Annotated in this window: 35 protein-coding genes (2 of these 35 cut by a window edge); 11 read left to right on the top strand and 24 right to left on the bottom strand. The window is 72.6% G+C overall.

Annotated features, from left to right (window positions below; translation table 11 throughout):
* Positions 1-561 carry the 3' portion of an HAD family hydrolase gene (locus AC068B_RS05685; protein WP_478669165.1) on the top strand. The gene continues 111 nt to the left of window position 1, outside the view, so the window shows 561 of its 672 coding nt (coding positions 112-672); its start codon lies off the left edge, out of view; the stop codon is at positions 559-561.
* A gap of 100 nt (positions 562-661) precedes the next feature.
* Positions 662-2,983, top strand: coding sequence for an ATP-binding protein (locus AC068B_RS05680; protein WP_478669290.1), 2,322 nt, complete (start codon positions 662-664; stop codon positions 2,981-2,983).
* A 501-nt stretch (positions 2,984-3,484) separates the two neighbouring features.
* Here the strand turns inward: AC068B_RS05680 and AC068B_RS05675 are convergent.
* Positions 3,485-4,051, bottom strand: coding sequence for a DJ-1/PfpI family protein (locus AC068B_RS05675; RefSeq protein WP_478669164.1), 567 nt, complete (start codon positions 4,049-4,051; stop codon positions 3,485-3,487).
* Positions 4,052-4,522: 471 nt separating this feature from the next.
* Here AC068B_RS05675 and AC068B_RS05670 point away from each other — a divergent pair, with 471 nt between their 5' ends.
* The 5 genes from AC068B_RS05670 (at position 4,523) to AC068B_RS05650 (ending at position 13,693) form a co-directional block, all read left to right on the top strand.
* The gene (locus tag AC068B_RS05670; RefSeq protein ID WP_478669163.1) at positions 4,523-9,469 is read left to right on the top strand and encodes an NAD-glutamate dehydrogenase; all 4,947 of its coding nucleotides are present in this window, start codon (positions 4,523-4,525) and stop codon (positions 9,467-9,469) included.
* 246 nt (positions 9,470-9,715) lie between these two features.
* Complete coding sequence (gene manB / locus AC068B_RS05665) at positions 9,716-10,828, top strand: mannose-1-phosphate guanylyltransferase (RefSeq protein ID WP_478669288.1); 1,113 nt, start codon at positions 9,716-9,718, stop codon at positions 10,826-10,828.
* 57 nt (positions 10,829-10,885) lie between these two features.
* Positions 10,886-11,686 (top strand): polyprenol monophosphomannose synthase, encoded by an 801-nt coding sequence (locus AC068B_RS05660; protein ID WP_478669286.1) that lies wholly within the window; start codon positions 10,886-10,888, stop codon positions 11,684-11,686.
* Positions 11,687-11,730: 44 nt separating this feature from the next.
* Positions 11,731-12,213: a GtrA family protein gene (locus AC068B_RS05655; RefSeq protein WP_478669161.1), complete on the top strand. Its 483-nt coding sequence runs from the start codon at positions 11,731-11,733 to the stop codon at positions 12,211-12,213.
* Positions 12,197-13,693 (top strand): hypothetical protein, encoded by a 1,497-nt coding sequence (locus AC068B_RS05650; protein WP_478669160.1) that lies wholly within the window; start codon positions 12,197-12,199, stop codon positions 13,691-13,693. The genes AC068B_RS05655 and AC068B_RS05650 overlap by 17 nt, the downstream gene beginning before the upstream one ends.
* Positions 13,694-13,735: 42 nt before the next feature.
* Here the strand turns inward: AC068B_RS05650 and AC068B_RS05645 are convergent, their stop codons facing one another.
* From AC068B_RS05645 to AC068B_RS05615, 7 genes are all read right to left on the bottom strand, one after another.
* Positions 13,736-14,266, bottom strand: coding sequence for a GntR family transcriptional regulator (locus AC068B_RS05645; protein ID WP_478669285.1), 531 nt, complete (start codon positions 14,264-14,266; stop codon positions 13,736-13,738).
* 305 nt (positions 14,267-14,571) lie between these two features.
* Positions 14,572-15,975, bottom strand: coding sequence for a beta-propeller fold lactonase family protein (locus tag AC068B_RS05640; protein WP_478669158.1), 1,404 nt, complete (start codon positions 15,973-15,975; stop codon positions 14,572-14,574).
* A 161-nt stretch (positions 15,976-16,136) separates the two neighbouring features.
* Positions 16,137-17,813 (bottom strand): glycosyltransferase family 2 protein, encoded by a 1,677-nt coding sequence (locus AC068B_RS05635; RefSeq protein ID WP_478669157.1) that lies wholly within the window; start codon positions 17,811-17,813, stop codon positions 16,137-16,139.
* Positions 17,810-20,098 carry a CDP-glycerol glycerophosphotransferase family protein gene (locus tag AC068B_RS05630; RefSeq protein WP_478669156.1) on the bottom strand — a complete coding sequence of 763 codons (2,289 nt, stop codon included), beginning with the start codon at positions 20,096-20,098 and terminating at the stop codon, positions 17,810-17,812. The genes AC068B_RS05635 and AC068B_RS05630 overlap by 4 nt, the downstream gene beginning before the upstream one ends.
* The gene (locus AC068B_RS05625) at positions 20,095-23,688 is read right to left on the bottom strand and encodes a bifunctional glycosyltransferase/CDP-glycerol:glycerophosphate glycerophosphotransferase (protein WP_478669154.1); all 3,594 of its coding nucleotides are present in this window, start codon (positions 23,686-23,688) and stop codon (positions 20,095-20,097) included. The genes AC068B_RS05630 and AC068B_RS05625 overlap by 4 nt, the downstream gene beginning before the upstream one ends.
* Positions 23,689-23,799: 111 nt before the next feature.
* Positions 23,800-24,624 carry an ABC transporter ATP-binding protein gene (locus AC068B_RS05620; RefSeq protein ID WP_478669153.1) on the bottom strand — a complete coding sequence of 275 codons (825 nt, stop codon included), beginning with the start codon at positions 24,622-24,624 and terminating at the stop codon, positions 23,800-23,802.
* Positions 24,617-25,555 carry an ABC transporter permease gene (locus tag AC068B_RS05615; RefSeq protein ID WP_478669152.1) on the bottom strand — a complete coding sequence of 313 codons (939 nt, stop codon included), beginning with the start codon at positions 25,553-25,555 and terminating at the stop codon, positions 24,617-24,619. The genes AC068B_RS05620 and AC068B_RS05615 overlap by 8 nt, the downstream gene beginning before the upstream one ends.
* A gap of 150 nt (positions 25,556-25,705) precedes the next feature.
* Here AC068B_RS05615 and AC068B_RS05610 point away from each other — a divergent pair, with 150 nt between their 5' ends.
* Positions 25,706-26,326: a TetR/AcrR family transcriptional regulator gene (locus AC068B_RS05610; RefSeq protein WP_478669150.1), complete on the top strand. Its 621-nt coding sequence runs from the start codon at positions 25,706-25,708 to the stop codon at positions 26,324-26,326.
* A gap of 29 nt (positions 26,327-26,355) precedes the next feature.
* On the opposite strand, the gene AC068B_RS05605 is transcribed toward AC068B_RS05610, so the two are convergent.
* Positions 26,356-26,520, bottom strand: a complete 165-nt coding sequence (locus AC068B_RS05605; RefSeq protein ID WP_468563062.1) for a hypothetical protein — start codon at positions 26,518-26,520, stop codon at positions 26,356-26,358.
* Between the two features lie 181 nt (positions 26,521-26,701).
* Here AC068B_RS05605 and AC068B_RS05600 point away from each other — a divergent pair, with 181 nt between their 5' ends.
* Both AC068B_RS05600 and AC068B_RS05595 read left to right on the top strand, forming a co-directional pair.
* A complete protein-coding gene (locus tag AC068B_RS05600) occupies positions 26,702-27,868 on the top strand; it encodes a sensor histidine kinase (RefSeq protein ID WP_478669149.1) in 1,167 nt (388 codons plus the stop codon).
* The gene (locus AC068B_RS05595; protein WP_478669147.1) at positions 27,856-28,500 is read left to right on the top strand and encodes a response regulator transcription factor; all 645 of its coding nucleotides are present in this window, start codon (positions 27,856-27,858) and stop codon (positions 28,498-28,500) included. Before AC068B_RS05600 ends, AC068B_RS05595 begins: the two co-directional genes overlap by 13 nt.
* Positions 28,501-28,550: 50 nt before the next feature.
* On the opposite strand, the gene AC068B_RS05590 is transcribed toward AC068B_RS05595, so the two are convergent.
* From AC068B_RS05590 to AC068B_RS05565, 6 genes are all read right to left on the bottom strand, one after another.
* A complete protein-coding gene (locus AC068B_RS05590) occupies positions 28,551-31,091 on the bottom strand; it encodes an ABC transporter permease (RefSeq protein WP_478669146.1) in 2,541 nt (846 codons plus the stop codon).
* On the bottom strand, positions 31,088-31,870 hold the full coding sequence (locus AC068B_RS05585; protein ID WP_478669145.1) for an ABC transporter ATP-binding protein: 783 nt from the start codon (positions 31,868-31,870) through the stop codon (positions 31,088-31,090). The genes AC068B_RS05590 and AC068B_RS05585 overlap by 4 nt, the downstream gene beginning before the upstream one ends.
* A gap of 135 nt (positions 31,871-32,005) precedes the next feature.
* Positions 32,006-32,992 (bottom strand): UDP-glucose 4-epimerase GalE, encoded by a 987-nt coding sequence (gene galE, locus AC068B_RS05580; RefSeq protein ID WP_478669144.1) that lies wholly within the window; start codon positions 32,990-32,992, stop codon positions 32,006-32,008.
* A gap of 73 nt (positions 32,993-33,065) precedes the next feature.
* Positions 33,066-34,736 carry a glycosyltransferase gene (locus AC068B_RS05575; RefSeq protein WP_478669143.1) on the bottom strand — a complete coding sequence of 557 codons (1,671 nt, stop codon included), beginning with the start codon at positions 34,734-34,736 and terminating at the stop codon, positions 33,066-33,068.
* 27 nt (positions 34,737-34,763) lie between these two features.
* Positions 34,764-36,350 (bottom strand): hypothetical protein, encoded by a 1,587-nt coding sequence (locus tag AC068B_RS05570; protein WP_478669141.1) that lies wholly within the window; start codon positions 36,348-36,350, stop codon positions 34,764-34,766.
* The gene (locus AC068B_RS05565) at positions 36,347-39,856 is read right to left on the bottom strand and encodes a bifunctional glycosyltransferase/CDP-glycerol:glycerophosphate glycerophosphotransferase (protein ID WP_478669140.1); all 3,510 of its coding nucleotides are present in this window, start codon (positions 39,854-39,856) and stop codon (positions 36,347-36,349) included. The genes AC068B_RS05570 and AC068B_RS05565 overlap by 4 nt, the downstream gene beginning before the upstream one ends.
* Before the next feature lie 148 nt (positions 39,857-40,004).
* Here AC068B_RS05565 and AC068B_RS05560 point away from each other — a divergent pair, with 148 nt between their 5' ends.
* The gene (locus AC068B_RS05560) at positions 40,005-42,116 is read left to right on the top strand and encodes a bifunctional glycosyltransferase/CDP-glycerol:glycerophosphate glycerophosphotransferase (RefSeq protein WP_478669139.1); all 2,112 of its coding nucleotides are present in this window, start codon (positions 40,005-40,007) and stop codon (positions 42,114-42,116) included.
* Here AC068B_RS05560 and AC068B_RS05555 read toward each other — a convergent pair.
* The 9 genes from AC068B_RS05555 to AC068B_RS05515 all read right to left on the bottom strand — a co-directional run.
* Positions 42,092-44,920 carry a stealth conserved region 3 domain-containing protein gene (locus AC068B_RS05555; RefSeq protein ID WP_478669137.1) on the bottom strand — a complete coding sequence of 943 codons (2,829 nt, stop codon included), beginning with the start codon at positions 44,918-44,920 and terminating at the stop codon, positions 42,092-42,094. The genes AC068B_RS05560 and AC068B_RS05555 overlap by 25 nt on opposite strands.
* A complete protein-coding gene (locus AC068B_RS05550) occupies positions 44,917-45,867 on the bottom strand; it encodes a hypothetical protein (protein ID WP_478669136.1) in 951 nt (316 codons plus the stop codon). Before AC068B_RS05550 ends, AC068B_RS05555 begins: the two co-directional genes overlap by 4 nt.
* A 94-nt stretch (positions 45,868-45,961) precedes the next feature.
* The gene (locus AC068B_RS05545; RefSeq protein ID WP_478669135.1) at positions 45,962-46,912 is read right to left on the bottom strand and encodes a class I SAM-dependent methyltransferase; all 951 of its coding nucleotides are present in this window, start codon (positions 46,910-46,912) and stop codon (positions 45,962-45,964) included.
* Positions 46,913-46,925: 13 nt separating this feature from the next.
* Positions 46,926-48,698, bottom strand: a complete 1,773-nt coding sequence (locus AC068B_RS05540; protein ID WP_478669134.1) for a hypothetical protein — start codon at positions 48,696-48,698, stop codon at positions 46,926-46,928.
* On the bottom strand, positions 48,695-50,938 hold the full coding sequence (locus AC068B_RS05535) for a bifunctional glycosyltransferase/CDP-glycerol:glycerophosphate glycerophosphotransferase (protein WP_478669133.1): 2,244 nt from the start codon (positions 50,936-50,938) through the stop codon (positions 48,695-48,697). Before AC068B_RS05535 ends, AC068B_RS05540 begins: the two co-directional genes overlap by 4 nt.
* 62 nt (positions 50,939-51,000) lie before the next feature.
* Positions 51,001-53,247, bottom strand: coding sequence for a bifunctional glycosyltransferase/CDP-glycerol:glycerophosphate glycerophosphotransferase (locus AC068B_RS05530; RefSeq protein ID WP_478669132.1), 2,247 nt, complete (start codon positions 53,245-53,247; stop codon positions 51,001-51,003).
* Positions 53,248-53,283: 36 nt separating this feature from the next.
* Positions 53,284-55,542, bottom strand: coding sequence for a bifunctional glycosyltransferase/CDP-glycerol:glycerophosphate glycerophosphotransferase (locus AC068B_RS05525; RefSeq protein WP_478669131.1), 2,259 nt, complete (start codon positions 55,540-55,542; stop codon positions 53,284-53,286).
* A 176-nt stretch (positions 55,543-55,718) separates the two neighbouring features.
* Positions 55,719-56,600, bottom strand: coding sequence for a carbohydrate ABC transporter permease (locus AC068B_RS05520; protein WP_478669130.1), 882 nt, complete (start codon positions 56,598-56,600; stop codon positions 55,719-55,721).
* A protein-coding gene (locus AC068B_RS05515) for a carbohydrate ABC transporter permease (RefSeq protein ID WP_478669283.1) crosses the window boundary here: on the bottom strand, positions 56,597-57,671 show its 3' portion. It continues 206 nt past the right edge of the window; only the last 1,075 of its 1,281 coding nucleotides appear in the window; the start codon falls outside the window, past its right edge — the gene reads right to left on this strand; it ends in the stop codon at positions 56,597-56,599. Before AC068B_RS05515 ends, AC068B_RS05520 begins: the two co-directional genes overlap by 4 nt.

Genomic DNA, 57,671 nt, shown 5'->3' with positions numbered 1-57,671 from the left:
CTCGAGGCGATCACGTTGGAGCGGTATCGCGATCTGTACTGCGTGCCGATTCCTCGGTTCTATGAGCGGCTGATGGGGCGGCTGCCCACCGATGCCGAGTGGCAGGTCATGGACACCGTCTTCCACAAGCACTACTGGGCGCGTGCGGAGGCCTGCGGGCTGGCCGAGGGGGCGTCCGAGCTGTTGGCCGCGCGGCGGGCCGACGGGCGTACGCAGTCGTTGCTGTCGCTCGCCCCGCACGAGCGGCTGATTCCGATCGTGCGCAGGCACGGGATCCACGAGCACTTCGTACGGATCGACGGGCGGACCGACACGTCGCACGCCGGTAAGGCCGAGCGGATGGTGCGGCACCTGGAGGCCTTTGACGAGCCTCTCGATGTGGGGCGGGTCGTTGTCATCGGGGACGCCGTTGACGATGCCGTTGCCGCTGCTCATGTGGGGGCGCGGGCCGTTCTGTACACCGGGGGGTCACACAGTCGGGCGAGTCTGGAGCTTGCCGGGGTGCCCGTCGTCGACAGTCTCGATGAGGCCGTCGAGCAGGCCGAACGGCTCGTCGCCTGAGGGTGGTTGCGGGGGTTTCCGCTTACGCTCCGCGCCGTTCTGCGTACGCTGAGGTGGGATGCTCGGCCTGGCGGGACGACGTGACGGGGGCGGTTTCGCGATGGGTTTCGGCTTCGGGCAGCGGCGGGGTGGGCAACTCCCTGCCGAGTTGACCTCGTTCGTCGGACGGGTGGATGAACTGGCGCAGGTGCGCGCGGCGTTCGCGTACGCGCGGCTGGTGACGTTGGTGGGGCCGGGCGGGGTGGGCAAGAGCCGCACCGCGCTGCGGGCCGCCGCGGGGCTCGGGGAGCGGTTTCCTGATGGGGTGTGGCTGGCCGAGCTGTCCGCGCTGCGGGATCCGGAGCTGATTCCCGCGACGCTGGCCGCGGTCCTCGAACTGCCCGAGCAGTCGGGCATGGCGCCGCTCGACGCGGTGGTCGCGCATCTGCAGGGGCGGCGGCTGCTCATCGTGCTCGACACCTGTGAGCATCTGGTCGACGCGTGCGCGATGCTCTCCGACATCCTGCTGCGCGAAGCCGCCGACGTGTGTGTGCTCGCTACCAGTCGGCAGCCGTTGGACGTGCCGGGGGAGCACTGCTGTCCCGTCTCGCCGCTCGCGCCGGACGACGCGGTGGAGCTGTTCGCGCAGCGGGCCGCCGCCGTCGTGCCCGGGTTCCGCGTGGGCGTCGCGAACCGGGAGCGGCTGGCCGCGCTGGTGCATCGGCTCGACTGCATTCCCCTGGCTCTGGAGCTCGCCGCGGTGCGGTTGCGGGCCGTTTCGATCGAGGAGCTGGTGGCTCGGCTCGACGATCGGTTCCAGGTGCTGACCGGGGGGCGGCGTACTGCCCTGTCGCGGCATCAGACCCTGCGTACGGCCATTGACTGGTCGCACGACCTGTGCACCCCTGACGAGCAGGTGCTGTGGGCGCGGCTGTCCGTCTTCGCCGGGTCCTTCGAGCTGGCGGCGGCCGAGCAGGTCTGCGGGGACGAGAGCCTGCCCGTGGGGGAGGTCCTCGGGCAGCTCATCGGGCTCGTCGACAAGTCCGTGGTGCAGCGGCTCGGCGAGTCGGGGAGCCGGTACCGGCTTCTCGACACGCTGCGGGAGTACGGGGCCGAACGGCTCGGTGCGGTGGAGGGCGACGGGGGTGTCGCGCTTCGTGCGCGGCACTTTGCCTATTACCGGGACCTCGGGCGGCGGTTCGAGGACGGGTTGCTCGGTGCCGCGCAGCCCGCGCTGCACCGTGCCGTCCGTGCGGAGATGGCCGGGTTGCGGGCTGCTCTGGAGTACGCGTACGAGACCGACGGGCGGGCGCGGGAAGGGCTCCGGCTCGCCGCCAGGCTCTGGCCGCACTGGCGGGCCTCCGGGACGCTCTCGGAGGGCGGGTACTGGATCGAGAAGGGTCTTGAGCGCGTTCCCGAGGACTGTTCGGCGCGAGCCTGGGGGCTGCTGGCGACCGGTGCGTTCGGTGTCTGGACCGCGGATCTCGCGACCGCCGTCGAGCGGATGGCGCTGGCCCAGGAGTCCGCGGAGCGGGCGGGTGACGAGCAGGTCGCGCAGTTCGCGGAGGCGTACGCCCATGGGCTTGCTGCGCTGTGCGGTGACGCGGCAGGCCTTGAGCGGCTCGTGGACGTGCGGCGGCGGATGGTCGACAGCGACAACCGGCTCGGCCTGGTCGTCATGGGGTACGAGGCCGCCCTGCTGCGGGCCGTCCTCGGGGACACGGGCGGGGCGCTCGAACTGTGCGAGCAGGGGCTGAGCCTGCTGGAGGGCACGGGGGAGAGGCAGGTCTACGGGTCCACGCTGATGGCGCAGGGGCTCGTGCGGTGGCTCGCGGGGGAGCGGGAGGCGGGGGTCGTCTCGCTGCGCCGGGGGATGGAGGCGGCGGGCGAGGTCGACGAGATCCTCGTGGCCGCGATGTGCTGCCACGGGCTGGCGTGGGCGGCGGCGCACGAAGGGCGGCAGGTACGGGCCGCCTGGCTGTTCGGGTACGCGGAGAACGCGCGGCGGTTGGGCGGGGATCCGATCGGGATGCTGCCCTCGCTCCTGGAGCAGCAGGAGGCGGCTCGGAAGTCGGTGCGGGAGGCGTTGGGCGGCAAGCAGTTCGATCGGTGGCATGCGGTGGGGGCGCGGTTGTCCGGGCGGCAGGTTCTTGATGCGGTGCGGGGGGATGTGGATACGCCTGGGCGGGGGGTCGCGTCCGGGGCGGCCTCTGGGGCGGTGTCTGGGGGTGGGGCCGGGCGTCGCGTCGGGCGTGATGCGTTGACTCGGCGGGAGCGGGAAGTGGCCGTGCTCGTTGCGCAGGGGCTGTCGAATCGGGAGATCGCCGAGCGGCTCGTCATCTCCAAGCGGACTGCGGATGCGCATGTCGAGCACATCTTGGCGAAGTTGGGGGTGGGGTCGCGTACGGAGGTTGCGGGGGCGGTGGAGGTGGGGGGCGCGTAGGGCGGGGGTGCCTGGGGGTCTGGTGCGGGGTCCGGCGCGGGTGGGAGCTGGGTGGGGTGCCTTGGGGCGGGGCCGCGGGGGTATGTACGTACTCGCCATCCCTGCGGCCCCGCCACGTGTTTCCGAGCGCCGGCGTGTGCTCGGTGCTCCGTGCGCACATACCCCCGCGGCCCCTCCGGCGCGTCTGCGGCTGCGGCCCGGTGGGTGCTTCCGCGTTCCCTCCGTTTCGCGCGCGGCTGCCGCCCGGTGGGGGCTCTCTCCCGGCCGGGGTCCGGGGCCGGGGTGGGGCCTGCCCTCGCCGACAAGGGCAGGCCCCTGCTGGGGTCTGTCACCGGGGCGCGGGGTGCCATGACAGTGGTGGCCCTCGCCCCGAGTGGTGACGCAGGAGAGAGCCTGCCCGTCGGGTGGGTGTTCCGGCATCGGTATGCGTGAGGATCCGCATACCGATGTGTGGCGCGGCGGCGTCGGCTCCGTATACCTATGCGGAGCGTGTTGGTCCGGTTATGTCACCGGGGCCTTCGCGCGCAGGACCGTGAGGAACTCCCGCATCCAGCCCGAGTGGTCCGGCCACGCACGGGACGAGACCAGCGTGCCGTCCACCACCACCTCCGCGTCCTGGTAGGTCGCGCCCGCCGTCTGCATGTCCATCTCAAGGGCGGGGTACGCCGTGACCCTGCGGCCGCTGAGGCCGCCGATGGCGGCGGTGAGGAGCGGGCCGTGGCAGATCTGGGCCACCGGCTTGTCCGAGTCGAAGAAGGACTTGAGGATCTTGCGGAGCTCCGGGTCGTTGCGCAGGTACTCGGGGGCCCGGCCGCCCGGGATCACCAGGGCGGCGTACTGGCCGGGATCGACCTCCGAGAAGGCGAGATCCGCGGGCCAGGTGTAGCCCGGCTTCTCCGTGTACGTGTCGAAGCCCGGCTCGAAATCGTGCACCACGAACTGCAGCTTCTTGCGGGCCGGGGCCGCGATGTGGACGTCGTACCCCTCCTCGCGCAGCCGCTGGAAGGGGTAGAGGACTTCGAGTGACTCGGCCGCGTCGCCGGTCACGATCAGGATTTTCGCTGCCATTTCGCTGCGCTCCCCTCGGACGGGTGCCGCCTGCGCGGACCCTCAGGGCCCAACGTGCCCTTGCGGTGGCTCTTTGCCAAGAGGGAGTGGTGGCCGGGCGGACTGTGCAGACTGTCAAAGTTCGGAGCCTGCTTTTGTACACATACGGCTCATGACGGCTGCCCGGTGGGGGGCGATAGCCTGGACCCGTGATCAGCGCGATATCCCGCGGGGGCATGGATGCCCCCGCCCTGCGCCCGGGGAACACGGTGGACAACCGTGCCCGGGACCTCGCTGACGCTTCTTCGCGGTGCGGCCGACCCGGCCGAGCAAGCCATCCGTCAGTGGAATCGCTGAAAATGGCGGAAAGCTGTCCGCTCGCACATCACCGCGGCATAACGTCGAACCCGGCCGGAGACCCCGTGCCGCGGCGTTACGGCACATCACTTCCTTCTACGTCACGCAACGGCGCGCGACAGGAGTCAGAGGACAATGCAGACCAAGCTGGACGAAGCCAAGACCGAGCTGCTCGCGCGGGCCGCCCGGGTAGCTGAGAACAGCCCGGCCGGAGGGCGCCTACCGAGCGGTGCACCGACTGGGACGACGAGCGAGGCCACGCCGGATCAGGACATGGCTCTCGCGTTCCTCCAGCGGTACTACCTGCACACCGCCCCCGAGGATCTTGCGGACCGCGACCCGGTCGACGTCTTCGGAGCCGCCTTCTCCCACTACCGGCTCGCCGAGAACCGCCCCCAGGGGACGGCCAACGTGCGGGTCCACACCCCGACGGTCGAGGAGAACGGCTGGACCTGCAGCCACTCCGTCGTCGAGGTGGTCACCGACGACATGCCCTTCCTCGTCGACTCCGTCACCAATGAGCTGTCCCGGCAGGGGCGCGGCATCCACGTCGTGATCCACCCGCAGGTCGTGGTGCGCCGTGACGTGACCGGAAAGCTCCTGGAGGTGCTGAGCCCCGAGGCCGGTGCCGAGCTGCCGCACGACGCGTTCGTCGAGTCGTGGATCCACGTCGAGATGGACCGCGAGACCGACCGCGCGGACCTGAAGCAGATCACCGCCGATCTGCTGCGGATCCTCAGCGACGTCCGGGAGACCGTCGAGGACTGGGACAAGATGCGCGACGCCGCGCTGCGCATCGCCGACGAGCTGCCCGCCGAGCCCACCGCGGGCGATCTGCCCGACCAGGAGGTCGGGGAGGCCCGCGAGCTGCTGCGCTGGCTGGCCGACAACCACTTCACCTTCCTGGGCTTCCGCGAGTACACCCTCACGGACGAGGACTCCCTCGCCGCCGTCCCCGGCACCGGCCTCGGCATCCTGCGCGCCGACCCGCAGCACGACGGCGACGACCACCACCCGGTGAGCCCGTCCTTCAACCGGCTGCCCGCCGACGCGCGCGCCAAGGCCCGTGAGCACCGGCTCCTGGTCCTCACCAAGGCGAACAGCCGGGCCACCGTGCACCGCCCCAGCTACCTCGACTACGTCGGCGTGAAGAAGTTCGACGCCGAGGGCAACGTGGTGGGGGAGCGGCGCTTCCTCGGGCTCTTCTCGTCCGCCGCGTACACCGAGTCCGTGCGGCGCGTGCCCGTCATCCGCCGCAAGGTCGCCGAGGTGCTGAAGGGCGCCGGGTTCTCCGCCAACAGCCACGACGGGCGCGACCTGCTCCAGATCCTGGAGACCTACCCGCGCGACGAGCTCTTCCAGACGCCCGCCGATGAGCTGCGGTCCATCGTGACGAGTGTTCTCTATCTGCAGGAGCGGCGGCGGCTGCGGCTCTACCTGCGCAAGGACGAGTACGGGCGTTACTACTCCGCCCTCGTCTACCTGCCGCGCGACCGCTACACCACCGGCGTCCGGCTGCGGATCATCGACATCCTCAAGGAGGAGCTGAACGGCGCCAGCGTCGACTTCACCGCCTGGAACACGGAGTCGATCCTCTCCCGCATCCACTTCGTGGTGAGGGTGCCCAAGGGCGCCGAGGTCCCCGACCTCTCGGACGCCGACATCGAGCGCATCGAGGGACGCCTCGTCGAGGCCGCCCGCTCCTGGGCCGACGGCTTCGCGGAGGCGCTGACCGCCGAGTGCGGCGAGGAGCGCGCCGCCGAGCTGCTCCGCCAGTACGGGGGCGCCTTCCCCGAGGGGTACAAGGCCGACCACACGCCGCGCGCCGCCGTCGCCGACCTCCAGCACCTGGAGCAGCTCACCCAGGGCGACAAGGACTTCGCGCTCTCCCTGTACGAGCCGGTGGGCGCCGCCCCCGGCGAGCGCCGTTTCAAGATCTACCGCACGGGCGGCCAGGTCTCGCTCTCCGCCGTCCTGCCGGTGCTGCAGCGCCTGGGCGTCGAGGTCACCGACGAGCGTCCGTACGAACTGCGCTGCACGGACCGTACGAACGCGTGGATCTACGACTTCGGGCTGCGCCTGCCCAAGGCGCAGAACGGCAACGGGGACTACCTCGGCGACGACGGCCGCGAGCGCTTCCAGGAGGCCTTCGCCGCCGCCTGGACCGGTGCCGCCGAGGTCGACGGGTTCAACTCGCTGGTGCTCGGGGCCGGTCTCAACTGGCGTCAGGCGATGGTGCTGCGGGCCTACGCGAAGTACCTGCGCCAGGCCGGTGCGACGTTCAGCCAGGAGTACATGGAGGACACCCTCCGCAACAACGTCCACACCACCCGGCTGCTCGTCTCGCTCTTCGAGGCGCGCATGTCGCCGGACCGCCAGCGCGCCGGGACCGAGCTGACCGACGGGCTCCTGGAGGAGCTGGACGGCGCCCTGGACCAGGTCGCCTCGCTGGACGAGGACCGGATCCTGCGGTCCTTCCTCACCGTCATCAAGGCGACGCTGCGCACCAACTTCTTCCAGGAGGCGGAAGGCGGCAAGTCGCACAACTACGTCTCCATGAAGTTCGACCCGCAGGCCATCCCCGACCTGCCCGCGCCCCGTCCCGCGTACGAGATCTGGGTGTACTCGCCCCGCGTCGAGGGCGTCCACCTGCGCTTCGGCAAGGTCGCGCGCGGCGGTCTGCGCTGGTCCGACCGGAAGGAAGACTTCCGGACCGAGATCCTGGGCCTCGTGAAGGCACAGATGGTGAAGAACACCGTCATCGTGCCCGTCGGCGCCAAGGGCGGCTTCGTCGCCAAGCAGCTGCCCGACCCGGCGGAGGACCGCGACGCGTGGCTGGCGGAGGGCGTCGCCTGCTACAAGACGTTCATCTCGGCACTGCTCGACATCACCGACAACCTGGTGGCCGGAGAGGTCGTGCCCCCGGCGGACGTCGTCCGGCACGACGAGGACGACACCTATCTCGTCGTCGCCGCCGACAAGGGCACGGCGACGTTCTCCGACATCGCCAACCAGGTCGCCGAGTCGTACAACTTCTGGCTGGGCGACGCCTTCGCCTCCGGCGGCTCCGCCGGGTACGACCACAAGGGCATGGGCATCACCGCCCGCGGCGCCTGGGAGTCCGTCAAGCGGCACTTCCGCGAGCTGGGCACCGACACCCAGTCCGAGGACTTCACGGTCGTCGGCGTCGGTGACATGTCCGGTGACGTGTTCGGCAACGGCATGCTGCTCTCCGAGCACATCCGCCTCGTCGCCGCCTTCGACCACCGGCACATCTTCATCGACCCGCGGCCGGACGCCGAGACCTCGTACGCCGAGCGCCGCCGCCTCTTCGAGCTGCCGCGCTCGTCCTGGGCCGACTACAAGAAGGAGCTGCTCTCCGCGGGCGGCGGGATCTTCCCGCGCAGCGCCAAGGCGATCCAGCTCAACGCCCACATCCGCGAGGCCCTCGGCATCGAGACCGGCGTCGCCAAGATGACCCCGGCCGACCTGATGAAGGCCATCCTCCAGGCGCCCGTCGACCTGCTGTGGAACGGCGGCATCGGTACGTACGTGAAGTCGTCCGCCGAGTCGAACGCGGACGTCGGCGACAAGGCCAACGACGCGATCCGCGTGGACGGCCAGGACCTGCGCGTCAAGGTCGTCGGCGAGGGCGGCAACCTCGGTCTGACCCAGCTGGGCCGCATCGAGTTCGCGCGCTCCGGCGGCCGCATCAACACCGACGCGATCGACAACAGCGCGGGCGTGGACACCTCCGACCACGAGGTGAACATCAAGATCCTGCTCAACGCGGTCGTCGCCAACGGCGACATGACGGTCAAGCAGCGCAACAAGCTGCTCGCCGAGATGACCGACGAGGTCGGCCACCTGGTCCTGCGCAACAACTACGCGCAGAACACCGCGCTGGCCAACGCCGTCTTCCAGTCGCCGTCCCTGCTCCACGCCCACCAGCGCTTCATGCGCAGGCTCGGCAAGCAGGGCCACCTCGACCGGGGCCTGGAGTTCCTGCCCAACGACCGGCAGATCCGCGAGCTGCTCAACTCCGGCCGCGGCCTCTCCCAGCCCGAGCTCGCCGTGCTCCTCGCCTACACGAAGATCACGGCCGCGGACGAGCTGATCCAGACGACGCTGCCCGACGACCCGTACCTGCAGCGCCTCCTTCACGCGTACTTCCCGAAGGCGCTGCACGAGAAGTTCCCCGAGCAGGTCGACGGGCACGCGCTGCGCCGCGAGATCGTCACCACCGTCCTCGTCAACGACACGGTGAACAGCGCCGGCTCGACCTTCCTGCACCGGCTGCGGGAGGAGACGGGCGCCTCGCTGGAGGAGATCGTGCGGGCCCAGACGGCCGCCCGGGAGATCTTCGGCCTCGGTGAGGTGTGGGACGCGGTCGAGGCGCTCGACAATGTCGTCGCCGCCGACGTCCAGACCCGGATCCGGCTGCACTCGCGCCGCCTCGTCGAGCGCGGCTCGCGCTGGCTGCTCAACAACCGGCCGCAGCCGCTGCAGCTCGCCGAGACCATCGCCTTCTTCAGCGAGGGCGTCACCGAGGTCTGGGCCGAGCTGCCGAAGCTGCTCCGCGGCTCCGACCAGGAGTGGTACCAGAGCATCCGTGACGAGCTGACCGGCGTGGGCGTCCCCGACGAGCTCGCCCAGCGCGTCGCCGGATTCTCGTCCGCCTTCCCCGCGCTCGACATCGTCGCGATCGCCGACCGCACGGGCAAGGAGCCGATGGCCGTCGCCGAGGTCTACTACGACCTCGCCGACCGGCTGCACATCACCCAGCTCATGGACCGCATCATCGAGCTGCCGCGGGCCGACCGCTGGCAGTCCATGGCGCGCGCCTCCATCCGCGAGGACCTCTACGCGGCGCACGCCGCACTGACGGCGGACATCCTCGCCGTCGGTGACGGCGCGGCCACGCCGGAGCAGCGCTTCAAGGCGTGGGAGGAGAAGAACGCCCCGATCCTGAGCCGGGCGCGGACGACGCTGGAGGAGATCCAGAGCTCGGACGCGTTCGACCTGGCGAATCTGTCGGTGGCGATGCGGACGATGCGTACGTTGCTGCGCACGCACTCGTAGTTCTTCGGCAGCAGGTGTATGGGGGCGCCCCGGGCCTTTCGGCCCGGGGCGCCCCCATGTGTGTCCCCGAGTGCGTGGTGGCGGGATTGGTTGCCTCCGCGGCACGGAAAGGGTGATGAGATTCGCCATAACCCATCAATTCAGACATTTGGTCTAAGGTGGGTGAGATTGTCTGATGACGGTGCCCGCTGGCGGCGCCTGCTGACGGTGCTGGACACGAAGCGCACGGAAGGTCGCGGTAAGGCGATGACGGAAGCCATTCTGCTGGTCGGCGGGCAGGGCACCCGGCTGCGGCCGGTCACGGTCCACACGCCGAAGCCGATGGTCCCGGCGGCCGGTGTCCCCTTCCTCGCGCACCAGCTCGCCCGCCTCGCGGCCGCAGGCGTCGACCACGTCGTGATGGCCACCTGCTACCTCGCCGAGGTCTTCGAACCGCACTTCGGCGACGGATCGGCGTACGGCCTGGAACTGGAGTACGTCGTCGAGGACGAGCCCCTGGGCACCGGCGGCGCCATCCGCAACGCCGCGGCACGGCTGCGGTGCGGGGGCGACGAGCCCGTCCTCGTGTTCAACGGCGACATCCTCAGCGGCCTCGACGTCCGCGGCCTGGTCGCCACGCACGTGCGGCGCGACGCCGACGTCACGCTCCACCTCGCCCGCGTCGACGACCCCCGCGCCTTCGGGCTCGTGCCGACCGACGACGACGGCCGCGTCCTCGCGTTCACCGAGAAGCCGACGGCGCCCGAGGAGATCGTCACGGACCAGATCAACGCGGGGGCGTACGTCTTCCGCAGGTCCGTGATCGACGCGATTCCGCAGGGGCGTGCCGTGTCGGTGGAGCGGGAGACCTTCCCGGCGCTGCTCGCCCGGGGCGCGTATCTGCACGGGCAGGTCGAGAACACCTACTGGCTGGACCTCGGCCGCCCCGAGGCGCTCGTCCAGGCCTCGGCCGATCTCGTACGCGGCGTCGTCGACTCGCCCGCACTGCCGGGGGAGCGGGGCGAGTCCCTGGTGCTGCCCGGCGCCGAGGTCGCGCCGGACGCCAGCCTCGCCGCGGGGACCGTCGTGGGCGCGGGTGCCCGGATCGGGGCCGGGGCGCTCGTGCACGGCTCGGTCGTGCTGGACGGCGCGGAGGTCGGGGCGGGCGCCGACGTCCGGCTGAGCCTGGTCGGGGCGGGCGCCCGCATCGGCCGTCGTACCGTCCTGCACGGCGCGGTCGTGGGGGACGGGGCACAGGTGGGGGCCGACAACGAACTGCGGACCGGGGCGCGGGTGTGGTGCGAGGCGGTGCTGCCCGACGCGGCGCTGCGCTTCTCGCCCGACGTGCCGACCGGTTCCCGTACCACCGAAGGGCTGTGAGCAGTAACCGTGAACTTCCCCCAGAACCCCCAGACCTCCCGGACTCCTTCGTGCGACGTGTCCGAGAGCCTCGCCGCCCGGCTGCCCGAGGCGTGGGCCGCGACCCCGCTGACCGTCGTCATGCCCACGTACAACGAAGCGGGCAGCCTGCCCGGCATGGCCGAGGCCCTCATGGCGCTCCCCCTGCCCGGCCTGCGCCTCCTCGTCGTCGACGACTCCAGCCCCGACGGCACGGGACAGATCGCCGAACGCTTCGCCGAGCGGTACGGCAGCGCCCGCATGAGCGTCCTGCACCGCACCGAGAAGGACGGCCTCGGCCGCGCCTACGCGGCAGGCATGGCGCAGGCCGTCGCCGAGGGCGCGCACTACGTCCTGCAGATGGACGCCGACGGCAGCCACCCCGTGGAGAAGGCCGCCGAACTGCTCGGCGTCGCCCTCGCCACGGACGCGGGCGTCGTCATCGGCAGCCGCTACGTCCAGGGCGGCACGCTCTCCGACGCGTGGGGCGCCCACCGCAAACTGCTCTCCCGCTGGGCCAACGCCTACGCGGGCACCATCCTCGGCACCCGCGTCCGCGACATCACCGGCGGCTTCAACTTGTGGCGCGCCGACGCGCTGCGCGCGATCGACCTCGCCTCCGTGGACAGCGCGGGCTACAGCTTCCAGGTCGAGATGAAGTACCGCGCGCTGCGCCGCGGCTTCGGCGTCATGGAGGTGCCGATCCACTTCGAGGACCGCACGGTCGGCGAGTCGAAGATGAACCTGATGGTGCAGCTGGAGTCCGTCGTCATGCCGTGGAAGCTGCGGCTGGACGGGAGAGCGCGGGGGCGCGGGCGCGGTGCGGGGGTACGTGGATGAGTACGCCCACCCTGCACGAGCCGCGGTCGCCAGCTACGGCGGCTGTGGCTGCTGCTCCAACCGCTCCCCCCGCTGCACCTGCGCCGCCCGGCGGGGGCCGTCTCACCCTCGCCCGCCTGCGCAGGCTGTTCCTCGAGGTCGTGAAGTTCGGCGTCGTCGGCGGCAGCGGCGTGGCCGTGAACCTCGTCGTCTTCAACCTGCTGCTGCACGGCGCGTCCTCGGGCCCGATGACGGCGACGGTGCTGGCCAGCTGTGTCGCCATGGGCACGAACTACCTGGGCTTCCGCTTCTTCGCGTACCGCGACCGCGCCTCCCGTACGAAGCGGCAGATCGCGCTCTTCTTCGCCTTCAGCGGGGTCGGCGTGGCGATGGAGAGTCTCCTGTTCTACGGGGCGTACCACGGCGCGGGCATGAGCGGCCCGCTCGGCTCGAACATCGCCAAGGCCCTCTCGATCGTCCTCGCCTCGGCGTTCCGTTTCCTGGTCTACCGGACGTGGGTCTTCCAGCACGATGCGCGTCGCCAGTAAGTCGGCCATACGACGGGCCGCCTGGGTGGCGGCGGCCCTCCTCCTCGTCCTGCTCCTCCTCGTGATCGTCCGCCTGCCCTGGGCGGGCGACCTCGGCATCCACGCGGCGACGATCGAGCGCCTGCGCCACCACCTCGCCGACCCGGGCAATCCCCTGGTCGCCGCGGACACCCCGAGCCCGTACTACTCCCCGTGGATGCTGCTGCTCGGCTGCCTGGCGAAGGTGACCGGGCTCGGCACGTTCGTGGTGCTGCGGGTGGCCGCGCTGGTGGGTCTCGGCCTACTGGCGACGGGTGTCGTCCAATTCGTCCGCACCTTCAGCGCGAGGCGGGCGGCGCCGCCCCTGGCGCTGCTGTGTCTGGTCCTGCTCTGGGGCCCGGCGCTGTTCAAGTGGAGCGGTTTCCTCGGCCTCAACTCGCTCGCCCTGACGATCTCCTACCCGAGTACGTTCGCGCTCGGGCTCTCCTTCCACTTCTGGGCGCTGCTGCGGAAGGCGCTGCGGGGGAGCGGAACGGGGTGGGGCATCTGGTGGGGCCTGGGGCTGCTCTGGTCGGTCATCCTCCTCAGCCACCAGTTCACGGGGGTCGTCGCGTCGTGCGGCGGGCTCGCGATGGTGCTCGGGGCGCGGCCGTGGCCGTCGCGGGCGGTGCTGGTGCGGCTGGGCGGAGGGCTGGTACTCGGCCTCGCCGTGCTGGCGCTCTGGCCCTACTACTCCTTCTTCGACCTCTTCGGGGCGGGGAGCCTGGAGCAGATCCACCGCTCGCTCTACCGGCACCTGCTCCCGCACTTCGGCCTGGCCCTGCTGGGCGTGGTGGCCCTCGCGCTGCGCTGGCGCCGGGACCGCCGGGACCCTCTCGTCCTCTTCTTCCTCCTCGGCGCGGCGATGTTCGCGGCGGGCGGCCTGACCGGCCACTACTCGTGGGGCAGGGTGCTGCCCGCGGCTCTGATCCCGGCCCAACTTGCGGCGGCGCTTGAGGTCTTCGAGGTCTTCGAGGTGGGCCGTGCGGGGGTGCGTCGCGCGTTCGCGGGGCTGCTGGGCGCGGCGCTGCTCGTCGGCGCGTGGACGCAGGCGGGCACGCTCGGCTACGCGGTGCCGCGCGATGCGCTGCCGGCGCGGGTCGCCGCCAAGTACAAGCCCCCGTGGCCGGGTTACCACTGGCTGGCCCAGAAGGTGGAGTACGGCGACGTGGTGATGGCGAAGACGTTCCCGTCCCGCCAGATCCCGGCGTACGGCCCCTACACGGTGGCCCCCGGCTACCCGGACTTCTTCCTGCCGGACCAGGCGGAGCGGGTCGCCGCGGTGCGTGACTATTTCGCGGCGGGAACGCCGCGGGCGGAACGGCTGGACATCTTGCGGCGGTACGGGGTGCGGTGGGTCGTGGAGTATCCGGGGGACGGGGGGCTGCGGGCCGATGACTCTGCCTTGCGGCGGGCGGCTACGGGGCCCAAGGGGCAGGTTCTTTATGAGGTGCGGGGCTGAGGTGTTCGCTCTGGCGGCGGAGTCCGTCCCGTCGTCAGCCTGTCATCCGACGTTGATCTCGTAGCGGAGCTGTTGGCGGTGGGCGGGCATGACCATCAGGTCGGCCTGGATGGGGCGGTCTTCGGCGTCGAACGTCACCCGGTGCAGATGAAGGACCGGCTCGGCCGGGCCCAGGCGGAGGGCCGTGCGTTCGTCGGCGTCGGGCATGCGGGCGGTCACGTCCTCTCGGACGCGTACGCCGACGTGGCCCAGCCCGGCTAGGAGCGTCACGGCGCCGCCGCGGATCTTGCCCGTCTCGGCGAGAGGCGTGCCGCGGGCGATGGCGACGGGGTAGTACGTGTCCGTCAATTCACAGGGGGCACCGTCGAGTTCGATGATGCGGCGGCGTACGACGACGGGGTCTCCGGGGGTGATGCGGAGGAGGGCCGATACGTCGTCCGGGGCGGGGATCTCGCCTGCGTGGGCGATGCGTTGGGTGCCCGCGCCTCCGCGGGCGGCTGCCTCTTCGCCCCAGGCGTCGGGTTGCCCTTTCGCCCGGGGCTTCAGGTACGGCATCGATGTGCTGACCCACATGCTGTCGCTGCCGCTCACGGTGTCCTCCTGTGTGGCCGGTGGCGGGGGCCTTGCAGCATTGCACGGTAAGCGAAGCATGCGGGGTGGTCCCTGCGGAGCGGGGGTGTGGCGCCCTGGGCGTGACCGCCAGGTTGGGTGGGGAAGGGCGGCTGCTTGGAGTGTGGCGGGTGTGTGGGATTGGGAGGTTGGCGGGTGTGTGGCGGGGAGTTGGGGAGGGGGCGGTCACATGGTGGGTGGGGGCCGGGTGGCCCTCGGTCCATGTGGCCGCCCCCTCGTGCCAGGAGGTGAGGCTCCGGCGGGGTCCCTTAGGGGCAGGTGACCAGGATTATTGAGACTGCTGTGCAGGTCACCGATGCCTTGTCGTTCGTGGGGGTCGGGTCTGTGGGGGCTGAGGCTGTGCGTTCAGCCGTTACCTTGACCGGGCCCAGGGTGAGAAGGCTTAGGGGGACTCGGAACGTTTTGGGGGTGGATGCGTTCGCCGGGATGGGGGCGTACGTGCACGTCACCGTCGTGCCCGATGTCGTGCATCCGGGGGACAGGTTCGTGGCCCTCGCGCCCGGCGGAAGCTTTGCCGTGAGCGTTGCCGATGTGGCGGTCGAGGGGCCCGTGTTGTGGGCCGTCAGGGTGTAGGTGAGGTACGGGACCAGGATGCTCAGGTACGGCTTGGCCGTCAGGTCTACGGCTATGTCCGCCTGCGCGGCGGGTGGCGTTGCGGTGAAGGCCATGCCGTACGGGCCCGTGAAGCCGCCGATCGTGTCGGTGACCGCGTTCGTTGCGGGGGCGATCACCGAGACCGTGTCGTCCGCGATGTTGGCCGCGTAGACCGCCGTACCGGACGGGTCCGCCTCGACCCTGACCGGGCCGTCGCCGACCGGGACGGTCGCCGTCACCGCATTCGTCGCCGTGTCGATCACCTTCACGTCGCCGCTGCCGCGGTCCGCGACGTACGCCCGGCTGCCCGACGGGGCGAACGTGACGCTGTTCGGAGTGCCCCCGACCGGGATCGTGGCACTCACCGTGTTCGTTGCCGTGTCCAGTACCGAGACCGAGTTGCCGTTGTTGTTCGTGACGTAGGCCGAGGCCCCGGAGGGGCTGACCGCCACTCCGGCCGGGGCGGCCCCCACCGGGACCGTCGCCGTGACCGTGTTCGTCGCGGTGTCCAGTACCGAGACCGAGTTGTCGTTGTTGTTCGTGACGTAGGCGGAGGCTCCCGAGGGGGTGATCGCCACGCCGTTCGGGGACTCCCCTACCGGGATCGTCGCCGTCACCGCATTCGTCGCCGTGTCGATCACCGAGACCGTCGTCCCGCCGCTGTTCGCCACGTACGCGCGGGATCCCGACGGGGTCACGGCCACGTTCAGGGGGTTGTTGCCGACCGGGACGGTCGCCGTGACCGCGTCGGTGTCCGTGTCGATGACCGAGACCGTGGCCTCGTCGAAGTTCGTGACGTAGGCCCGCTTCTTGGTGGGCGCGATCGCCACGCCCACGGGGCTGTTCCCGACCGTGATGGTGTCGGTGACGGTCTTCGTGCTCGTGTCGACCACGGAGACCGTGTCGCCGTGGAAGTTGGCCACGTAGGCCGAGGGACCGGCGGCCGCCTGCGCTGGCGCGGGGAGCGCCACCAGGCCTGCCAGGGCCAGCGCGGTGCCCGCGGTGACGGAAACCAGTCGGTTTCCCCAGGCGGAGGGTCTGGAGAGTGCACGGGTCATGGGACTTCCCCCCTTCGGCGACGCCCTGTGACGTCACGTCACCGGCATCTTCCCGCCACTCCCACCCCTCAGGGGCCGAATCCCCACGGTTGTCCGAATACGGCGATAAGGGTGGCCGTCCTACGACTTGACGCCGGACGGCCACCCTGAGGCGAGTGGCCTCAGCGGGCCAGCGCTCCGGCCAGCCGGGCCGCCTTCCGGAGGCGGGAGCCCGCCTTCGCGCCCGCCTTGCGCGCCAGCGGGCGTATGACGCGGGACGTCACGCCCACCGGGGTCCAGCGGAGCTGGAGGCGGCCCGAGGCGCGGCCCTCCGGTTCCACCGTGACCTCGTGGGGGAGTGCGCCGCCGCGGTAGTCGACGCGGGCCCTGAGCGTGGGGAAGGTGAGCGGGGCCAGGAGGAGGGAGGTGTTGCGGAGTTGGCCCGACGTCAGCTGGAGGACAGGGTGGCGGGTGCCCGCGAAGCCGTTGAGGGGGAGCGGGGCCGCTGCCAGGTCCAGGCGGACCGTGCCCTCGAAGACGCCGGGGCGGACCGGGTCGAGGCGGAAGGGCGCCTTCATGCGGCGGCGGCCGGGGGCGATCAGGAGGGTCGCCACCTGGGGGCCCACCGGGAGGCGCAGGCCGGGGTCGTACGTGCGGACGGAGAGGACGACCGAGGCGCCCTGGCCCCGCTCCACGCTCGTGATCTCGTGGCGGAACTGCGCGCTCGGGAAGGGGCGGGAGTCCAGACCCAGGTCAGTCAGGTCGAGTTCCGTGCGGGAGGCGGGGGACTCGGGGACGTACGGGCCCCAGTAGACGCGGCCCGCGGCGTCCATCGCCGTTTCGCGCGGCGCCACCCCGTGGCCGAGGCCGCGTGCCGCCAGTTGGGCCTCGCCGAGGCGGCCGTCCCGCACCAGCCGGAGCACGACGCGTTCGGCCCGCGGCAGGCGCGCGTACGCGCCGGGGGCGAGCTCGGCCAGGTACGGGTTCACGATGTCCGCGAAGCCCGTCAGCCACTCCTCGTCGCGGAACGGCAGGTCACCCGCGTACATCCGGAAGTCGTGCTTGAGGAACTTGTAGTCCTTGGCCTCCCGTACGTCCGCGTGGCCGCTCGACACCAGGAACTCGTCTATGAGGCCCTGGACGTGGATGCGGTCGCGGACGTTCGTCAGCTTGTGGCGCTGATTGGAGATCGACGCGGACTCCGCCGCCTCGTAGGGGGCGATGTACCAGCGGTAGACGGGGTCCGGGAGGACCGTGAAGGACTTCGCCAGGCAGTACGCCTGCGCCGAGAACAGCTGGTCCTCGTAGTGGATGCCCTCGGGGAAGCGCAGGCCGTTCCGGTCCAGGAAGGACTTCTTGTACATCTTGCTCGTCGACAGGTGCTCGAAGAACAGGGCGGGCTCCGCCGCGATGCCGTCCACCGTGCGGCGCTCCGCCACCAGGTGCGGCATCCAGGTGGAGGTGCGGCCCGTGTCGACGCGGACCCGCTCCACCGCTCCCATCACGAAGTCGACGTCCCGTTCGCGGTGCGCGGCGAGGAGCAACTCCACTGCCCGCTCCGGGAGTTCGTCGTCGCTGTCCAGGAACATCACGTACGGGGCGCGCGCGATGTCGAGGGACCGGTTGCGCGGCGCGCTGCAGCCGCCGCTGTTCTCCGGCAGGCGGAGGTACGTGACGCGGTCGTCCACGGCCGCCAACTTCCGTGCCACGTCGGGGGTGTTGTCCGTCGAGTGGTCGTCGCTGATGACGATCTCGATGTTCGCGTGCGTCTGGCGGCGCAGCGAGGCGACGGCGCGCGGGAGGCGTTCCGCGTCGTTGTAGACGATCACCGTGACCGTCACGTCGGGCGTCTGGGTCATCGGGTCGTCGCCTCCTCGGGCGTCGGTGCCGGGGTGCGCTCGTCGACCGGGGTGACGGGCGGCAGGGAGTCCTCGCTCTCGCCGAGGAAGACGCGGCGCACGACCCGCTCGGCCGCGCGCCCGTCGTCGTACTCGCAGAAGCGGTGGCGGAAGGCGCGGCGCGCCTTGTCGGCCGCCGCGTCGCGCCAGGCGTCGGAGGTGAGGAGCGCGGTGAGCTCCTCCTGTGTGCGCGCCACCTTGCCCGGCGCCTCCGCCATCAGGTCGAAGTAGACGCCGCGCGTCGTCGCGTAGGTCTCCCAGTCATCGGCGTAGATGACGATCGGGCGGTCGAGGTTGGCGTAGTCGAACATGATCGAGGAGTAGTCCGTGATCAGTGCGTCGGCGGCGAGCGCAAGCTCCTCCACGGGGTCGTACGACGACACGTCGATGACCCGGCCGCTCTTGCGGAGCCCGGCCAGCGGGGATGCCGCGCCGCCGTAGAAGTAGTGGCCGCGGACCAGGAGGACCGTGTCCTCGCCGAGCTGTTCGGCGAGGGTCGCGAGGTCCAGGCGCGGGGTCCAGGCCGCCTCGTAGTCGCGGTGGGTGGGCGCGTACAGGATCGCCCGCTTGCCCGGCGCGATGCCGAGCTTCGCGCGGATCGCGCGGACGTCGGCGGCGGTCGCGCCGTAGTAGACGTCGTTGCGCGGGTAGCCGTAGTCCAGGGACGTGTAGTGCGAGGGGTAGGCGCGCTCCCACATCTCCGTGGAGTGGCCGTTCGCGGAGACGCTGTAGTCCCAGCGGTCGACGCGGGCAAGCAGGTCGTGGAAGTTGAGGCCCTTGGCGGCGGCCGGGTAGTCCAGCTGGTCCAGGCCCATGCGCTTCAGCGGGGTGCCGTGGTGCGTCTGGAGGTGGACCGAGTCCGGGCGCTTCACGATCGCGTTGGGGAAGTTGGCGTTGTTCACCAGGTACTTGGCGCGCGCCATGACCTCCCAGTAGCGGCGCGTGCCGGGCACGACGTGGTCGGTGCCGGGCGGCAGCAGCGGTACGTTCGCGGCCGAGACGACCCACACCGGATGGATGTGCGGGGCCAGTTCGGCGAGCTTCGCCGCGATGGCCGCCGGGTTGCAGGCCACACCCCGGTCCCAGTAGGCCGTGAACACCGCGAGGTTCGGGTCGACCGGGCGCTCCAGGGCCCTGCGGTAGCGCAGGTCGCGGACCTTCACGCCCACCTTGTGCTTGCGCGCGACGACCGCGGACCGCAGCTTGCGCCGCTGTTGGTTCGCCGTCTGGAACGTGCGGTACTTGGTGTACGCGTCCTCTTCGAGGAGGCGGCGCCGCACGCCCTCCAGGCCGCCGGGGTGGTGGTGGCCCTCGGGGCGCCAGGCGACGGCGGCCTTCGACGCGCGGTGGAAGAACTCCCTGCGGACCGGGTCCGGCAGCTTCTCGCGGGCGACGATGCGCAGGCAGTCGCCGACCATCACGTCGTAGAGCGCGGCGCGCGGCGCCGTGGGCAGGCCGCGGTCGGCGGCGAGGCCCAGGAGCGACTCGTAGCGGGCGATGACCTCGTACCGCTCCTCGGGGTCTCCCTTCGGGATGCTCTCGACGCGCAACTCCCTTACGTTCAGGGCGACCTGGTCGAGGGTTGCGACGCGGTCGGCGAGGAGCAGCGCGGCGTACGCGGCGAACGTCTCGTCGTCCACGGCGAGTTCGGCGAGGTGCGCCCGCCAGAAGTCGGCGCGCAGCACGCGGTTGCCGAGCAGCGGCGTGACCTTCAGGAGGTTCGGGCAGTCCGCGAGCGGCAGGTCGCGGCGGCCCTGCTTGGCGAGGTGCTTCCCGTCGGGGCTGGGCATGCCCTGGTGCCGCCACGTCGAGCGGAGGTGGTCGACGACCAGTACGTCAACCCGGTCCCGGTCCCCGGCCAGGTCGGCCGTCCGGTCGGCGACCGCGCGCGGCGCCCCCGTCGGCACGCCGTCCTTGCTCGGCACGAAGTGCAGCCACCGGCCGCCTGCCCGCTCGGCGCCCGCGGCGCGGGCCGCGCCGTCGCCCGTGCCGTCGGGCAGCGGAACGACGGTGACGCCGGGCCGGTCCGCGGCGGCGGCCTGCGCGGAGGCGCCGACCGCGGCGACGATCACCTCGACGCCGGGCGACGCCTGCGCGGCGAGGGCGTCCAGGCAGGCGCCGAGGTGCCCCTGGACGTTCCGCCCGTGGACGACGACGCTCAGCTCGGGTCCGGCGCTCCCGTCCCGCTCGGGTCCTGCGCTCTCACCCTGCTCGGGCACGGCGGTGCCCCCCTTCCGTGTGCTCATGCGGTGGCCGTCCCTCGGTGGGCGAGCATCCGGTCGACGACCCGGCCCGCGGCCCCGCCGTCGTCCAGGTCGCAGAACTCGGCGCGGAACGCGTCGTACGCCTGCGCGTACGGCTCACTCGTCGCGTCGAGGTCCCGCAGCGCGGCGATCAGCCCGTCGGAGGTGGGCACCAGCGGCCCCGGCGCGCGCTTCTCGAAGTCGAAGTAGAAGCCGCGCAGGCGGTCGCGGTAGTGCTCCAGGTCGTACGTGAAGAACAGCATCGGACGGCCCGTCACGGCGAAGTCGAACATCACCGAGGAGTAGTCGGTGACCAGGACGTCGGCGATCAGGAGCAGGTCCATGATGTCCGGGTAGCCCGCCACGTCCCACACGAAGCCGTCGCCCGCGCCCGGCACCGGCTCCACGATGTGCGCGTGCGGCCGGACGAGAAGCACGTGGTCATCGCCCAGCTCCGCGCGCGCCTTCGCCAGGTCGATGCGCAGGTCGAGCAGGAAGCCGCCGCGGTGGCGCTGCTTGTCCTCGCGCCACGTCGGCGCGTACAGGACGACCTTCTTGCCCTCGGGCAGGCCGAGGGCGCGGCGCACCTTCTCGGCGCGCTTGGCGCGGTCGGGGGCGAGCAGCACGTCGTTGCGGGGGTAGCCCGCTTCCAGGAGCTCGCCGTCCACGTCGCCGCCGAACCGGAAGGCGCTGCGCATGATCGGGGTGCTGAACTTGTTGGGGGAGAGCAGCATCGTCCACTGGTGGCGCTCGCGGTCCAGGTCCTGGAGGTACTGGGTGCTCGCGAAGTGGTCGTTGTCGAAGTCGAAGCCGATGCGCTTGAGCGGGGTGCCGTGCCAGGTCTGGACGATCTGCTGGCCCTCGCGCCGCTCCAGCCAGCGCGGGAAGTGCGTGTTGCCGACGATGTAGCGGGAGCGGGCCATCGCCTCGTAGTACTCGGGGCTGTGCACGCGGACCGCCTTCGCGGTGGCCGGGACCTCGCACTGGCCGTCCTTGACGACCCACAGGTGGTCGACCGGCAGGGCGCGGCGGACCATCTCCTCGTGGACGGCGCGCGGCGAGTCGCCGTACATGCGGCCGCCGAAGACGTCGTACAGGACGGCCTCGCGCAGCGGCTCGTGGCGGGCGGCCGGGTAGGCCTCGGTGCGCAGCCGGGTCTGGCGGTGGCGGCTGCGCTCGTCGGGGCGCAGCTCGGAGTGGGCCATCAGCGCGAGCTGGTCGTACTGGCGGGCCTGCAGCTCGACGCGCTTGCCGTGCGCCTCCACCTCCAGGGGGAGGTCGGTGTGGACGGGCGGGGCGAGCTGGACGGCGGTGCGGGAGCCGTCCGGCTTCTGCACGGAGGGCCACCAGAAACCGGCGCGGAGCGGGGTCGCCCCGGCGTAGCGGTGGGTGGGGGCGGGCACGAAGCTCGCTTCGAACCGGCCGTCGGCGGCCTTCGCCGGGAACGTGTACTCGTGGCCCGACCAGGTCTGGCGGAGCACGAGCTCCAGGTCGTGGGTGCCGGGCGCGGGGTAGCTGCCGGTGAGGGTGACGGTGCCGTCGGGGGCCGCGGAGACGTGGTTCACCAGGGGCTGGACGGGCTGGTCGCAGAACTGGAGGTAGCCGCCGGGGCTGCGCCGGGCGTAGACGGTACGAGAGGTGTCCGCCTGCGCGAACTGGGCGCCGGAGAAGCCCTCCCTGTCGTCCAGGATCAGGGCAAGACGGGTCGACTTGGGCTCGTCACCGGCCGCTTCGACGATCTCCACCGACATGTCCCAGCGGGCGATCGAGCGCTCGGCCTGGGTCGGGCGCAGGCGCTCGTGGTTTTCGCGTACGTCGGTCAGGGCCGTCGTGTCCACGTGTGCCGTGAACGGGACGCGGCCCTCGCGCGGGGCGTCGAGGTCCAGCGGGACGGTCAGGATCGTGCCGGACTCGCGGTGGCGCATGCGCAGCCGGGGCGTGCCCTCGGGGGCGGTGCGCAGGATGCCGCGGACGAGGAGGCGGGGGCCGTCGGCGCGGACCTCCAGGGCGCGCGCGTGCGCCGTCTCCACGCGGATGGCCAGCTCGCCGTCCTGGATCTGCGGGGCCACCCGGACGTCCTCGGTCACCCAGTGCGCGGGCGGCGTCTGGCCCGACCCGGTGCCCGCGCCGTACAGCGGCCCGCGCCGCGGCGTCGAGCCCGTGCCCGCCACGGCGATCCGCACGTACCAGAGGCCGTCCACCCACTTGCCGCGGTGCCGCAGCCGCGAGGGGTTCACCAGCGCGCCGAAGCCCGCCCAGTCGGCGTGCCGGAACTCGGCGCCGGAGGCCACCGTCGCCTCGGGGTCGAGGTGGCTGCGCGCGGGCACCAGGACCGTGCGGCGGCTGCCCTTCTCCTTGAGGATCAGCGACTTCAGCGCCTTGCTCCGCGACTCGGCGCCGATCTGGCGGGCGAACGCCCAGCCGGACAGCCACAGCTTGTCGTCGTGCCAGGCGGCCTCGTCGAGACGGCTGCGCAGCCGCAGCTCCTGGTCGAGGCGGAGGACGGCGTCCGGGACGGGGGCGGCCGGGTCGAGGAAGGGGTAGTCGGCCTTGGGGTGCAGCGTCCCGGCGACGGGGATCGAGCCGGGGTGCTCCTTCTCGAACTCCAGCTGGCCGATCAGCTCGTCCATGCGCCGGTGCACGGTCAGGTACAGCTTCAGCTTGTGCGGCACGTGCAGCGCGCGCACCGCGTCCTGGCCGATCTCGCGGACCAGGAGGCCCACGTGCTCCAGGAACGCCTCCTGGTAGGCGGCGTCCGAGCCGGGGAGCACCTTCCAGAAGAGGGGGATCTCCTCGGCGAGGGCGTTGTTGTCGTAGACCTTCAGGTGCTCGGCGTACATCGGGTCGTCGCCGACGTGGGCGAGCATGAACTCGCGCACCATGCGGATCGACTTCACGCGGTCGATCAGGCCCTGCGGATTGGTGCGGTTCTGCGTGATGGACCGCTCGCCGATCTCGCGCTCGCGCCAGTTGTAGATCGGCTCGCTCAGGACGTCCACGGAGTCGGCGAGGTAGTGCGCCGGGACGCTGACGGGCGCGTCCTCGTAGAGCATGGCTTCCGGGTACGCGAGCCGGTGCTGCTCCCAGAAGGTGCGGCGGTAGACCTTGTTCCACGCGGTGCGGTCGGTGAGCAGCGGCCGGAACTTCGACACGTGGGTGCGCAGCCGGGTCGCGGCGAAGGGCACGCGGTGCACGGGCGACTGGACGTGTCCCGCGGAGCGGAAGCGGGTCACGTTGCCTGCCGCGAAGTCGGAGCCCGTCTCGTCGAGCGTCTCGATCATCAGCGCGTACGCCGTGGTCGGCAGGGTGTCGTCGCTGTCCACGAAGGCGAGGTACTCGCTCTCCGGGGACATCTCCCGCACGCCCGTGTTGCGTGCCGCGCCCAGGCCCTTGTTCTCCTGGGATATCAGGCGGAACCGCGGGTCGGCCGCCGCGAAGGCCTCGGCGATGGCCGCGCTGCCGTCCGTCGACCCGTCGTCGACCATGATCACTTCGAAGTCCTGGAACGTCTGGGCGGCCAGGGACTCCAGGCACTCGTCGAGGTAGAGCTCGACGTTGTAGACGGGGACGACAACACTCAGCCGTGGCTGCACGCGCACTCCTTCTGTTGCTAAACGCTCCCATAGTGTAAGGATCTGCGTATTGATGCGACAAAAGGGATGGGTCCGGCGGCTTGGAGATCGGCCTGGAGATCGGCCTGGAGATCAGTCCTTGCCGCCGCCCGTGAAGCGCTCGTACTCCTTCAGCACGTCCCCGGTGGGCCCGTCCATCCGCAGTTCGCCGCGCTCCAGCCACAGCACGCGGTCGCAGGTGTCCCGGATCGACTTGTTGTTGTGGCTGACCAGGAAGACCGTGCCCGCGTGCTTGCGGAGCTCGCGGATGCGGGCCTCGGAGCGCTTCTGGAAGGAGCGGTCGCCGGTGGCCAGGGCCTCGTCGATGAGCAGGACGTCGTGGTCCTTGGCGGCCGCGATGGAGAAGCGCAGACGGGCCGCCATGCCGGAGGAGTAGGTGCGCATGGGGAGCGTGATGAAGTCGCCCTTCTCGTTGATGCCGGAGAAGTCGACGATGTCGTCGTAGCGCTCCTGGACCTGCTCGCGGCTCATGCCCATCGCGAGACCGCCGAGGCGTACGTTGCGCTCGCCCGTGAGGTCGTTCATCATCGCCGCGTTCACGCCGAGCAGCGACGGCTGGCCGTGGGTGAAGATGCGGCCGCGCTCGACGGGCAGCAGCCCCGCGACGGCCTTGAGCAGCGTCGACTTCCCTGAGCCGTTCGTGCCGATCAGGCCGATGGCCTCGCCCTTGTACGCGGTGAAGGACACCTTCTTGACGGCGTGCACCTTGCGCACGCCCGCCCGCGCCTCGGTCTTCTTGCGGCCGCCGATGATCCGGTTGAGCGCGGCGGTGGCGCTGCCGCGGCCCGCGCCGGTGCCGTGCACGCGGTAGACGATGTCGACCTGGTCGACGATGACGGTGGGGGCGAGGCCCGGGGAAGTACCAGAAGTGCCTGCGTTGTCGGAAGTGTCAGCCACGGCCGTACGTCTCCTCTGCTTTCCAGAAGTAGATGAACCCGCCGACCCCGGCGAGCAGTGCCCAGCCCAGGGCCCAGGCCCAGACGTGGTGCGGGAGCTGGTCCCGCTGGAAGCTGTCGATCAGCGCGAACCGCATCAGGTCGATGTAGACGGCCGCCGGGTTGGACTCCAGGAGCACCTTCACCACGTGCGGCAGGTCCTGGTCCTTGAGGACGGCCTCGATGCTCCACATCACCCCGGACACGTACATCCAGGTGCGCAGCACGAACGGCATCAGCTGCGCGATGTCCGGCGTCTTGCTGCCGAGCCGCGCCATGACGAGCGCCAGGCCGGTGTTGAACGTGAACTGCAGCGCGAGGACCGGGACCACCAGGAGCCAGGACGCCGTGGGCGGGACGCCGAAGCAGAGCAGGATCACGAAGAGCGCGCACATGGAGAACAGCAGCTGCTGGAGCTGTTGCAGGCAGTACGAGATCGGCAGTGAGGCGCGCGGGAAGTGCAGGGCGCGGACCAGGCCGAGGCTGCCGGAGATCGCGCGGGTGCCCGCCATCACCGACTGCTGGGTGAAGGTGAAGACGAAGACGCCGGTGACCAGGAACGGGACGTAGTCCTCGACGGCGCGCTTGGTGTTCATCAGCACGCCGAAGATGAAGTAGTAGACCGCCGCGTTCAGGAGCGGCGTCATCACCTGCCAGAGCTGGCCGAGCTTGGCCTGGCTGTACTGGGCCGTCAGCTTGGCCGTCGAGAAGGCGGTGATGAAGTGCCTGCGCTGCCACAGCTGCCGTACGTAGGCAGGCAGGGAGGGGCGGGCGCCGCTGACGGTCAGGCCGTGCCGGGCGGCCAGCTCGGCGGCGGTCGGCGTCGGGTCGGCGGGGTTCGCCGTCTGGGTCTGGGGCTGGGTCTGATGCGGTGCGTCGAGGGCCTGGCTCACGTCCGTTGCTTTCGCTCGGGGAGGCTGCGGGGAGCCTGCGGAAAGGCTGGCGGCGGACGTCGGGACGGACCCGTATCGTCGCAACGCCGACAGTAGGCCGTCGGTACGTCGGAACGCAACCGTATCGTCGTGACGCTTTATGCTGTCCGTATGACGACGAGCAGGCCACAGGGTGAACAACCGCGCCGCAGGGCCCCCGCCGGGGCCGCCGTGCTCCGCGAGGACGTGACCGAGGCGATCCGCGCCGCTGTCTTCGGGGAACTGGCCTCCGTCGGCTATGCCCGCATGTCCATCGAGGGCATCGCGCGCCGCGCCGGGGTCGGCAAGACCGCCGTCTACCGCCGCTGGCGGTCCAAGCTGCACCTCGTGCTCGACCTGGTGTCGGCGATAGCGGTGCAGGGGCTTCCGGCGCCGGACACCGGCTCGCTGGAGGGTGATCTGCGGCTGCTGTACGAGGTCACCTCGCGCGCCCTGCGGCACCCCGTCGCCTCGCAGATCATCCCCGACCTGCAGGCCGAGGCCGCGCGCAATCCGGAGATCGCGGAGGCGCTGCAGAAGGCGCTCCGCGAAGGGCAGCACGGCGTCGCGAGCGGCATCGTGCGGGCGGCGGTGGAGCGGGGCGAGCTGCGGGAGGAGGCGGACGAGGAGCTGGCCCTCGACCTGGTGTCGGGGCCGCTCTACTGGCGCTCCGTGGTGGTGCGGGCCGAGCTGCCCAAGGGCTATCTGGGGAAGCTCGCGGCGGCCACGGCGGCGGGGCTGCGGGCGCTCTGAGCCCCTTGCGCGCCGAGGGTTCCCGCTCGCTACGCCTCCCGGCTGCGCGTCAGGAACAGCGTCACGCCCGCCGCGAGGGCTATGACGCCCGTGCCGACGCTGATCAGCGCCTGCTGCACACCGTCGAAGGCGAAGCTGGTCGCGACGTTGACGACGAGGGCGGCGGCGAGGACGAGCCAGAGCAGGACCTTCATGGGTGATGCCTTCCGGGTGGGGCGGCCGACGCCTCGTGCGGCGGCCTGAAATCAATCTTCTCGTCCGCGGGGCGGCGTGACGAAGGAGGGCTCTCCCCAACCGATGGTGTAGCGCGCTACACCATCGCCCAGGGGGCCGCTCCCTCCCCGCCCCCTTTCCCCGTGGCCTAGCCTGACCTGCATGAAGGAGACATTGCGGCGGGTGGGGGCCGCCATGGCCCAGCTGGTCAAGGGAGCCGGGCTCGCACTCGTCTCGTATCTGTTCCTGGCGCTCATCCTGTTCACCGCGTTCGTCACCGTCCTGGTGGTCGGCGCGGCGGTGCTGCCCGAAACGGTGCAACTGCTGCGCAGGACCGCGGGGCTCAAGCGGGGCCTCGTCGGCCGCTGGACGGGCCGCCCGGTCCCCGAGGCCTACCTCCCCCTCACCGGCGGCGTCCGCGCCCGCGTGAACACCGCCCTCACCGACCCCGGCACCTGGCGCGACCTGCGCTGGCTGGGCGTCCACTTCGTCTACGGCCTGGTCCTGCTGTACGCCGCACTGCCCCTGGTCGTCCTCGGACTGCTCGTCGACGGCGTGTGGTGCGGGCTCGTCGGCCGCAGGGCCGTGCTCCTCCCGCTCGTCGTCCGGCTCGCCGACCTCGACGCGCACTGGTCGCGGATGCTGCTGCTCCCCTCGCCGGAGGCGCAGCGCAGCGCCGACCTCGCCGAGCGCGTCGAGGAGCTCACCGTCACCCGGGCCGGGGCCGTCGCCGCGCACGGCGCCGAACTGCGCCGTATCGAACGGGATCTGCACGACGGCACGCAGGCCCGCCTCGTCTCCCTGTCGATGCGGGTGGGGCTCGCGCGCCGCGCGTACGACAAGGACCCGGAGGCCGCGAAGAAGCTCCTCGCCGACGCGCAGGACCAGGCCGAGGAGGCGCTCACCGAACTGCGCCACGTCGTCCGCGGCATCCATCCGCCGATCCTCACCGACCGCGGGCTCGTGGGCGCGGTACGGGCGCTGGCCGCGGGCAGCGGGCTCCAGGTGACGGTGGAGGAGGATGGCGTCGAGGGCGGGGCGCGGGCCCCGGCCGCCGTGGAGGCCGCCGCGTACTTCGTCGTCGCCGAGGCGCTGACCAACGCGGCCAAGCACAGCGGCTCGGAGCGGGCCTTCGTGGAACTCGCCCGGAGGGGCGCGGTGTTGCGGGTCGTGGTCCGTGACGAGGGGCGGGGCGGGGTGGACGAGTCGGGCGGCAGCGGGCTGCTCGGCATGCGGCGCCGGGTCGCCGCGCTCGACGGGACCGTGGAAGTGTCGAGCCCCGTCGGGGGGCCGACCGTGATCGAAGTGGAGCTGCCGTGCGCGTGGTGATCGCCGAGGACAACGCCTTGCTGCGGGAAGGGGTGGTGCTGCTGCTCACCTCCGCGGGGCACGAGGTGGTCGCGGTCGCCTCCAGCGGCCCCGAGGTGCTGCCCGCGCTCCTCGAACACCGGCCCGATGTGGCGGTGTTGGACGTCCGGATGCCGCCGGGCTTCCGCGACGAGGGCCTGCGGGCGGCGCTCGCGGCGCGGGCGGAGATCCCCGGCCTTCCGGTGCTCGTCCTCTCCCAGTACGTCGAGGAGACGTACGCCGCCGAGCTGCTGGGCGGGGGCGCGAGTGGCGTCGGCTATCTGCTGAAGGACCGGATCGGGCGGGTCGACGAGTTCCTCGACGCGCTGGAGCGGGTGGCGGGCGGCGGCACGGCGCTGGACCCGGAGGTCGTCACGGAACTGCTGACGCGCCGCCGCGACGATCCCCTGGACTCGCTGACCCCGCGCGAGCGCGAGGTGCTGCAACTGATGGCGGAGGGCCGGGACAACGCGACGATCGCGTCGCTGCTCGTGGTCTCCGACCGCGCGGTGAGCAAACACATCGGCAACGTCTTCGCGAAGCTGGGCCTGCCGCCGAGCGACAGCGGGCACCGGAGGGTGCTGGCGGTACTTGCTCATCTGAACCGGAGCTAGGGCCTGTCCGATGGGTCGGCGCGGCTGCGGGTGCCTGGCCAGGGGCGGCCTCACCGCCCCGGATAGCGGCCCCGCAGCGCCCGACGCGCAGGCCACAGCGTGCCCGTAGTCGTCGTGGCCGCGACCGTCAGGGCGATCAGTGCCGCCTGGGCGGGGGCCAGGTGGGGCAGGGAGCGGGCCGTCGACAGGGCGAAGGCCAGGAGGGGGACCGAGGCCACCAGCGTGCCTACTGCCAGGCCCGTCAGGGTGGTGGCCGCCGTTTCCAGGGCGAGCATGTGGCGGAGCTGGCGCCGGTCCGCTCCGGCCCTGCGGAGCAGGGACAGTTCGGGGCGGCGGCCGATCGTGATGAGGGCGAGGGTGCTCAGGACGGCGATCGCCGTGAAGGCGCCGATCGCGCCGACCGCCGCCACGGTCACCACCTCGCCCAGCGCCCGGTCCTCCGGGTCGAGTTGCTCGGGGGCGGGGTCCGGCTCCAGACGCGCCCCCGGCGCCGCGGCGCGCAGGGCCCGGGGCTCGGCGTCCCCGGCCACCAGGATCCGGTCCGCCCCCGGCGAGGACGTGTGGCGGCGCAGCTCCTCCTGGGAGAACAGGAAGGAGCCCAGGGCCAGTTCGCGGTCGTACGTCGCCACCACTCGAAGGCGTGCCTCCACCCCGTCGCCGAACCGCACCGTCACCGTCGAGCCGGGGTGCGCGTCCAGGGAGCGGGCGCGGTCCCTGCCGACCGCCACCGTGCCGGGGCGCAGCCCGGTGAGGTCGCCCTCGCGGACGCCCGGGTCCAGGGTCCGGGCCAGGCCCTTGGGGGTCGCCCCGAGTACCGGGAGGCGGTCCAGGCGGGGCGAGCCCGTCTCGCGGCGGGCCAGGACCACCGTGCCGCGGGTGATGCCCGTGGCCGCCCGCACCCCCGGGACCGCTTCGATGCGGGAGAGGGTGGTGGCGGGCAGGCCGCCGGGCGCGGTCAGGGCGTAGTCCGCGCGCGCCGCCTGCCGTGCCTGGTCGCCCGCCGCGTGCGTCATCGTCGCGCCCGCGGACAGCTGCACCACGATGAACGCCGTGACCAGGATGACCGGGGTGAGCGCCGCCCCGAGCCGCGTCGCAGTCGCCGTGCAGTTGGCCGCCGCGAGCTGGCCGCCCACGCCGCCGAACCTGCGCAGCGGCCCTCCAAGGACCCGCATCGCGCCCTCGGCGATCCACGGGCCGAGCAGCGCGCACCCGATCACCAGGACCACCGCCGCCGCACCGGCCGCCGCGGCCGCCGCCTCCCCGTGCTGGAGCGTCGCGGTACCCGCCGAGCTCACGCCGACGAACAGCAGGACGAGCCCGGTGATCTGACGGGCCTTGCCCGGCGCCTGTTCGCGCAGCGCCTCCGCGGGGCGCACCTTCCCCGTCCGCGCGCAGGCGATCAGCGCGGCGACACGGGCGATCAGGAGGGTCAGGCCCGCCGTCAGGAGAGGGGCGGGCAGCAGCCAGGGCGGCAGGGGGAGGACGAGCCCCGGGGGCAGGGCGCCCCGCGCGTCGAGCAGGGCGCGCAGGCCCAGGAACGCGGGGACGGCCGCCACCGCTCCCACCAGACCCGCCACCGCGGCGACCCGGCCGACCTCGCGGCCGACCGCGCCCCGCACCTGCCGCGGCGTCGCGCCCACCGCCCGCAACAGGCCCAGCTCGTGCCCGCGTTGCCGCAGCGCCTGTACCACCGTCGACGCCACGACGAGCAGCGCGATCAGCACGACCGTCGCGGTCACGGAGCCGAGCAGCGCCAGCATGGAGGACCTGGCGGGCGCCGCCGCGAGGAACTCGGCGTCGCCGCGCCCGTTGCCCGTCAGGACGCGGAGCCGGGCGCCGTCCCCGCCCGCCCGGCGGCCCACGCTCCTGAGGCCCGCCTCGTCCACCGCGTGCCGCACGCGCGCACGCAGGGTCGCCGTGCTCGTACCGGAGTCCGCGAGCACGCCGACCGCGGCCACCGAGCCGGGGCGGCCCGCCAGCCGGTGGGCCCGGTCCGCGGTGAAGTAGGCGGCCGCGCGCGGGCCTTCGGCGATGCCCGTCACCCGGTACGTCGCCTCGGTGCCGGACACGCGGACGGGGACGCGGTCGCCGACGCGGGCCGTTCCCTCGCCGACGACGACCTCGTGGGGGTGGCGGGGAGCGCGGCCCTGGAGCAGCCCGTAGGGGGCCAACCGGGCCGCGGGCCAGGGGCGTCCGGTCGCGGGGGTGTTCTCGCCGCCCGGCTTGATGCCCACCTCGAACACCTCGTCCGCGATCACCGCGCGGACGCCGGGGACGTCCCGCAGGGTGCGCAGCGCGGCCCGGGGGACCCTGACGCGCTCGGTGAGGCCCGCCGTCGCCGTCTCGGGGTCGCTGCCCCACGGCTTGGCGGTGAAGCGGGTGTGCTGGTCCCCGGCGACGACGAGGCCCGCGTCCGCGTACCGCTCCACGCGCGCGTGCCCCAGTCCGGCCGACGCGAGCGCCAGGGTGAACGAGCCGAGCAGGAGGGAGGTGAGGGCGAGGGCGGCGAACACGGCGGCCCAGGCCTTGCGGTGCGTCCGGGCGCCGCGCGCGGCGAGCAGCCGGGTCGCCTTGACGGGGGCGGCGCTCATGCCGCCCGCCGGGACAGGTTCCGCATGATGCCGTGCACTTGGGCCGCTCCGGGGCGCTCCAGGCGTGTGACGACACGTCCTTCGGCGAGGAACAGCGCCTCGTCGGCCCAGGCCGCCGCGGCCGGGTCGTGGGTCACCATCACGACGGTGTGCCCGTCCCGGTCGACCGCCTGCCGCAGCAGCGCCAGGACGTCCTGCGCGGTGGCCGGGTCGAGGGCGCCGGTCGGCTCGTCGGCGAAGACGACGTCCGGCGAGGTGACCAGGGCTCGGGCGACGGCGACGCGCTGCTGCTGGCCGCCGGACAGCTCCGCGGGCCGGTCGTCCGCACGCCCGTCGAGCCCCACGGCGGCGAGCGCGCACAGCGCCCGGTCGGCGTCGGACGCGTCCGCGGCGCCCGCGAGGAGCAGCGGCAGGGAGACGTTCTCCCGGACGCTCAGGGACGGCAGGAGATTGTGCGCCTGGAAGACGAAGCCGACGCGCTCGCGGCGCAGCCGGGTCAGCGCGGCCTCACCGAGCGCGCCGATGTCGACGCCTCCGATGCGCACGGTCCCGGAGGTGGGCCTGTCGAGGCCCGCCGCGCACTGCAGGAGCGTCGACTTGCCGGACCCGGAAGGGCCCATGACGGCCAGGAACCGGCCGCGCGGCACGGCGAGGTCGACGGGCGCGAGGGCGGGGACGCCGCGCCGGTAGGACCTTTCGACCCCGTCGAGCGAGAGCGCGTCGGGCACGGCCGCCGGCTTTCCTGCGGATACTGCTCCGGAACCCCGTCGCCTGAACATCCGTACGCCCTCCCAGTGGTCGCTGCTGCCACTGAGAACGCTAGAAACACCAGGTCGGCGGGGCGAGAGAGCGCACTCCCGACCCGATGGTGGAGCCTGCTACACCCCCGGGCCACACCCCCCTCGCGGGAGCCGTCAGTCGCGCGCCGCCTCCGGATGCAGCCGCACCCAGCCCGCCCAGGCCGACGCGACCATCTCGCGCACGTCGCGCTTCGCGGACCAGCCGAGTTCCGTGGCGATGCGGTCCGCGGCCGCCACCACGCGGGCCGGGTCGCCGGGGCGGCGTGCCGTGACCTCGGCGGGGGTGTCGTGGCCGGTGACCTCGTTGATGAGGTCCGTCATCTCGCGGACCGAAACGCCCTCGCCGCGGCCGATGTTGAGGGTGAGGTCCGTGCCGGGCGCCGCGGACGCGAGCCTGCGGGCCGCCGCGACGTGGGCCTCCGCGATGTCGACGACGTGGATGTAGTCGCGTACGCACGTGCCGTCGGGGGTCGGATAGTCCGCGCCGAAGATCCGCGGGGCCTGACCCGCGGTGAGCTTCTCGAAGACCATCGGGACGAGGTTGAAGACGCCGGTGTCGACGAGGTCGGCGGAGGCCGCGCCCGCCACGTTGAAGTAGCGCAGGGACGCCGTCGTCAGGCCGTGCGCGCGGCCCACCGCGCGGACCAGCCACTCACCGGCCAGCTTCGTCTCGCCGTACGGGCTCATCGGCAGGCACGGCGTCTCCTCGGTGACGAGGTCGACGTCGGGCATGCCGTACACGGAGGCGGACGAGGAGAAGACGAAGTGGGCCACGTCGTCCGCGTCGGCCGCGGCGTCGAGCAGGACCCGCAGGCCCTCCACGTTCTCGTGGTAGTAGTGCAGCGGCCGCTCCACGGACTCGCCGACCTGCTTCTTGCCCGCCAGGTGCACGATGCCGGTGACCGCGTGCTCCCGGAAGGTGCGGGCGAGCCGGTCGCCGTCGAGGACCGAGCCGACGACCAGCGGCACCCCGTCGGGCACCCGCTCGGCGATGCCGGTGGACAGGTCGTCGTAGACCACGGCCCGCTCGCCCGCCTCCGTCATGGCGCGGACGACGTGCGCCCCGATGTATCCGGCGCCGCCGGTGATCAGCCAGGTCATGGTCGGCTTGTCCTGTCTTGTCGCGAGTGTGATGCGTGAGGTGCAGTGTCGCAGAGCCCCTGTCCGGTCCGTGTCAGCGGCCCGCGACACCCGGCACGGAGCGCAGCAGCCTGGTCAGACGCCGCTTCGCGACCCCGGCGACACCCCGTACACCGGGCGCGAGGCGCACCGAGAGGTTGCCCGCCTGGGTGGCGTACGGCTGGACGAGCAGGACGCCGCGCCGCCTGCTCGGCACCACCGTGCGGCGCAGCAGTCCGGGCCCGGCGACGGCGTGCGCGGTCGTGTCGCGCGCCGTGCCGTCCTCGAACCGGAGCCGCAGGCGGATGTCCCACACGGCGTTGTCCAGCGACCCGAGGTCGAGCAGGACCGTGGCGGCCCAGGTCTCGCCGGGCCGCTCGGCGCCGAACGCCGCCGTCCTGCGCAGACCGGGCCGCCCGCTCTGCCGGTGCACCAGCTCGACGTCGACCGTGGCGGGCCCCGCGTCCGCCACCCGTCCGTACAGCTCGTGCATTCGCAGCGTCAGCCGCGACCCGCCCGCGGCCGGGCGCAGCTCACCGTCGACCGCGATGGGCAGCAGCCGCACGGGCCGCACGAGCAGGTGCTCCAGGGTGACCTGGGGGAGGTCGGGCGCCCAGACGGGGGTGGCGTCGGCGGCCCTCGGGTACGGCGCCGTGAGCCGGGCCGGGCGCGCCGCGACCTGCTTCAGGCGGATCAGGTCGCGCGGCTGCTCGGAGGCGAGGATCACGCGGGCGATGACCCGGCCGGGCGCGGGCGCCGCGTCGAGGTCGGCGGTGTCGAACGTCGCCAGGTAGGCGCGGGTGTGGGCCCACCACTCGCGCTGGTACTCCGTGCCGCGCGCGGCGAGTTCCCGGGTGTACATGCGCAGGCTGTGGTCGACGAACTTGGCGCGGGCCGCCCGTGCGAGCTGCTTGCCGCCGGTGCCGAGCGCGTCCCGCAGGATCTCGACGGACTGGCGGTGCGCCTCCGTGCGGGCCTGCCAGTTGGCGATCCCGGAGCGGTCCAGGGAGATCGACAGCTTGGCGGCGGCGCGGCGCACGTGCCAGACGTAGACCGTGTCGGGAACGAGGGCGATGCGCGGCGCGGCGGCCAGCATGCGCGCGGTGAAGACGAAGTCCTCGTAGACGAAGCGGCCTTCGGGGAAGCGGATGCCGTGCTCGCGCAGGAAGTCCGTGCGGTAGAGCTTGTTGACGCAGAGCGTGTCGTGGACGAGGCGGGGGCGGAGCTCGGGGCGGGCGACGAGCTGCGCCTTGCGGTAGATCTCCGGCTGCCAGGGGATCTCGCGGCCCGACGGCAGCTCGCGGCGCACGCAGAGCCCGGCGGCGACCTGCGCGCCGTGCCTGCGGGCGGCGGCGAGCAGCGCGTCGGCCGCGCCGGGCGGCAGCACGTCGTCGCTGTCGAGGAACATCACGTACGGCGCGGCGGCGGCGTCGATCCCGTCGTTGCGGGGCGTGCCGCAGCCGCCGCTGTTGGTCCGTCGGCGCACGACGCGCACGCGCGGGTCGTGCGCCGCGAGCGCGGCCAGGATCTCCGCGCTGTCGTCCGTCGAGCAGTCGTCGACGGCGATCACCTCGTGGACGGCGGGGCCCTGTGCCAGCGCGGAGCGCACGGCGTCCGCGATGTGGGCCGCGTCGTTGTATCCGATCACGACGACGGAGACGTCGGAGCCGGACGGGTTCGTGGCAGGGGTGTTCTGGGCACTCGGGTGAGGCAGGATGCGGTCCACAGTGGAAATTTTAGGGGTTCCTGGCAATTATCCGATTAGAGGGGCATTCGTGGGCGTGGACCTGCCCGGATGTGCACCTTTCGGCCCGCCCACCCGCGCGAGCACCTCACCCGTCCGCCGGCTCCAGCCCACCACGACGGCCTCGGGCGGCACGCGCTGGTCGGCGGAGAGCAGCAGCCACCGCACCTCGTAGCGGCGGACGATCGCCGACCGCTCGGCGCGCGTGGACTCGGGGGAGAGGTAGGAGCGCACGGCTGCCAGACGCCGGTTCCGTACGTCCTCGTCGAGCGAGGCGTCCGGCCAGGCGGGGGCGACGAGGTTGGCGCCGAAGCCGGGCACGGAGCGGGTGGCGTGGTAGCCGTTCGTCAGGACGACGTCGCCCCGGTGCATGTGGCCGACCGCCCATCCGTAGCCCGGCCAGCGCGGCGGCTGGTCGAAGCCGATGGGGTCCAGGGCGCGGGGCACGACGGCGCCCGCCTGGATCTGGAAGAACCCGACGCACGCCCCGAGGGCCGCGGCCCCGGCGAGCGCGCCGCGCCGCCACCCCCAGCCGCGGGGCGCCGCGAGCTCGATGGCCAGCGCGAACTGGAGCGGCACCAGCGTCAGGCCGAGGATGCGGCCGTAGGTGTAGTGGCCGCTGGCCCAGCCGTACGCGACGACCGCGCAGTCCAGGGCGAACATCAGGACCAGGGGATCCCTGCGGTCCCTGCGGAAGCGCAGCCACAGGGCGGGCAGGCCGATCAGGGCCAGCCAGAAGCGCTGCGGCATCTCGGTGTAGAGCTGGCGGTGGATCCAGTCGACGGACTCGTCCCCGACGAGGGAGAAGACGCTGTAGTACGGCCAGAGCGCGGCGAGCACCGCCGCGGTCACGGCGGTCACGGCCCAGGGCCACGCCCGGAGCCAGGCCCCGCGCCACATCGGGAGGCCCGAAGCGGCGAACGCGACGACACCGATCACCGCCCCCACCGACGAGATCGGGTGGACGAGCAGGATCAGTCCGCACAGGGCACCGAGTCCCGCGTACGGCCACGGATCGCGCCGCATGCCGCGGGCCAGCGCGCCCGCCCACGCCCAGGCCCAGAACGTCAGGCCGATCGCGAACGTCGACGGGTAGCCGAGGTTCCCCGTCATCGACATCAGGCCGAGATAGCCGCTCCACCACGCCATCCGGGTGCCCCACAGCAGCACCATCGCGAAGAGCGCGAGGACCGGCGCCCACGGGCGGGGCGTCAGGACGCGGACGAAGCGGCCGATGCCGGTGAGCAGGACCAGGAGGTTCAGCGGCCCGGCGAGCTTCACGACCTGCCAGCCCGCGAGACCCGTGGCCTTCGCGAACAGGCCCTGCGCGACGGCGTACGGCGAGTAGTACGCGCTGCCGTCGCCCGGCAGGGCCGCCATCGGGTGCCCGGGGTGGAGGAGGTTCTCCTTCAGCCGCTCGACGACGGCCGCGTGCTGGCCGAAGTCGCAGCAGATCGGGACCCGCCAGTACGCGAGCGACATCACCAGCCAGAACAGCCCGCCGAGGACGAGGTACGGCGAAGGACGACGGCGCCCGCCGCCGCCGAGAGCCGTCGCGCCGTGCGCCGCCCGGCGCGTGAGCAGCGCCCCGCTCACCGCATCAGCCTCTCCGCCACACGGGCCGCGGCCTGTCCGTCGTCCAGGTCGCAGTAGGCCTCGCGGAACGCCGCGTACGCCTCCGCGTGCCGGGACGTGATCGCGTCCAGGTCGCGCAGCGCCTCGACGACCTCGCCGGTGGAGGCGAGCAGCGGGCCGGGGGCGCGCGTCTCGAAGTCGAGGTAGAAGCCGCGCACGGTGTCGCGGTAGTGCTCCAGGTCGTACGCGTGGAACAGCATCGGGCGGCCGGTGTGCGCGAAGTCGAACATCAGCGAGGAGTAGTCCGTCACCAGGACGTCGGCGAGCAGCAGGAGTTCGGCGGCCCGCGGGTGCGCCGACACATCGCGTACGAAGGGGGCGCGGGCGCCCGGCAGCCGCCCTGACGTCAGCGGGTGCTTGCGCACGAGCAGCACGTGGTCGTCGCCGAGCACGGACTCGGCGGCGCGGAAGTCGAGCGCGGGCTCGTAGCGGAACCGGCCGGGGGAGTACGCGAGATGGTCCCGGTACGTGGGCGCGTAGAGCACGACGCGTTTGTCCGGGGTGATGCCGAGCTCGTCGCGGACCCGCTCGGCGACCTTGTCGCGGTCCTCGGTGAACAGCACGTCGTTGCGGGGCGAGCCCGCCTCAAGGACCTCACCCTCGTAGGCGAGGGCGCGCCCCAGGTGGGGCGTGGAGAAGCGGTTCGGCGAGATGAGGACGTCCCACTGGCGGGACAGCTTCGGCAGGGCGTCGAGGTGGCCGTGGTCGGCGTAGAGCGTGTCGGTCAGGTCGGTGCCGATGCGCTTGAGCGGGGCGCCGTGCCAGGTCTGGACGACGGTCTGGCCCTCGCGGCGCTCGAAGAAGTCCGGGAGGTGGCCCGCGGTGACGATGCGGCGGCAGCGGGCCAGCGCGTCGTACCAGTCGGCGCTGTGCTCCTCGACGCCCTTCGCGCCCGCCGGGACGTGGGTCTGCTGGTCGTGCGTGACCCACAGGTGCTCGACGGCGGTGCCGCGCCGCACCAGCTCCTCGTGGACGGCGCGCGGCGACTCCCCGTCGAAGTACAGGACGGCATCGGTCAGCGGCAGCTGGCGGCGGCTCGGATAGTGGACGGTGCGGAGTCTGTGGCGTCGGTACGCGCCGCGCTCGGACCGGGAGAGCACCGACCCGGCCTCGACGAGCAGCCGGTCGCCGAACCGCCGGTCGACGGTGAACTCCCGCCCCTGGACGGTGTGGTGCAGCGGCAGCGTGGCGGACACGGCGGCGAGCAGCCGCACGGGCACCCCGTCCTCGGCCCGCCCGGACGCCTCCTCGCCGGGGCCGCCCCGGGCCGCGGCGTCCCGCAGGAACGCGTACCACCGGCCCTCGCGCAGCGCCCCGCCGCCCGGTGCGACCACCGCGCGGAAGCGGTCCCCGTCCCGCTCCGCAGGAACGGTCAGCTCCTCGTCGCGGCCGCTGTGCCGCAGCACCAGCTCGGGCTCGTGCCAGCTGGCCGCGGTCACCGAGCCCGCCACGGTCAGCGTGCCGTCCGCGCCCCAGGTGACGTGGTCGGCGACCGGCTGCCGGGTCAGCTCGACGACCAGCTGCCCCTGGTCGTTGGCGGTGGCGCAGAGTTCGCGGCCCGCGCGCGACGCGTACCGTCCCGGGGGCAGGTCGAGGGTGGCGGCCAGGGACTTCAGGGTGCCGCCCGGCAGGACGAGGTTGGCCTGCCAGCGGTCGCCGTGCGAGGGCTCGACCTCCTTGGGCGCGAGGTGCGGGGTGGGTGCCACGCCCTCCAGGTCGGCGAGCCGGACGCGGACCTCGAAGCGGTCGCCGGTGAGCCGTGCGGGGTAGTCGAAGTCCGTCCTGGTGGCCGCGTGGGTGAGGCGCAGGGCGGTGGGCCGCAGGCGGCCCGGCAGGGAGCCCGCGAGGACCACGTCGTCGCCGTCGCGCCGGTGGGTGTCCACGCGTGCCGCGTACTCCTGGATCCGCAGCACGAGGCGGCCCTTGCTGAAGCCGAGGACGAGCCGGAGCCCGTCGCCGAGCTCGCGCACCACGGACTGCGCGGAGGCTCCCTCCACGGCCCGCACCGCGGTCCTGCGGACCGTGCCGTGGCCCGCGACGACCATGCCGAACAGCCAGTTGCCGGGCTGCCAGCGCCCGCCGGTCTTCAGCTGCTCGGGGTCGACCGTCATCTCGAAGCCGGACAGGTCGTAGCAGTGCAGCCGCTGCCGGGACTTCTCGGTGGCCTGCGGCGCGGCGACCGTGCGCGTCGGCACGCGGCGGAACTTCCCCTTGCTGTGCACCGACTTGAGGAGCCCGGCCTTCACGGAGTGCCCCGGCCGGGTCGCCTCCAGGTTGCGCACGTACGCGTATCCGCTGATCCGCAGCTTCCCTTCGGCGTCCCACCGCGCCTGGCTCACCCGGGCCACCGCGGGCAGTTCGCCCCGGCCGATCCGCGCGACCTTCTCGGGGACGGCGCCCACCCCGGGGTAGGCGGCGCGGCGGCGCACCTTCCCGCGCACGTGGAAGGCCGAGCCGTTGGCCCGCTCGAAGGCGAGGAGTTCGATCAGTTCCGCGGTGCGTGACTCGCGTACGAGCTGCCACTTGACGCGCAGGTCGACGGGGAGCTCCGCGAGCACGGCCGGGTCGGCGCGGCGCAGGAAGGCGGCCGTGTCGGTGAGGAACGCGGTGCGGTACTCGGGGCCGCCCATCGGCAGCCCTTCCAGGAAGTACACGAAGTCGTCGCGCAGGCAGGACGCGTCGTACGTCTTCTTCATGTCCGGCGCGTGCTCGGCGAGGAAGCCGGAGACGTGGGCGCAGGCCGCGATCCGGTCGCGCACGCCCTTGACGTCGGTGCGGCGCCGGGTGATCGAGCCCTCGCGGACCCGCCAGTAGTAGACGTGGTCGCTGAGCACGTCCACGGATCCGGCGAGGAAGTGCGCCGGGATCATCACGGGGGTGTCCTCGTAGAGCTTGCCCTCGGGGAAGGTGAAGCGGTGCCGGTCCCAGAAGGAGCGGCGGAACACCTTGTTCCAGGCCACCCGGTCGGAGAGCAGGTCCAGGTCGCGCCCGATGTGGGTGCGGGTGCGCGGTTCGGTGAGCCACTTGTACTGCCAGGCCTGGGAGCGGCCGCGTTCGTTGAGCCGCCAGACGTTGCCGCTCGCGAAGTCGGAGCCGGTGGCGTCCAGGCTCGCGATCATCCGTCCGTACGCGTCGTGGGGCACGACGTCGTCGCTGTCCACGAAGGTCAGGAACTCAGCGGTGGGGGACGCCTTGCGCACCCCGGTGTTGCGGGCGGCGCTCAGTCCGGCGTTGCGCTGGCGGACGTAGACGAAGCGGGGGTCCTTGGCGGCGAACTCGCGGGCGATGCGGGGGCTGGCGTCCGTCGAGCCGTCGTCGACGAGGATGCACTCCAGGCCGCCGCGCGCCTCCGGGCCGCCCAGCAGGCCCGGGCCGTCCATGGTCTGCCCGGCGATCGACTCCAGGCACTCCTCCAGAAACTCCTCGACGTTGTAGATGGGTACGACGACGCTGAGACGGGGCTGCACGCGAACCGGCCTTTCGTGGGGATAACGGCATATTCATCCCCTTTGCCCGTTCTCCGCTCCCGTTCGTCAATTACCTTGCCCCCGACCACCCCAACGAGTGACGTTCGGTCTTCGACAGGCGGTGTCCCGCTGGCTACGGTCGGTGTCCATGACGCGCTTCTCGGTAGTCGTCCCCGTCCACCGCGTCCAGGGCTACCTGCGCGCATGCCTGGACTCAGTGCTCACCCAGTCCTTCGGCGACCTCGAACTGATCGTCGTCGACGACGCGTCACCCGACGCCTGCGCCGCGATCGCCGCGGAGTATGCGGAGCGCGACCCGCGCGCGCAACTCGTCCGCCTCCCCGCCCAGGCAGGTCCTGGCCCCGCCCGCAACATCGGCGCCGACCGCGCCACCGGCGACCACCTCCTCTTCCTCGACGGCGACGACCTGCTCCTGCCCGGCGCCCTGGCGGCCGTCGACGCCGCGCTCACGGCGGCGGGCGACCCGGACGTGCTGCTCTGCGCGCACGACCGCGTCGACTGGTGGGAGAACGTCCGCCCCGGCGGCGACGACCTCACCGGCGACCCCCTCGCCGCCACCCCCGCCGCCTGGAACCGCCTCTTCCGGCGTGGCTTCTGGCACGAGCGGCGGCTCGCCTTCTCCTCCGGCGCGTACGAGGACGTGGTGCCCGTCCGCACCGCGACCCTGCGTGCGGGCGAGCGCACCGCCGTCCTCGACCGGCCCTGCGTGCGCTGGCGCGAGCGGCGCGCGGGCAGCTTCTCCAAGACGCCGGGCCGGGCCCACTTCGCCCTGATCGGACGGTACGAGCAGTTGCTTGCCGCCGCGGGTCCCGAGGAGCGCGCCCGGCTCCTGCCGCACGCCGCCACCCACCTGCTCGCCGTCCTCGACGACCCGGGGCGGATCCGGGAGGGCGACCGGCGCGACTTCTTCCGCGAGGCCGCCCGGCTCCACCAGCAGTACGCGCCCGGCGGCACCACACCCTCCACCCCCGAGGGAAAGGCCCTGGCCACCGCCTCGTTCGCCGCCTACGAAGGGCTGCGCAAGGCGGAGACCCGGCGGCTGCGCCTCACCCGGCAGCTGAAGCGGCAGAAGAAGAAGCTGCGGGCCCGCGCCATGCGCGCCGCCTACCGCGCCGACCTGCGCCGCCCCCTCGACCCGCACCTCGCCGTCTACGGCGCCTACTGGAACCGCGGCGTCTCCTGCAATCCGGCCGCCATCCACGCCAAGGCCCGCGAACTCGCCCCGCACGTCAAGGGCGTGTGGGTCGTCTCCAGCCGCAACAAGCACCGGGTGCCGCCCGGCGTCGACTACGTCATCGAGGGCTCCCGGCGCTACTGGCAGGCGATGGCCACGGCCACCTACCTCGTCAACAACTCCAGCTTCCCGGGCGGCTTCACCAAGCGCCCCGGCCAGGTCTACCTCCAGACCCACCACGGCACCCCGCTCAAGACGATGGGCCTCGACCAGCGCCGCTACCCGGCAGGCACGCACGGCATCAGCTTCCAGAAGGTCCTCGACCACACCGACCAGTGGGACTTCAGCCTCTCCGCCAACCCGCACTCCACCGAGATCTGGGAGCGCGTCTACCCCTCCGTGGCCTACCAGGCCCTGGAGGCGGGCTACCCGCGCAACGACGTGTACTTCACCGCGGGCGAGGAGGAAGTGGCGCGCGTCCGGGCGCAGTTGGGCGTGGCCGACGGGCGGACCGTGCTGCTGTACGCGCCCACCCACCGCGACTACCAGAAGGGCTTCCTGCCCCGCCTGGACCTGCGCCGCTTCGCCGACGCGCTCGGCCCCTCGTACGTCGTGCTCGTGCGCGCCCACTACTTCTACGGCGGCGACGCGGGCCTGGAGAGCCACTCGCAGCTCGTCGACGTTACCGGGCACGCGCGCGTGGAGGAGCTCTGCCTGGCCGCCGACGCCCTCGTCACGGACTACTCGTCACTGATGTTCGACTACGCCTGCCTCGACCGCCCGATCGTGACGTACGCCCCCGACTGGCAGGCCTACCGCCTCGCCCGCGGCACCTACTTCGACCTGCTCTCCGGACGCCCCGGCGAGACCCCGGGCGCCGTGGCCACCACCGAGGACGAGCTCGCCGCGGTGTTCGGGGACGGCGGCTGGGACACACCGGAGACCACGGCGCTCAGGGCGGCGTTCCGGCGGCGCTTCTGCCCCTACGACGACGGAAGAGCCGCCGAACGCGTGGTCCGGCGGCTCTTCCTGCCCGAAGGTCAGACGCCGTCCCGCACCTCGTAGGGCGAGCGCACCGGGAAGTACGCGGTCAGGAACGACCGGATGGCCAGCGCCATCTCCTCGTCCGCCACACCGCCGCCGGGGGACTCCCCGATGCAGAACGCGGTCCTGTCACGGTTCTGCAGCAGCCGCCCGAGCCGTGCGTGGTCGGCGGGGTCGCCGATGTCCACGAAGTCGTACGAGATGCCGGCGGGCACGGCGCGCCCGGTGAGGTACGCGTAGTGCTGGTGCAGCGAGGAGACCAGCGCGAGATCGCCGCGGGAGCGGACGCGGCTGCGGGCCGTGGCGGCCGTCTGCTCGGGGAAGCGCTCGGTGATCTCCTGGAGGATGCTGCGGCGCAGCGCGTACGGCACGTGGAAGAACGAGTGCGTCGTCGTCCTGCCGAACTCGCGGCGCAGCAGCTCGCGGTTGTTCTTCGCCGCCGCCAGATAGCCCTCGTCGCCGGGGCCGACCGGCAGCGCGGGCACGGACGCCGACGACCAGAAGAAGCGGGCGAGGCCGTTGCTGAGGAAGAAGGTGTCCGGGGTGGTGGGGCGGCCCAGGAACATGTCGTCGTTGAAGTAGAGGAAGTGCTCCGACAGGCCATCGATGCGGTGCAGTTGGGACTCGATGGAGTGCGAGTTGAAGGTCGGCAGGCACTCCTCGGGGTCGGCGAACAGGTCGCGGTGGTCGACGACCGTCACGCCCGGGTGGTCCCGGTCGAGCCAGGGCGGGGTCTGGCCCGCCGTGACGAGGTACACGTGCCGGATCCACGGCGCGTACATCGCGAGGGAGCGCAGGCTGAAGCGGAGCTCGTCGCGGTTGCGGAACCGCACCGCGCCGCCGTCGGCCGACGTGTCGCCGCCGCCGAGCGTCGCGTCGCGGCTGGCGCGCCACTCGGGGTCGGAGTCGTCGACCCAGGTGTAGACGGCGTCGATGGGGAAGTCGACGTCCTTGATGAGGAGTTGGGTGAACACGTCGAGGGTCGGATACGCGCGTTCGGCCACGCTCAGGGTCGTCGTGGCCGTCAGCGAGGGCAGCTCGGCACCCGCGAGCGTCGCCCCGAAGGGCGCCCGGAAGCCGCCCTCGGGCGTCCGCGGCCAGAACCCCACCGTGCAGGCCAGACCCGCGCCGTGCCGCAGCGAAAGGGTGGTCGTGGTGACCGGCTTGAAGATCTTCACGCCCGCGAGATCGCCGATGCCGTCGAGGCGTTCGGCGAGGACCGTGCCGGGCGCCGCGTCGCGCGGGTTGACCAGCTCGGCGTAGACGGGCTGCCCGCGCAGCGCCCCGGCGAGCGCCTTCAGCGCGCGGCCGCGGTCGTCGTCGGCCACGGCCACGGTGTGGGCGGTGCCGTGCGAGGTGCGCACGACGACGTAGGGGACGTCCTGCGACTCCAGGGCGTCCGCGACGAGTTGCAGGTTCCACTCGGTCATCCGCGGGGCGAGGACGTCGTCGCGCCGCTCGGCGAGGCGGCCCACCGAGCGGATGACGCGGCCCGATCCGTCCGCCGCGAGGATCTCCCCTTCGCGGGCGTGCTCGTCGGCGGCGGCCGCCGCGTCGAAGGTGTGCGGGGCGGTGGGCCGGAAGCCGCTGCCGCCGGACGCGACGCCGAGCGCCACCCGGTCCGCACGCCCGCGCAGCCGCTCCGGCCGGTCCCGCCCCGCGACGAGCCGCGTGTACAGCTCCTCCCAGCGCGCGGTCACGTCAGCCGAGGAGAAGCGGGCGTAGACCCCTTCGCGCGCGGCTGCGGCATAACGGCGCCGCATCTCGTCGTCACCCATCAACTCGCCCATCGCGACCGCGAGTTCCTCGACCTCGCCCGGCGGCACGAGCAGCCCGTCGACGCGGTGCCGCACGATCTCGGCGGGCCCGGTCAGCACGTCGTACGCCACGACAGGAACCCCGGCGGCGAGCGCTTCGAGGAGCACCAGCGGGAAGGCCTCGTTGTGCCCCGCGGTCATCAGGCTGAGCCCGGCCTTGGCCCACTCGGCGGCCATGTCCTGGCAGGGGCCGAGGAGTTCCACCCGGTCGTGCAGGCCGAACCCGTCGACGAGGCGGCGCAGCTGGCGTTCGCGGTGGCCGCTGCCGAAGATCCGCAGCGTCCACTCCGGGTGCGCGTCGGCGACCTGCGCGAACGCCCTGATGGCGTGGTCCACGCGCTTCTCGCCGGTCAGCCTGGCCGCCATCACGATGACCTTGCTCTCGCCGTCCGCGCGCGGCCGGAAGCCGTCGGGCACGGCGTTCGGGATGACGGCGAGCTCGGGGGCGGTGGCGCCGAGGGACTCCGCGAGCCAGTCGCGGGTGCGGCCGGTGAGCGCGACGAGGGCGTCCAGGCGCGGCGCGTGCAGCAGCAGCGGTTCGCCGGACGGGCCGCGCCGCTGGGTGGGGCGGTGCTCCTGGTGGACGGTGACGACCCGGGCGGGCGCCAGCGCCACGGCGGCGGCAAGCAGCGCGGGCGTCGTGGTGACCAGTACGTCGGTGTCGAGCGAGCCGAGCGCGGCGGTCATCTCGACGTCCGAGAGCCGGTCGAAGGCGTCCTCCCAGGCGGGCCTGATCAGCTCGCTGGGCAGCGCGGCCAGCGTCCGGCAGGCGGCGTCGTCCAGCTCCGAGTCCCGCACCGGGCGTTCGGGCGTGCCGGTGCGGTCCACGAGGTGGCGCACGGGCAGCTCGCGCGCCTCGGCGAAGAACGGCTCGGCGCGGGTCCGGAAGACGGAGACGACCTCGACCTCGATGCCGGGACGCTCGGCGAGGTGCCGCGCCTGGGTGTACGTGGCGAGCTCGGTGCCGCCCATCTCGTCGCCCCAGCCGAGCAGATACGTGATCTTCATGAGCTCTCCTCCGCGGAGTCCCGTGCGGCTTCGGTGATGTCCCAGCACGTCACCGCGAACGCGCCGGAGCTGGTGAAGTGGGCGTGTGCCCGGACGAGCGCGCCGCCGGGCAGCGCGTGGACGCGGAAGGGGGTGGGGTAGGCGGCGGCGGGGTCCCGCACGTCGGTCAGCCACCGTCCGACGGGGAGCGGCCCCACCCGGAAGTCCCACACCCACTGCCCGGCCCCCGCCCCGGCCATCGCGCCGAGCGGCACCCGCAGCGTGAACGCCTCGCCGCGCCAGTCCACTTCGGCGGGCACCACCACCCCGTCCCGCCGCCGCACGGCCTCGGCCCCGCCGGGCAGACCCCCCGCGACGAGCCTGCCGTGCACCGTGATGCCGTCCCCCGACGGCACGAACCGCACCAGCTCCGCCCGCGGCCGCGACCGCGTCGCCTGGAGCACCGCCCGTCCGCTGCGGGCCCGCACGACCCGGACGAGGGTGCCGGTCAGCGGGTCGGGGGCGTGCGGGGCGGTCGGCGTCGCGGGCGGGGCGCCGCTGTCGGCGGGCGCGATCCCGTACCGCCGTACGCGGCCGTCGGCGCCCCGCGTCTCGACGGTGAGCCGCCACACGCCGTCCCGCATCCCGCGCAGGGTCGCGGTGGCGGTCAGGAGAGGGGCGGCGCCGGTGTGCGGTTCGTGCACGAGGGGGACGGCGAGCCTGCGGTGGCCGCGCGTGATGAGCAGCCGGGCGTCGCCGGTCCCCTGCGGGGCGGCGACCGCGAGGTTGAGGGTGCGGCTGTCGCGGAGCGAGAGGTGGACGGGGGCCAGGAGCGGCCGGACCCGCCCGGCGCCGCCGCGTACCCGGCCCGCGGCGGTCCGCTCCAGACGGAAGCGTGTGCTTCGCGCGGTGCTGAGCAGCCGCCGGGCGAGGGGTGGCGGGGCGAACCGCTGGGCGAGATGGTCCATTTCTCTACTTTGTACGAACTTGCCGGATTATCGGCGCAGGCGGCTCGGCGGCTGCGCCATCTGGCGCTCCCGACCGGGGTGATGACACAGGCCCTCAGCGGCGGGCCTTGCGCACCGCCCGGGTCACCACCGGCGGCAGCAGGTCGACGGCGAGCCTGCGGACGGCCGACGGCTTGCGCGCCGGAGCCGGTGCGGGTGCCGCTGCCGTGGCTGCCTGGGGCCGGGGGGCCGGGAGGGCGGCCGTGCGCTTGGCGGGGCGCGGGTGGCGGGAGGTGACCAGGTCCGGTGCGGGGATCTTCGCCCGGGAGGCGCGCAGCACGTCGAGCCCGTCGATGTGCTGGATCTCCGGTGCGCAGTTCGGCATCGCGTGCAGCGCTTCGAGGAGCGCGGTGCGCAGCGGCGCCGGGTCGCCCCAGGTTCCGTACAGCTTGTTGGAGGAGAGCATGACGGGGCGCAGGCCGTGGCGGAACACGGCTTCCCAGGTGGCGGCGGCGACGCCCGGCGTGTGCTCGGTGCGGTAGTCGTCGAGGACGAGGATGCCGTCCTCGCGCAGCGCGTCCCGCGCCGTCAGGATGTCGTCGCGCACGTCGTCGTACATGTGCGAGGCGTCGATGTGGATGAACCGGCAGGAGCCGTCGTCGATGATCTCCGGCAGCATGTCGGTGCGGCCCTCGACCAGTTCGGGCAGTACGTCGTGGAAGGCCGTGTAGTTGGCCTCGAAGGCCCGCCGGGTCAGGGACTTCTGGTAGAAGGCCTTGGTGGCCTCCTTGGTGTAGCCGTCGTCGGCCCCGAAGAGGTCGCAGACGGTCATCTTCTCCTCGGGCCGCAGGAACTGGCCCATCACGACCGTGCTCTTGCCGAGGTAACAGCCCATCTCCAGGAGGTCGCCCGGCGGGGTGTCGGCGGCGCCCTCGCCGAGGAACCAGGCGAACAGGCGCTGGTCCAGGGGCCAGAACCAGCCCGGCACGTCCTCAAGGCCGGCCGGGCGGGGCAGATCGTCGGCGGCGTCCTGGCCGGCGGTGGCTTCGCTGTTGGTCGTCGTCATGAGTGGGCCTCCATCAGGGGTGGTCGATCGGTCGGTCGATTGATTGGCCGGGGCGCAGGACGTCACCGCAGTGCTGCCGTCCGCTCGTGTACGCCGCGGGAACGGCGCGGTCGGCCCAGGCGCGCAGCGGCCCGAGACGCCCGGGGTGGCGCACGGCGTCGGCCCGCACCCAGTCACCTCCGCCGTCGGGCGTGCGGTACAGCGGCAGATAGCCCTCCGCCGTCAGCCGGGGTGCTTTCATGCCGGTCTTGCGCGCCCAGACGCCGACGGCGTGCACGAAGGTGGGCCGCAACTCCCGGAACGCGTACGTCCGCAGCCCTTCGGTGTCGCCCGCGGCCAGCGCGTCCGCGATCCGCGGCTCGGTGAGTCCCGCGAGGTCGTACACCTTCAGGCCGCTGGTGAGCAGCGTGCCGCCGAGGCTGGGCAGGAGGACGGAGCCGTCCTTGACGCCGAGCCGGTCCGCGTACTCGTTGAAGAGCACCCCGTCCCGGTTGACGACGAGGCACATCGGCAGCGTGGGCTTCGCGCGGAACTCGGCCGCCTGATCGCGCTGCGCGGACCACGAAAGGAGCAGCGTGGTGCTCAGCGCCACCGCGACGGCGGCCCGGGGGCGCGGCCCGCCGCGCTCGGCCAGGCCCACGGCGGCGAGGGCGAGCGCCAGCGCGCCCAGCGGCCACACCGGGGTCGCGAACCGGTGCATCCCCATCCAGTCCGGCTCCAGGACGCCGTACGCGCAGAGCGTCAGGACGAGCGGCAGGACGACGGCCGCGAGCGCCGTGCGCGGCATCCCGCGCCGGGTGAGCGCGATGGCGACGAGCGCGGTGGCCACGAGCACCGCGGGCCAGCCCGCGAAGGTGAGGAGCTCCCCGGTGGTCCGGGTGAACAGCTCGGCGCCCGGCACCTCCTGGGCCTTGGCGACCGCGGTGTTGGGCACCAGGCGCCCGAAGACCGCGAAGCGCCAGCCGAGGAACAGTGCGTACGGCACGGCGAAGGCGGCCGTGGCGAGGGCCGCGGCCCGCACCCGCGGACCCACCGGCCCGCCCCACATCGTCAGCAGGAGCAGCAGCGGGTACACCCCCGCGAGCACCGCGCCGTCCGGCCTGGTCAGCGCGGCCACCAGGGCGAGCAGCCCGGAGGCCGCGGCGGGCCCCCTGCCGAGCAGGTTCCTCGCGGTGACCGCCCGGACGAGCACGGCGGCGAGGACCGTGGCGACACAGGCGTACAGCGGATTCTCCAGGCCCGAGAACGTCCAGGCCACGAAGGAGACGTTGGCGCCGAGCAGCACCCCGGCCGCGGCCGTGACCAGCCAGGAGCGGGCCACGAGGCACCGGGCCGCGCAGGCGACGGCGACCAGCACCCCGAGGGCACACAGCAGGCCGAGCGCCTTGGGGTAGAGGATCAGGTCCGGGACGCCGAACAGAGCGCGGTGGTCGAAGAGACCGAGCCGTCGGCCCGCGACGAGGAGGGCGAGCCAGGCGGGGTTGGAGTAGCCCTCGACCGGTGCGGCACCCGCCTGCTGGACCGGGCCGAGCCCCTCGTCGATGCTGCGGGCGTAGGCGAAGGTGATGGCCGCGTCGTCGACCACCCACTGGCCCAGGCGCGACCCGTGCAGGGCGATGAGGGCGCCGCCCCCGACGACGGCCGCCGCGTCGGCCCACCACGGGGAGGCGGCCGGGCCGGTGCTCTTCGGGGCGCCGGTGCCGGTGTCGGTGCCGGTGTCGTCCGCGCGGGCCGACTGGCCGGGGATCTCCGGGGTCTCCGAGACCGGAGTCGTCGTGCCGCTCATCGCGTGCTCTTCGAGAGGCCGGAGGGCGTGGCGTCCCGGAGGCGGCCGGGGTCCTGCTGGGGGATGGGCGGCGGCGGGTACTCCTGGCCGAGCATGACCAGGGAGACCACGCGGGCGGCCGCGTTGCCGTCGTCGTACTCGCAGAACCGGGCGCGGAAGGCGGCGCGCAGGGCGGCGGAGCGTTCGTCGCGCCACGTCCCGGAGGTGAAGAGGTCCGCCAACTGCGCGGTGCCGGTGGTGACGTGGCCGGGGGGCGTCGCGAGCAGGTCGAAGTAGGTGCCGCGGGTGATCTGGAAGACCTCCCAGTCGTCGGCGTGGACGACGATCGGGCGGTCCAGGCACGCGTAGTCGAACATCAGGGCCGAGTAGTCGGTCACCAGCGCGTCGGAGGCGAGCATCATGTCCTCGACGGACGGTTCGTCGGTGACGTCGATGAGGAGCCCGCGCCGCTCCAGGTCGCGCAGCTGGAGGCCGCGCACGGCGGCGCGCGCGTACTGCGGGTGCAGCCGCACCAGGAGGGTGACCCCCGGTCCTGCCTCGCGGGCCAGCCGCTCGAAGTCCAGGCGCGGCTCGTACCACTTGCGGTGGTCGCGGGGCGTCGGCGCGTACAGGATCACGGTCCGGCCGTCGGGGATTCCGAGCCGTCGGCGCACCGCCACTCCGCGCAGCGGGTCGCCCTTGACGAGGACGTCGTTGCGCGGGGCGCCGGTGGGCAGCGAGGCGAAGTGGCAGGGGTAGGCGCTCGCCCAGGCGCGTTCCGCGTGGCGGCCGGACACGAGGCTGTAGTCCCAGCGGTCCGAACGCCACAGCTGGGCGCGGACGTTGAGGTGGTGCAGCGCGGCGGGGCGGCCGAGGAGGTCGATGCCCATGAGCTTGAGCGGCGTGCCGCGGTGGGTCTGCACGTGGATCTGTCCCTCGCGCTTCACCAGTCCCGGCGCCCAGTTGACGTTGTTGATGAAGTACGTCGCCCGGCTCATCACCCGGTGGTACGCCGGGGAGTCGGGAGTGACGAAGTCGACGCCCTCCGGCATCCGGTCGGCGAAGCCGGGGTGCACCACCCACACCGGCCTGACGTGCGGGGCGACGACGCCCGCGGCCTGGTGGACGGCGGCCGGGTCGCCGAGCGGGCCGCGGTGCGAGAAGGCCGAGTACACCGCGAGGTTCGGGTCGAGCGGCAGGGTGCGCTGGACCCGGGTGAAGGTCCGCTTCGTCTTCCTGGCGGCCGCCTTGCGCAGCCGCTGCTTCTTCTTCAGCAGGGCCGCGCCCACCGACTGGACCGCCGATACGGCGCGGAACACGGCGTACGGACTGCTCGCCGTGAGCCGCCACTGGAGGCGGTAGCGGTCGTCGGGCGGGGTGAACCCGGCCGGTTTGTGACGCCGGTAGAAGTCCACGGTCGTGCGGTAGAAGTCGCCGCGGTCCTCGGCGGGGACGCGCTCGGTGTTCGGCAGCGTCGTCAGGAAGTGGTTGATCATCCGCTCGAAGAGCAGCGGCCTGGCCGCGTCCAGCTCCGGATGCGCGTCGAGGAACGTGAAGAGCCCCTCGTACTGCGGGAAGATGTCGAAGTGCTTGCGCCCCGGGGTGCGGGTGATCGCGCCCTGCCTGCGCTGGCGGTACTCCACGCACACCCGGTCCAGACAGCCGATGCGGCGCGCGGAGACCAGGGCCTGATAGGTGACGGGGGCGTCCTCGTAGAGCCCCTTGCGGTACGTGAATCCGTGGCCGGTGAAGAAGTCGCGGCGGTAGGCCTTGTTCCAGGCGACCAGGAACAGGTGCAGGTACTGCGGGCTGCCCAGGATGTCGAACGTGTCCGTTCCCGCGGAGACCAGCAGGTCCGCGGTCATGCTCCGGCCGCCGGACCCCCACCAGTGCGTGCGGACGTGGTCGAAGACGAGGACGTCGGGGTCCGATGTGACGTGCAGCCGCTCGTCGATCGCCGCGAGCGCGCCCGGCGTGTAGCTGTCGTCGCTGTCGAGGAACAGGAGGTAGTCGCCGGTGGCGTGGGTGACGCCGGCGTTGCGCGCCCCGCCGAGCCCGGCGTTCTCGGCCAGGTGGACCGCGTGGACGCGGGGGTCGGCCGCGGCGTACTCGTCGACGATGGCGCCGCAGTGGTCGGGCGAGCAGTCGTCGACCGCGATGACCTCGATGTCGGTGAACGACTGCGTCAGGACCGAGTCGAGGCACTCGCGCAGGAAGCCCTGCACCTTGAAGACGGGGACGATGATGCTGAAACGAGGCACGGGATCTTCCTCGGGACGGAGGGATGGGCGACGGAGGGACGGGCGCGGGACGGAGAGGCGGGTCAGTGCTGGGGGACGCGGCGCGCGGCAGGTGCCGGAACGCGCTCGCACAGCGGTACGACCGGAGGCAGTTCCGCCACGGACTCGCCGAGCAGCACCCGCCGCACCACCCGCTCCGCCGCCAGCCCGTCGTCGAGGTCGCAGAACCGCTCGCGGAACGCCGCCCGCAGCACGCCCGCCCGCGCGCCGTCCCACGCACCGGAGCGGAACGCCGCCGCCAGCTCGTCGGGGGTGCGGGCCACCACGCCCGGCGGTTCGGCGAGGAGGTCGAAGTAGACGCCGCGGGTCTCGCGGTAGACGTCCCAGTCGTCGGCGTACACGACGATCGGCCGGTCGAGATTGGCGTAGTCGAACATGATCGACGAGTAGTCCGTGATCAGGGCGTCCGCGGCCAGGCACACCTCCTCGGGGGAGCGGTGCTCCGTCACGTCGATCAACTTCCCGGACCGCACCACCTCTTCGAGCCCCGCCGAGCCCTCGTAGAAGTGGTGGGCGCGCATCAGCACCACGTACTGCTCGCCCAGCGCGTCGCAGAACGCGGGCAGGTCGAGCTGGACGGCGAAGTCCGTGCGGTAGTCGCGGTGGGTCGGCGCGTACAGCACGGCGATCCTGCCCTCGGGGACGCCGAGCCGCTTGCGGATCGCGCTCACGTCGTCGGCCGACGCGCGGTAGAAGGCGTCGTTGCGCGGATAGCCGACGTCGAGGCTCTCGTACGCGCCGGGGTACGCGCGCTCCCACACCTCCGTCGAGTGCCGGTTGGAGGACACGTTGAAGTCCCAGCGGTCCACGCGCTGCAGGAGCTTGCCCAGGGGCCCCGCGGCAGCGGCGGCGGCAGGGTAGTCCACCTGGTCCACGCCCATCCGCTTCAGCGGGGTGCCGTGCTGGGTCTGCACGTGGACGGTGCCGGGGCGCTTCTTGACGGCCATCTCGAAGTTGACGTTGTTGAAGGTGTACTTCGCCGTGGCCATGACCTCCCAGTAGCGGCGGCTGCCGATCTCCACGCCCTCGACGCCCTCGGGGAGACCGGCGCGCGCCGCCGCGTCGGAGACCAGGAACACCGTCCTGACGTGCGGGGCCAGCTCCTGCGCCTTGGCGTGGATCGCGGCCGGATTGCAGGAGTAGCCGCGCCCCCAGTACGCGGAGAACACGGCCAGGTCGTCGTCGACGGGCCGCTTCAGGAACGCGGCGTACGCATTGCGCCCGGGGAGCCGCCGCTCCGCCTTCGCCCCCACCTCCCGCAGCAGCGAAAGGGCTTTGGCCACGCGTGACTTGACGCCGCGCAGCGCGCAGAACGCGCCGTACGCCCCCGCCCCCAGCAGCCGGTGCTGCATCCCGAGGCTCCCCGCGGGCGGCCGGAACCCGGCGGGCCTGTGCAGCCGGTACAGCCGCGTGGCCTGCCGGAAGAAGCGCCGCCGCAGCCGCGCCGAGGGCAGCCGCGAGGGCGTGGACGCCGTCTTGAGCACCTCGTGCGTGAACCTGCGGAAGACCCGCGCGAGGACGGGCGCGGGCACGTCGAGCTCGACGGCACCGGCCATCGACCGCTCGAACTGGACGAGCAGGTCCATGTGGTGGTCACCGGGGGAGCGGTGCCGCGCCCCCCTGCGGCGCAGCAGATGACGTACGCACACGCGGTCGAGCACGGCGATCCGCTCGGCCCGCAGCACGGTCCGCAGGCCCCACTCCGCGTCCGTGAACATGCCGGGCGCGAAGGTCAGACCGTGCTCGGTCACGAAGGCGCGCCGGTGGGCGGCGGAGAAGGCCGGGACCAGCGGGTCGGGCAGCGCGGGGTGCTCGGCCACGGTGAAGGTGCCCGGGGGAGCGTCTGCCCACAGCCGTTCGAGGGCCGGGCCCTGACCGCCCTCGAACCAGTGCACGCGCTCGTGGTCGAAGAGCAGCAGGTCGGGGTCGTCGCACTCGGTGAGCCTGGCGTCGAGCGCCGCGAGGGTGCCGGGCGTGAGGGTGTCGTCGCCGTCGAGGAACAGCAGATAGTCGCCGCCCGCCGCGCCCGCCCCCGCGTTCCGCGCCCCCGGCAGCCCCGCGTCGGGCGGGGACTGCGCGCGGCGCACCCGTGGATCGCGCGCGGCGTGCTCGGCCGCGATCGCCGGACTCGGGCCCGCCGCCGCGTCGAGGGAGTCGACGACCGCGATCACCTCGAAGTCGGCGAAGGACTGGCCGAGGACCGAGGCGAGGCAGTCGGCGAGCCGCCCCGGTACGTCATGGGTGGGGACGATGATGCTGAAGCGCGACAAGACAGCCTCTCTCGATGATGGTTCACACGACGCGGATCACAGGTGCGGGGAGCGCTGGAGGCCCGAGAACGGCACCCGGTCCGGCCGTGGAGCACCCCCCGGCACCGGGTGCCGCTCCGCCAGGGGCACCACGGACGGCAGCCCGCCCCGCTCGCCGAGCACCACGTGGCGCACCACGCGCTCCGCGGCCCGCCCGTCGTCGTATCCGCAGAACCGCTCGCGGAACGCCCGCCGCAGCTGCGCCGAGCGCGAGCCCGCCCAGTGCCCGGTGGCGAAGATGTCGGTGAGCTCGTCCTCGCTGCGGGCGACCGCGCCCGGCGGGAACTCCCGCACGTCGAAGTAGGTGCCGCGGGCCGCCTCGTAGGCCTCCCAGTCGTCGGCGTGCAGCACGATGGGCCGGTCGAGGTTGGCGTAGTCGAACATCAGCGACGAGTAGTCGGTGATCAGCGCGTCGGAGGCGAGGCAGAGCGACTCGACGCTCGGGTGGTCGGAGACGTCGATGAGCCGCCCGGACGGCTGCTCGCCGCCGCAGGCCAGCGGCGCCCCGTAGAAGTGGTGGGCGCGGGTCAGGACCACGAACCGCGGGCCGAGCGCGTGCAGCATCCGCTCCAGGTCGAGGGCGCGGAGCTGGCTGCGGCGGTAGTCGCGGTGGGTCGGCGCGTACAGGACGGCGACCGCGCCGTGCGGGATGCCGAGGCACTCCCGCAACCGGGCGACCTCGGCGGACGTCGCCCGCTGGAAGCGGTCGTTGCGCGGATAGCCGTACTCCAGCGTCGTGTACCCGGCGGGGAACACCCGCTCCCACACGAGCGTCGAGTGCCGGTTCGACGAGAGGACGTAGTCCCATTTGTCGACGTTCCGCAGCAGGGCGGCGAAGTCCGTGGCGCGCGCGGCCGCCGGGCGCTCCTGGAGGTCGAGGCCCATGTGCTTGAGGGGCGTGCCGTGCTGGGTCTGGACGAGGACCTGCCCGGGGCGCTTGACCAGTCTCCGGTCGAAGTTGACGTTGTTCACGAGGTACTTGGAGCGGGCGAGCGCCGTCCAGTACGCGGCCGTGCCGGGCCGCAGCCTGCGCGTCCCCGACGGGATCGTGTGGTGGTGCCGCGGATGGGCGATCCACGCCGTGCTGACCCCCGGCACGAGCTCGCGCATCGCGGCCTCCAGCGCGCCGGGGTTGCAGCCGTAGCCCCGCCCCCAGTACGAGGAGAAGACGGCCCAGTGGTCGCGCACGGGCAGCCACAGCTGGACGCGGTAGTGCAGCTGGAGCAGGGCGCCCTTCGCGCGGCGGGCCGTGTGGGTCGCGTACCGCTGGGCGCGCGCCCGCAGGCGCATCGCCGCCCACAGGCTGCGGTACGTGCGGTGCGAGCCCAGCCGCACCAGGCCGTGCCGCAGCCGGGTGCGGGCGGGCACGTGGGCGCCCGGCGCGCGGTGGCGGCGGTAGTGGGAGCGGGCCTTGCGCAGGAATGCGGCGCGGGAGCCGCGCGGCAGCCTGCCCCGCTTGGTGAAGATCGTGGTGAGGTGGTCGACCATGCGCCGGAACATCACGGGCCGCCACGCCGCGGAGAGTTCGGGGTGTTCGTCGAGGAACGCGAAGACCCGGTCGTACTGGTCGAAGATGTCGAAGTGCTTGCGGCTCGTGGTGCCCAGGATGTTGCCCTGGCGGCGTTGGCGGTAGTGCACGCAGACCCGGTCGAGGGAGGCGAGGGTGCCCGCCGTCATCAGGATCGGGTACGTCCAGGGGGTGTCCTCGTAGTAGCCGGGCGGGAAGGTGAAGCCCTCCCGCTCGATGAAGTCGCGGCGGTGCGCCTTGTTCCAGGCGACCATCAGGACCTTCAGGAGGCCGGGCCGGTCGGCGAGCCGGAAGGGGGCGTCGCCCTCCTCGGTGAGGTGGGCCGCGAACTGGTTGCGGACGGCCTCGCCGGACCAGAAGGTGCGCGCGTAGTCGTAGATCAGGACGTCCGGCTCGGAGGTCTCCTTGATGCGGTCGGAGATCGCGTGCAGGGAGCCGGGGGTCAGGGTGTCGTCGCTGTCCAGGAAGATCAGATAGTCGCCGGTGGCGCGCTCCATGCCGGCGTTGCGGGCCCTGCCCAGGCCGACGTTCTCCGCGAGGTGGACGGCCGTCACGCGCGCGTCCAGGGCGGCGAACTCGTCGATGATCGTGCCGCTCGCGTCCGGCGAGCAGTCGTCGACCGCGATCAGCTCCAGGTCGGTGAAGGACTGCTCCAGCACGGACTCCAGGCACTCGTGGAGATATGCCTGCACCTTGTACGCGGGGACGATGACACTGAACCGGGGCAAGGCACATCCATGGGTCGGCGCGGGCATACTGCCCGAAAACGCCTGAAGGGGTGAGCGAGTTACGCCGGATGTGGCATCCGGGGGATGGACGCGAGGAGGCGGCCCGGTGAAGCCGGAGGAGGCGGCCCGGTGAAGCCGCCCGGACCGCCTCCCCTTCGATCGCGCGTGTCGCGCCGCTACTTCACCGCGCCCGCCATCACACCGGACACGAACTGCCGCTGGAACGCGAAGAAGACGGCCAGCGGAATCACCATCGAGATGAACGCGCCGGGCGCCAGGATCTGCACGTTGTCGCCGAAGAACCGCACCTGCTGCTGGAGCGCGACGGTGATCGGCGGGTTCTTGGAGTCGGCGAAGATCAGTGCGATCAGCATGTCGTTCCAGACCCACAGGAACTGGAAGATGCCGAGCGAGGCGATCGCGGGCGCCCCGAGCGGCATCACGACGCGCAGGAAGAGACGCAGCTCGCCCGCGCCGTCCAGCCGCGCCGCCTCCAGGAGTTCACGCGGGATCTCCGCGAAGAAGTTCCGCAGCAGGAAGATCGCGAACGGCAGGCCGAACGCCACGTGGAAGGTGATCACGCCGATCGTGGTCTCGAAGATGCCGATCTTGCCGAAGAGATCGGCGATCGGCACGAGCGCCACCTGCACCGGGACGACGAGCAGCGCGACCACGCCGATGAACCACCAGTCGCGGCCCGGGAACTCCATCCACGCGAACGCGTATCCGGCGAGCGAACCGATGACCACGACGAGCAGCGTCGCGGGCACGGTGATCATGACGCTGGACAGGATCGAGTCGGTGATCGTCTCGTCCTTGAGGAGCGTGGAGTAGTTGTCGAAGGTCAACTGCGAAGGCGCGCTGAACGCCTTCCACCAGCCGCTCTCGCTCATGTCCGCCGGCGTGCGGAACGATCCGATGAGCAGGCCGATCGTCGGCACCAGCCAGAACAGGCCCACCAGCGCCAGGAACACGCGCAGCGCGGTGCTGCCGAGCAGGGACGCGATGCGCCCCCCGAGCGACTGCTTCGCCTTCACGAACTCGGTCTGAGCGGTCACCGTCGGGCCTCCCGCCTCATCCGCCGAATGTTGAACAGCATCACGGGGATCACGAGCAGGAAGAGCAGCATCGCGATGGCGCTGGCCACTCCCGAGTCCTTGTCGAGGAACGCCGAGTTGTACAGCTGGACCGCCAGCACGTTCGCCTCGTCCTTCGAGGAGCCCGGCGGGATCACGAAGACCAGGTCGAAGATCTTCAGTACGTTGATCATGAGCGTGACCAGGACCACCGCGAGGATCGGCGCGAGCAGCGGCACCGTCACCCGGCGGAACACCTGCCACTCGTTGGCGCCGTCCACCCGCGCCGCCTCCAGGAGCTCACGCGGCACGCTCGCCAGGCCCGCCGCGATCAGGACCATCGCGAAGCCCGCCCACATCCACAGGTAGGAACCGATGATCGAGGGCGTGATCAGGGTGGGGCCCAGCCAGTCGATGCCGTTGTACGCCTCCCGGAAGTTCGATGCCGGATAGCGCAGTTGGGCCCCGTCAGCCTCCTTCGGCAGCGCGAAGGTGCCGTCGGCCGCGGCCTCGGTGGACGCCACCACCTCGCCGCCCTTGACCGCCTCGATCTTGATGCCGGGGTAGCCGAACTCCGCGCTGTCCGGGGCGTTCGCCTTCCCGCGCCCCTTGCCGCGCGTGAAGTCCTGCCAGGCCGTGCCGGTGACCTTCCCCGGATCGGCCTGCGCGGGCCGCGCCGCCTTCGCGCCGTCCGGCATGTCCTGAGGCGGTACGCCCGTCAGCGGGAGCACCACGGGCGTGCCCGCCTTCACCGGCTCCTTGGTGATGAACGCGCCGCCGCCCGCGTTCTTCAGCGGCGACGCGGTGCTCGGATGCGCCTGCGGGAACGCCGACGACTCGGAGAACGTGTCGTGCACGCTCACCATGACGGCGTTGGCGACACCGCGGTCGGGGTCGGACTCGTACACGAGCCGGAAGATGATGCCCGCGGCCAGCATCGAGATCGCCATCGGCATGAAGATGATGAGCTTGAACGCCGTCCCCCAGCGCACCCGTTCGGTGAGGACGGCGAAGATCAGGCCGAGGATCGTGGCGACCGTGGGCGCCACGACC

This window comes from Streptomyces sp. NPDC042371 (genome assembly GCF_056437465.1).
Note: the sequence above shows the minus strand (reverse complement) of the source record. Positions and strands in the feature narration are given on the sequence as shown.

Coding starts and splice junctions, on each gene's coding strand:
- AC068B_RS05680 (WP_478669290.1), top strand. CDS start 662: ATGGGTTTCGGCTTCGGGCAGCGGCGGGGTGGGCAACTCCCTGCCGAG.
- AC068B_RS05675 (WP_478669164.1), bottom strand. CDS start 4,051: ATGGCAGCGAAAATCCTGATCGTGACCGGCGACGCGGCCGAGTCACTC.
- AC068B_RS05670 (WP_478669163.1), top strand. CDS start 4,523: ATGCAGACCAAGCTGGACGAAGCCAAGACCGAGCTGCTCGCGCGGGCC.
- manB (WP_478669288.1), top strand. CDS start 9,716: ATGACGGAAGCCATTCTGCTGGTCGGCGGGCAGGGCACCCGGCTGCGG.
- AC068B_RS05650 (WP_478669160.1), top strand. CDS start 12,197: ATGCGCGTCGCCAGTAAGTCGGCCATACGACGGGCCGCCTGGGTGGCG.
- AC068B_RS05645 (WP_478669285.1), bottom strand. CDS start 14,266: ATGTGGGTCAGCACATCGATGCCGTACCTGAAGCCCCGGGCGAAAGGG.
- AC068B_RS05640 (WP_478669158.1), bottom strand. CDS start 15,975: ATGACCCGTGCACTCTCCAGACCCTCCGCCTGGGGAAACCGACTGGTT.
- AC068B_RS05635 (WP_478669157.1), bottom strand. CDS start 17,813: ATGACCCAGACGCCCGACGTGACGGTCACGGTGATCGTCTACAACGAC.
- AC068B_RS05630 (WP_478669156.1), bottom strand. CDS start 20,098: ATGAGCACACGGAAGGGGGGCACCGCCGTGCCCGAGCAGGGTGAGAGC.
- AC068B_RS05610 (WP_478669150.1), top strand. CDS start 25,706: ATGACGACGAGCAGGCCACAGGGTGAACAACCGCGCCGCAGGGCCCCC.
- AC068B_RS05605 (WP_468563062.1), bottom strand. CDS start 26,520: ATGAAGGTCCTGCTCTGGCTCGTCCTCGCCGCCGCCCTCGTCGTCAAC.
- AC068B_RS05600 (WP_478669149.1), top strand. CDS start 26,702: ATGAAGGAGACATTGCGGCGGGTGGGGGCCGCCATGGCCCAGCTGGTC.
- AC068B_RS05590 (WP_478669146.1), bottom strand. CDS start 31,091: ATGAGCGCCGCCCCCGTCAAGGCGACCCGGCTGCTCGCCGCGCGCGGC.
- AC068B_RS05585 (WP_478669145.1), bottom strand. CDS start 31,870: ATGTTCAGGCGACGGGGTTCCGGAGCAGTATCCGCAGGAAAGCCGGCG.
- galE (WP_478669144.1), bottom strand. CDS start 32,992: ATGACCTGGCTGATCACCGGCGGCGCCGGATACATCGGGGCGCACGTC.
- AC068B_RS05560 (WP_478669139.1), top strand. CDS start 40,005: ATGACGCGCTTCTCGGTAGTCGTCCCCGTCCACCGCGTCCAGGGCTAC.
- AC068B_RS05555 (WP_478669137.1), bottom strand. CDS start 44,920: ATGAAGATCACGTATCTGCTCGGCTGGGGCGACGAGATGGGCGGCACC.
- AC068B_RS05550 (WP_478669136.1), bottom strand. CDS start 45,867: ATGGACCATCTCGCCCAGCGGTTCGCCCCGCCACCCCTCGCCCGGCGG.
- AC068B_RS05545 (WP_478669135.1), bottom strand. CDS start 46,912: ATGACGACGACCAACAGCGAAGCCACCGCCGGCCAGGACGCCGCCGAC.
- AC068B_RS05540 (WP_478669134.1), bottom strand. CDS start 48,698: ATGAGCGGCACGACGACTCCGGTCTCGGAGACCCCGGAGATCCCCGGC.